The organism is Mycobacterium sp. 1482292.6 (assembly GCF_001672995.1).
Lineage (GTDB): Bacteria > Actinomycetota > Actinomycetes > Mycobacteriales > Mycobacteriaceae > Mycobacterium > Mycobacterium europaeum_A.
Window position 1 is genome coordinate 1 of record NZ_LZKV01000157.1, and the last position, 57671, is coordinate 57671.

Annotated in this window: 42 protein-coding genes (1 of these 42 running past the window's edge); 18 read left to right on the forward strand and 24 right to left on the reverse strand. The window is 67.7% G+C overall.

The features are described 5' to 3' along the window. Both dnaJ and hrcA read right to left on the reverse strand, forming a co-directional pair. Positions 1 to 942, reverse strand: a 942-nt coding sequence (gene dnaJ / locus A5624_RS15555; protein ID WP_066867764.1) for a molecular chaperone DnaJ, incomplete at its 3' end; no start/stop codon positions are given. A 57-nt stretch (positions 943 to 999) separates the two neighbouring features. After that, complete coding sequence (hrcA, locus tag A5624_RS15560) at positions 1000 to 2031, reverse strand: heat-inducible transcriptional repressor HrcA (protein ID WP_066867767.1); 1032 nt, start codon at positions 2029 to 2031, stop codon at positions 1000 to 1002. A 214-nt stretch (positions 2032 to 2245) separates the two neighbouring features. Between hrcA and A5624_RS15565 the strand changes: the two genes are divergently transcribed. The 3 genes from A5624_RS15565 to A5624_RS15575 all read left to right on the forward strand — a co-directional run bounded on the left by A5624_RS15565 (position 2246) and on the right by A5624_RS15575 (position 4124). Then, on the forward strand, positions 2246 to 2560 hold the full coding sequence (locus tag A5624_RS15565; protein ID WP_066867769.1) for a type II toxin-antitoxin system VapB family antitoxin: 315 nt from the start codon (positions 2246 to 2248) through the stop codon (positions 2558 to 2560). Positions 2561 to 2643: 83 nt separating this feature from the next. Continuing rightward, complete coding sequence (locus A5624_RS15570; protein WP_066867772.1) at positions 2644 to 3240, forward strand: carboxymuconolactone decarboxylase family protein; 597 nt, start codon at positions 2644 to 2646, stop codon at positions 3238 to 3240. Further along, entirely contained in the window at positions 3237 to 4124 is an 888-nt protein-coding gene (locus A5624_RS15575; protein WP_066867774.1) for a sigma-70 family RNA polymerase sigma factor, read from the forward strand. The genes A5624_RS15570 and A5624_RS15575 overlap by 4 nt, the downstream gene beginning before the upstream one ends. On the opposite strand, the gene A5624_RS15580 is transcribed toward A5624_RS15575, so the two are convergent. From A5624_RS15580 to A5624_RS15625, 10 genes are all read right to left on the reverse strand, one after another. Further along, complete coding sequence (locus tag A5624_RS15580) at positions 4118 to 4639, reverse strand: hypothetical protein (protein ID WP_066867777.1); 522 nt, start codon at positions 4637 to 4639, stop codon at positions 4118 to 4120. The two genes, A5624_RS15575 and A5624_RS15580, sit on opposite strands and share 7 nt — an antisense overlap. 261 nt (positions 4640 to 4900) lie before the next feature. Beyond that, positions 4901 to 5437, reverse strand: coding sequence for a hypothetical protein (locus tag A5624_RS15585; protein ID WP_066867780.1), 537 nt, complete (start codon positions 5435 to 5437; stop codon positions 4901 to 4903). Between the two features lie 219 nt (positions 5438 to 5656). Continuing rightward, on the reverse strand, positions 5657 to 5872 hold the full coding sequence (locus A5624_RS15590) for an MbtH family protein (RefSeq protein ID WP_066867782.1): 216 nt from the start codon (positions 5870 to 5872) through the stop codon (positions 5657 to 5659). Next, positions 5853 to 7139: an NADPH-dependent L-lysine N(6)-monooxygenase MbtG gene (gene mbtG, locus A5624_RS15595; RefSeq protein ID WP_066867785.1), complete on the reverse strand. Its 1287-nt coding sequence runs from the start codon at positions 7137 to 7139 to the stop codon at positions 5853 to 5855. The genes A5624_RS15590 and mbtG overlap by 20 nt, the downstream gene beginning before the upstream one ends. Continuing rightward, positions 7136 to 11575 (reverse strand): non-ribosomal peptide synthetase, encoded by a 4440-nt coding sequence (locus tag A5624_RS15600; protein WP_082990581.1) that lies wholly within the window; start codon positions 11573 to 11575, stop codon positions 7136 to 7138. Before A5624_RS15600 ends, mbtG begins: the two co-directional genes overlap by 4 nt. Then, positions 11572 to 18153, reverse strand: a complete 6582-nt coding sequence (locus A5624_RS15605; protein WP_066867788.1) for a non-ribosomal peptide synthetase — start codon at positions 18151 to 18153, stop codon at positions 11572 to 11574. The genes A5624_RS15600 and A5624_RS15605 overlap by 4 nt, the downstream gene beginning before the upstream one ends. Before the next feature lies 1 nt (position 18154). Further along, the gene (gene mbtD / locus A5624_RS15610; RefSeq protein WP_066867876.1) at positions 18155 to 21202 is read right to left on the reverse strand and encodes a mycobactin polyketide synthase MbtD; all 3048 of its coding nucleotides are present in this window, start codon (positions 21200 to 21202) and stop codon (positions 18155 to 18157) included. Continuing rightward, positions 21202 to 22533 (reverse strand): polyketide synthase, encoded by a 1332-nt coding sequence (locus tag A5624_RS15615; RefSeq protein ID WP_066867873.1) that lies wholly within the window; start codon positions 22531 to 22533, stop codon positions 21202 to 21204. Before A5624_RS15615 ends, mbtD begins: the two co-directional genes overlap by 1 nt. Before the next feature lie 5 nt (positions 22534 to 22538). Beyond that, a complete protein-coding gene (locus tag A5624_RS15620; protein WP_066867791.1) occupies positions 22539 to 23300 on the reverse strand; it encodes a thioesterase II family protein in 762 nt (253 codons plus the stop codon). Positions 23301 to 23308: 8 nt separating this feature from the next. Continuing rightward, positions 23309 to 26812: a non-ribosomal peptide synthetase gene (locus A5624_RS15625; protein WP_066867794.1), complete on the reverse strand. Its 3504-nt coding sequence runs from the start codon at positions 26810 to 26812 to the stop codon at positions 23309 to 23311. 106 nt (positions 26813 to 26918) lie between these two features. Here A5624_RS15625 and A5624_RS15630 point away from each other — a divergent pair, with 106 nt between their 5' ends. Beyond that, positions 26919 to 28583 carry a (2,3-dihydroxybenzoyl)adenylate synthase gene (locus A5624_RS15630; protein WP_066867797.1) on the forward strand — a complete coding sequence of 555 codons (1665 nt, stop codon included), beginning with the start codon at positions 26919 to 26921 and terminating at the stop codon, positions 28581 to 28583. A 27-nt stretch (positions 28584 to 28610) separates the two neighbouring features. Here the strand turns inward: A5624_RS15630 and A5624_RS15635 are convergent, their stop codons facing one another. Then, positions 28611 to 29672: a 3-deoxy-7-phosphoheptulonate synthase gene (locus A5624_RS15635; RefSeq protein ID WP_066867800.1), complete on the reverse strand. Its 1062-nt coding sequence runs from the start codon at positions 29670 to 29672 to the stop codon at positions 28611 to 28613. Between the two features lie 313 nt (positions 29673 to 29985). Then, complete coding sequence (locus A5624_RS15640) at positions 29986 to 30846, reverse strand: LysR family transcriptional regulator (RefSeq protein ID WP_066867803.1); 861 nt, start codon at positions 30844 to 30846, stop codon at positions 29986 to 29988. Between the two features lie 104 nt (positions 30847 to 30950). On the opposite strand from A5624_RS15640, the gene A5624_RS15645 reads away from it, so the two are divergent. Further along, the gene (locus tag A5624_RS15645; protein WP_066867879.1) at positions 30951 to 31661 is read left to right on the forward strand and encodes an SDR family oxidoreductase; all 711 of its coding nucleotides are present in this window, start codon (positions 30951 to 30953) and stop codon (positions 31659 to 31661) included. 29 nt (positions 31662 to 31690) lie between these two features. Here the strand turns inward: A5624_RS15645 and A5624_RS15650 are convergent, their stop codons facing one another. The 3 genes from A5624_RS15650 to A5624_RS15660 form a co-directional block, all read right to left on the reverse strand. Next, positions 31691 to 32308 carry a TetR/AcrR family transcriptional regulator gene (locus A5624_RS15650; protein WP_066867806.1) on the reverse strand — a complete coding sequence of 206 codons (618 nt, stop codon included), beginning with the start codon at positions 32306 to 32308 and terminating at the stop codon, positions 31691 to 31693. A gap of 100 nt (positions 32309 to 32408) precedes the next feature. Then, entirely contained in the window at positions 32409 to 33155 is a 747-nt protein-coding gene (locus tag A5624_RS15655) for a maleylpyruvate isomerase family mycothiol-dependent enzyme (RefSeq protein ID WP_082990582.1), read from the reverse strand. Between the two features lie 211 nt (positions 33156 to 33366). Beyond that, the gene (locus tag A5624_RS15660; RefSeq protein WP_066867812.1) at positions 33367 to 35025 is read right to left on the reverse strand and encodes an NAD-dependent malic enzyme; all 1659 of its coding nucleotides are present in this window, start codon (positions 35023 to 35025) and stop codon (positions 33367 to 33369) included. Positions 35026 to 35846: 821 nt separating this feature from the next. On the opposite strand from A5624_RS15660, the gene A5624_RS15665 reads away from it, so the two are divergent. The 6 genes from A5624_RS15665 (at position 35847) to A5624_RS15690 (ending at position 44060) form a co-directional block, all read left to right on the forward strand. Continuing rightward, positions 35847 to 37238 carry a condensation domain-containing protein gene (locus A5624_RS15665; protein ID WP_066867816.1) on the forward strand — a complete coding sequence of 464 codons (1392 nt, stop codon included), beginning with the start codon at positions 35847 to 35849 and terminating at the stop codon, positions 37236 to 37238. A 36-nt stretch (positions 37239 to 37274) separates the two neighbouring features. Beyond that, the gene (locus tag A5624_RS15670) at positions 37275 to 38921 is read left to right on the forward strand and encodes an ABC transporter permease (protein WP_066867819.1); all 1647 of its coding nucleotides are present in this window, start codon (positions 37275 to 37277) and stop codon (positions 38919 to 38921) included. After that, a complete protein-coding gene (locus A5624_RS15675) occupies positions 38921 to 40261 on the forward strand; it encodes a hypothetical protein (protein WP_066867821.1) in 1341 nt (446 codons plus the stop codon). The genes A5624_RS15670 and A5624_RS15675 overlap by 1 nt, the downstream gene beginning before the upstream one ends. Next, on the forward strand, positions 40261 to 41508 hold the full coding sequence (locus A5624_RS15680; RefSeq protein ID WP_066867823.1) for a hypothetical protein: 1248 nt from the start codon (positions 40261 to 40263) through the stop codon (positions 41506 to 41508). The genes A5624_RS15675 and A5624_RS15680 overlap by 1 nt, the downstream gene beginning before the upstream one ends. Positions 41509 to 42345: 837 nt before the next feature. Then, the gene (locus A5624_RS15685; protein ID WP_066867827.1) at positions 42346 to 43719 is read left to right on the forward strand and encodes a PPE family protein; all 1374 of its coding nucleotides are present in this window, start codon (positions 42346 to 42348) and stop codon (positions 43717 to 43719) included. 65 nt (positions 43720 to 43784) lie between these two features. Beyond that, positions 43785 to 44060 carry a hypothetical protein gene (locus A5624_RS15690; RefSeq protein ID WP_232002265.1) on the forward strand — a complete coding sequence of 92 codons (276 nt, stop codon included), beginning with the start codon at positions 43785 to 43787 and terminating at the stop codon, positions 44058 to 44060. Here the strand turns inward: A5624_RS15690 and A5624_RS15695 are convergent. The 3 genes from A5624_RS15695 to A5624_RS15705 form a co-directional block, all read right to left on the reverse strand. After that, positions 44057 to 44554 carry a MarR family winged helix-turn-helix transcriptional regulator gene (locus A5624_RS15695; protein WP_066867830.1) on the reverse strand — a complete coding sequence of 166 codons (498 nt, stop codon included), beginning with the start codon at positions 44552 to 44554 and terminating at the stop codon, positions 44057 to 44059. The genes A5624_RS15690 and A5624_RS15695 overlap by 4 nt on opposite strands. Positions 44555 to 44767: 213 nt before the next feature. Beyond that, positions 44768 to 45712 carry an NADP-dependent oxidoreductase gene (locus A5624_RS15700; RefSeq protein WP_066867884.1) on the reverse strand — a complete coding sequence of 315 codons (945 nt, stop codon included), beginning with the start codon at positions 45710 to 45712 and terminating at the stop codon, positions 44768 to 44770. A 188-nt stretch (positions 45713 to 45900) separates the two neighbouring features. Next, positions 45901 to 46734: a helix-turn-helix transcriptional regulator gene (locus A5624_RS15705; RefSeq protein ID WP_066867833.1), complete on the reverse strand. Its 834-nt coding sequence runs from the start codon at positions 46732 to 46734 to the stop codon at positions 45901 to 45903. Positions 46735 to 46835: 101 nt separating this feature from the next. Between A5624_RS15705 and A5624_RS15710 the strand changes: the two genes are divergently transcribed. Continuing rightward, the gene (locus tag A5624_RS15710) at positions 46836 to 47537 is read left to right on the forward strand and encodes an SDR family NAD(P)-dependent oxidoreductase (protein ID WP_066867836.1); all 702 of its coding nucleotides are present in this window, start codon (positions 46836 to 46838) and stop codon (positions 47535 to 47537) included. Positions 47538 to 47585: 48 nt separating this feature from the next. On the opposite strand, the gene A5624_RS15715 is transcribed toward A5624_RS15710, so the two are convergent. Further along, on the reverse strand, positions 47586 to 48176 hold the full coding sequence (locus A5624_RS15715) for a TetR/AcrR family transcriptional regulator (protein ID WP_066867840.1): 591 nt from the start codon (positions 48174 to 48176) through the stop codon (positions 47586 to 47588). A 101-nt stretch (positions 48177 to 48277) separates the two neighbouring features. Here A5624_RS15715 and A5624_RS15720 point away from each other — a divergent pair, with 101 nt between their 5' ends. From A5624_RS15720 to A5624_RS15745, 6 genes are all read left to right on the forward strand, one after another. Further along, positions 48278 to 48748 carry a DUF1772 domain-containing protein gene (locus A5624_RS15720; protein WP_066867842.1) on the forward strand — a complete coding sequence of 157 codons (471 nt, stop codon included), beginning with the start codon at positions 48278 to 48280 and terminating at the stop codon, positions 48746 to 48748. Between the two features lie 54 nt (positions 48749 to 48802). Further along, complete coding sequence (locus tag A5624_RS15725) at positions 48803 to 49117, forward strand: NIPSNAP family protein (RefSeq protein WP_066867845.1); 315 nt, start codon at positions 48803 to 48805, stop codon at positions 49115 to 49117. Between the two features lie 22 nt (positions 49118 to 49139). Then, positions 49140 to 49523: a DUF4267 domain-containing protein gene (locus A5624_RS15730; protein ID WP_066867848.1), complete on the forward strand. Its 384-nt coding sequence runs from the start codon at positions 49140 to 49142 to the stop codon at positions 49521 to 49523. 72 nt (positions 49524 to 49595) lie between these two features. Continuing rightward, a complete protein-coding gene (locus A5624_RS15735) occupies positions 49596 to 50261 on the forward strand; it encodes a TetR/AcrR family transcriptional regulator (RefSeq protein WP_231997999.1) in 666 nt (221 codons plus the stop codon). A gap of 410 nt (positions 50262 to 50671) precedes the next feature. Next, positions 50672 to 51142, forward strand: a complete 471-nt coding sequence (locus tag A5624_RS15740) for an MmpS family transport accessory protein (protein ID WP_304441480.1) — start codon at positions 50672 to 50674, stop codon at positions 51140 to 51142. 8 nt (positions 51143 to 51150) lie between these two features. Continuing rightward, the gene (locus tag A5624_RS15745; RefSeq protein ID WP_156749041.1) at positions 51151 to 54039 is read left to right on the forward strand and encodes an RND family transporter; all 2889 of its coding nucleotides are present in this window, start codon (positions 51151 to 51153) and stop codon (positions 54037 to 54039) included. 334 nt (positions 54040 to 54373) lie between these two features. Here the strand turns inward: A5624_RS15745 and A5624_RS15750 are convergent, their stop codons facing one another. From A5624_RS15750 to A5624_RS15760, 3 genes are all read right to left on the reverse strand, one after another. Next, positions 54374 to 55576 carry a cytochrome P450 gene (locus A5624_RS15750; protein ID WP_066867861.1) on the reverse strand — a complete coding sequence of 401 codons (1203 nt, stop codon included), beginning with the start codon at positions 55574 to 55576 and terminating at the stop codon, positions 54374 to 54376. A 17-nt stretch (positions 55577 to 55593) separates the two neighbouring features. Continuing rightward, positions 55594 to 57171: a bifunctional 3-(3-hydroxy-phenyl)propionate/3-hydroxycinnamic acid hydroxylase gene (locus A5624_RS15755; protein WP_066867864.1), complete on the reverse strand. Its 1578-nt coding sequence runs from the start codon at positions 57169 to 57171 to the stop codon at positions 55594 to 55596. Next, positions 57168 to 57671, reverse strand: part of the annotated coding region (locus A5624_RS15760; protein ID WP_066867867.1) for a fumarylacetoacetate hydrolase family protein (this coding region is incomplete at its 5' end). 384 nt of the annotated region lie beyond the right edge of the window; 504 of its 888 annotated nt are in view. The genes A5624_RS15755 and A5624_RS15760, both read right to left, overlap by 4 nt.

Below are 57671 nucleotides of genomic sequence, written 5' to 3' on the forward strand. Positions count from 1 at the left end.
GCCGCGCAGGGTGATGACCGACGCCGGTTGGGTGCCGGGCGGGATGGTGATTTCGCTGACGCCGTCCAAGATGGCGTCGACGGTGACGGTGGCGCCCAGCGCCGCGTCGACCATCGGCACCGAAACCGTGCAGTGCAGATCGTCGCCTTCGCGGACGAAGACGTCGTGGGGCTGTTCGTGGACCTCGACGTAGAGGTCGCCGGCCGGGCCGCCGCCGGGCCCGACCTCACCCTGCGCGGCGAGCCGCACGCGCATGCCGTCGCCGACACCCGCGGGGATCTTGACGCTGATCTCGCGGCGGGCCCGCACCCGGCCGTCGCCCATGCATTGATGGCACGGGTCGGGGATGACGACGCCGACGCCCCGGCAGGTCGGGCAGGGCCGGGACGTCATCACCTGGCCCAGCAGCGAGCGCTGCACGGTCTGCACCTCACCGCGACCGCCGCAGGTGTCGCACGGGACCGGCGCGGAGTCGCCGTTGGTGCCCTTGCCTTGGCATCGATCGCAGAGCACCGCGGTGTCGACGGTGACCTGCTTGGTCACGCCGGTCGCGCACTCTTCGAGGTCGAGGCGCATGCGCAGCAGCGAGTCCGAGCCCGGCCGTACCCGCCCGATCGGGCCGCGGGAGGTCGCGCCGCCGCTGAAGCCGCCACCGAAGAAGGCCTCGAACACGTCGCCCAGGCCACCGAATCCGGCGCCGAAACCACCGCCCGCCGCGGCCGCGTTCTCCATCGGATCGCCGCCGAGGTCGACGATCCGCCGCTTCTCGGGGTCGCTCAGCACCTCGTAGGCGACGCTGATCTCCTTGAATTTCGCCTGCGCGGCCTCATCGGGGTTGACGTCCGGATGCAGTTCGCGCGCCAGCTTGCGGTACGCGCGCTTGATCTCCGCGTCGCTGGCGTTTCTGCTCACGCCGAGCAGCCCGTAGTAATCGCGTGCCACGCTTGACTCTCCTATACCTGGTCTTTCCCCGCGCCTACCCACCCTGCGGGTGCGCGTTCATCGAGCACCCAGGACTTCGCCGATATACATGGCAACCGCAGCAACGCTGGCGATAGTTCCCGGATAGTCCATCCGGGTGGGCCCCAGCACACCCATTCCCCCGTAAACGGTGTCGGAAGTGCCGTAGGCGGTGGTCACCACGGAGGTGCCCAATATCTGCTCGGCGGCCGTCTCGTGGCCGATGCGCACCGTCACCTTACCGGCTTCCTGCTGGGCGGCCAGCAACCGCAACACCACCACCTGCTCCTCCAGCGCCTCCAGGATGGAGCGCAACGAGCCGCCGAAATCGGCCGCGTTACGGGTCAGGTTGGCGGTACCGCCCAACAACAGGCGCTCTTCGGTGTGTTCGACGAGGGATTCCAGCAACACCGTCGCCGACCGGCCGACGGCGTCACCCAGGCCGTCCGGGCTGCGCAGCTGTCCGGCGAGGTCGGCCACCGCGACCGAGGCGGCCGACAGCTTCTTTCCCACCAGCGCCTGGCCAAGCATCTCGCGCAGCTGGGCCAGTTCGTGCTCGTCGATGACGTCACCGAGTTCGACGACCCGCTGGTCGACCCGGCCGGAGTCGGTGATGACAACCATCAGGAGCCGGGCCGGGGTCAGGGCGATCACCTCGAGGTGGCGCACCGTGGACGACGACGCCGTGGGGTACTGCACGACGGCGACCTGCCGGGTCAGTTGCGCCAGCAGCCGCACCGCCCGGCGCAGGACGTCATCGAGGTCGACCCCGGACTCGAGGAAGCTCTGGATCGCGCGCCGTTCGGCCGACGACAGGGGCTTGACGTCGTCGAGCCGGTCGACGAATTCGCGGTAGCCCTTCTCGGTGGGCACCCGTCCGGAACTGGTGTGCGGCTGGGTGATGTAGCCCTCGGCCTCCAGCACCGCCATGTCGTTGCGGACGGTGGCGGACGAGACGCCGAGGTTATGTCGCTCCACCAACGCCTTGGAACCGATCGGTTCTTTGGTCGCGACGAAGTCGGCCACGATGGCGCGCAGCACCTCGAACCGACGGTCATCGGCACTTCCCACCGGCCGCCACCTCCTTCGATACCGCCTTGACCGGATTCATTTTACGGGCCCGGGCGGCGTCGACCTCACCGGTGAAGCGCGAGCAGACGCAAAAGCACGCTGCCCGTCCGCGTTCGGGTGCTTTTGTGTCTGCTCGCCGGAACAACCGGCGTCCCGCTAGCCTTTCCAGAATGAACCGGTCGGGCCAGAGCAACGATTCGGGAAGGGTCGGCCGATGATCTTCAAGGGCGTGCGCGACGGCAAGCCGTATCCCGAGCACAACCTCTCGTATCGGGATTGGTCGCAGATTCCGCCGCAGCAGATCCGGCTCGACGAATTGGTCACCACCACAACGGTGCTCGCCCTGGACCGCCTGCTCTCCGAGGACTCCACCTTCTACGGCGATCTCTTCCCGCACGCGGTGCGGTGGAAGGGCATCACCTATCTCGAGGACGGCCTGCATCGCGCGGTGCGCGCCGCGCTGCGGAACCGCACCGTGCTGCACGCGCGGGTATACGACATGGATATGTCGCTGCACCCACCGAGGTGATTCGAGTGGTCACGTTCGGGCCTCACCGCGTGTCGACCTGGTAAGGACGTTGGTTTCCGCCACAACTTGCCAGGAGGACCGCCATGGCACGGCTGCAAGGAGTCTCCGACCGCGACGCCGGACTCGGCGCCAAGATCGCCTTCTTTTTCACGAGGCGCAAGCTCGCACGGATGACCGGGCTGGAAACCGCGGGGATGCTGGAACCGCTGCGGATGTACGCGCACATCCCGCGACTGCTCAACGCCTACGGCAGGTTGGAGCAGGCCGAGTCGAAACTCGACGTCCTCACCCCGCGCCAGCGGGCGCTGGCCGAGTTGAAAGCGGCGACGACGGTGCGCTGCGAGTACTGCATCGACCTCGGCTCCCAGATCGCCCGGCGCTGGGGCATCACCGACGAGGAGCTGCTGGCCCTGGCCAACTACCAGAGTGCGCCGTGCTTCTCCGACGTCGACAAGCTGATCGTGCAGTACGCCACCGCGATCAGCCGTACCCCCGTCGAGGTGACCGACGAGCTCTTCGATGCGCTGCGCGCGCACTTCGATACCGCCCAGCTGGTCGGCTTGACCCACGTCATCACGCTGGGCAACCTGCGCGCCCGCTTCAACATCGCGCTCGACATCGGGTCGTCGGGCTTCTCCGGTGACCGGGTGTGCGCCCTGCCCGAGACCGACCGCCGATGACGGCGGATGCGTCCCTGGCGGCACGCTTCGAGGCGGCCCGGCCCCAGCTGGGCGCCGTCGCTTACCGCATGCTGGGCTCGATCGACGACGCCCAGGACGCGGTGCAGGAGGCCTGGTTGCGCCTGAGCCGCACCGCCGGCGTGGACGGCGTCGTCAATCTCGACGCCTGGCTGACCACGGTGGTGGCGCGCATCTGCCTGAACATGTTGCGCGACCGCCGAACCCGGGGCCGCGACGAACATCTCGGCCGCCTGCCCGATCCGATCGTGGAGGCGGACGGCGAATCCGACCCCGAGCACCGCGCGATGCTGGCCGACGCGGTGGGGCTGGCGCTGTTCGTGGTGCTGGATACGTTGCCGCCGGCCGAGCGGCTGGCGTTCGTGCTGCACGACGTCTTCAGGGTGCCGTTCGAGCAGATCGCGGCCATCGTCGAGCGGACGCCGGAGGCAGCCCGCAAGCTGGCCAGCCGGGCGCGGCGCCGGATCGAGCAGGCCGATCCGTCGCCCGAGGGCACGGTGGCCGCGCAACGCGAGGTGGTCGACGCGTTCTTCGCGGCGGGGCGCAGCGGCGACTTCGACCGCCTGGTTTCGGTGCTCGATCCCGACGTGGTGTTGCGTGGTGACTTCGGTGCCCGCACCGCCGTCTTCCGCGCCGAGGGCGCGCAGCAGGTGGCCGGGCTGGCCCGCGGTTACGCCGGGCCGGAGCGCGAGGTCCGTTCGGCGACCGTGAACGGCGCCGCGGGCGCGGTGATCTTCGTCGCCGGCCGCGCGGCGTCCGTCATGGCCTTCGTGGTGCGCGGCGGCCGGATCCGCGCGATCGACGTGCTCGCGGATCCGGCCCGCATCGCCAGGTTGGACCTGAGCGCATTACGCGCGGGTCACTGACCGGCGGCCTGCAACAACTCCATCGCCGACGACCGCGACAGCACCCAGCCGCCCTGGTTGACGAACGTGACGTTCTGCGTGACCGGCGACGTCAGCTTCGGGCCGGAGACCGCAACGTCGGCCGTGGCCGAACCGGCCGCGGCCGGCTGGATGTTCGTGACGTCGAACGACAGCGGCAGGTCGCCGTTCTTCGCCGCCTTCTGCAGCTTCTTGTCGGCGACGTGCGCTTCGATCCCGCTGATGCCGCCCTGCACCAGATTGCTCTTGTTGGCGAACGGGACACTCGGGTCGGCGAGGCTGGTGAGCACGCCGGTCAGCTGATCGGGAGTCGGCAGGTTGGCGCCCGCGACGGGCTGCGCCGGTGGCGGGTCCTGCGGAAGCGGCGCGCCGACAGTGGCGAGCCGCACCCCGGCGGCCAGCGCACTCGGGGTTGCGGTGGAGGCGACGCCGGCGGCAACGCCCCCGACGATGGCCAGGGCTGCCACCCCGGTGGCGATGGTTTTGACGATCTTCATGGTTCCCCCTTCGGTGGGCACGAATGTCGACGCAGGGTTGGCGATCCGCAACGCCGGTTCGTGGCGGTGTGGACGGTGTCAGCGTGCCCGTTGCGTTTGTTATTTCGTGTCTCGGCACCGATACGTTACGGCCATCCGATGTGCGGGCAACAGGAGAAGACTGTGCGCCGGCTGTGCGGGGGCGTCCGCCGTGGGCCCGATATGCCAAACCCCATGCGCCTGCGTTGCGGGGCGCATGGGGTTCGGCGATGTCGTCGGATCTTAGTTCGTCGCGGTCGCCGCCTGGATCAGCGCGATCGCCGCGTCGTGCTGCAAGACCCAGTTGCCGCCCTGGTTGACGAACACCAGGTGCTTGTTGACCGGCCCGGCGAACTTCGGGCCGGTGATGCCGACGTCGGCCTGGGCCAGGTTCGGCCCCGCCGGCGCGATGTTCGTCACGTTGAACTGCTCGGGGAAGTTCCCGTTGCGGTAGGCCTTCCGCAGGTCGTGGTCGGCCACCATGCCCTCGTTTTGAGGGATGCCGTTTTCGACGAGGTTGTTCTTGTCCCGGTAGTTGACGCCGGGGTCGGTTACTTGGGTGCACAGGTTGGCCAGCTGGTCAGCCGTCGGCAGCTGCCCCGGCGCGCCCGGCGGCGGGGGCGGAGGCGGCGGCGGATCCTGCGGCAGTGGCGCGCCGACGGCCGCCAACTGCACATGATCCAGACCCATCGGTGCTGCAATGGAAGCCACGCCGGCGGCGGCGCCGCCAATGGCGGTCAGGGCCGCCACGCCCGTGGCAATGGACTTCACGGATTTCACAGGTCCCCCTTCGATGCACATGGACCGTGGCGGAATCCTGCGGATGGCCGCACACGGTCACACGTCTCCATGGTTGAAGATGGTGTAAGTGTGCCCTGTGACTTGGGAATTTGTGTCTCGGGTCGGTCACGTTACGACGACGCTACGGTCGCGACGTGTGAAAACACGCTAAATGGCCTGTGCCGCAAGTGGGTTTTGGCGCTGCAGGCACGCGGCCAATTACTCCGCGGCGAGCGCCTCGATCAAGCTCTTGGGCCGGATGTCCGACCAGTTCTGTTCGACGTACTGCAGGCAATCCGCGCGGCTTGCTGCCCCGAACGCCACCCGCCAGCCGGCCGGTGTGTCGGCGAAGGTCGGCCACAGGCTGTGCTGGTCCTCGTCGTTGACCAGAACCACGAATGTCGCGTTCTCGTCATCAAAGGGGTTGGCGCTCATCGTGTCTCCTTCTCACGGGATACTTGGACGGGCTGACGGTGGATCCCAACACCCGATCGGACAGCAGGCCAAGGCAGCTCAGGTTGGGAAACCCGGGCCCCTGGGTGAGCCCGGACAGGTTCGGCAGGAACAACTTGGGTGTCACGTCGGTGACGGCCAGGTCATAACCTATCGCCTCCTGCAGTCGCTCCGAGGTCAGGGGCCCACCAAGGCCGAGTTCCAGCAGATCAAGCGCGTCCTGGCTGAATAACGGTGCGAACCAAAGCGAGTCGGCGCCGGAGCCGTCGATGACGAGATCGAACCCGTGTACCGTTTCGAAGTTCTCACTGCCGCGGTTGGTGGACAGCGTCAACCGGATCTGCCCCTCCTTGCCGACCGCGTGGGCGACGCGGCCACGCAGGTGGTGGATGCGATCGTCGGCCAGCAACGCCTCCTGCACGTTGGACGAGAACACCCCACGGTCGGTGCGGGCCAACGCGTCGCGGCGTTCGGCCAGGGTCAGGGCCGGCCAGTTGGTGGGATCGGAGAACAGCGAGTTCTCGAAGAATCCCTCGCCGCGGGTGAACAACGTGGCCTGCGGGGAGATCACGGTGATGCTCGAAACCCGGTGGCGGAACAACTCATAAAGCATCGCCGCGGCCGTCTCGCCACCGCCGATCACCGCCACCCGCTCCGCATTGATCCGGTCGTGATTGGCGGCGCGGTCCCAGAACTGGGCAATCGACAGCATGCGCGGATTGCCGGGCAGCAAGGACTTTTCGGCCTGGCCGGGGCCGGTGATCATCAGGGCATCGGCGTGCACAGTGGTTTCGTGCGTGTGCAGCGCCCAGCGGTCGCCGGTGATCGCCAGTCGTTCGACGTCACCGTGCACCACATTCATGCCCACGTGGTCGGCGACCCAACTCAGGTACTGACTCCACCGGCGATGCGTCGGTGCCGGCCTGCCACGATCGATCCACTCGGCGAACGATGCCGTGGCGATCAGATAGGACTGCCAGCTGTAGCGGGTCATCCGCTCGTCGAGTTCGGCGTTGCGGCGCGGCACCAGCGCCGAGCGGTAGGGAAACCCGACGTCCTTTTCCGGGCTGGTACCGAGCCGGTGCGCGCCGTCGGTCCATCCGCCGCTGGCCTGCCAGTTCGCCGCGACACCGATCCGCTCCACGGCCACCACGTCGGGAACCTCGACGCCCATCTCGCGCAACGCGAAGGCCTTGGCCGCGACGGCCACCGCCTTGGCGCCGGCCCCCACGATCGCCAGTGTGCTCATTTCACCATCTCCCGCAGTGATTCGATCCAAAGCTCTTGCAGCGCAGCAATATCGGAGCCATCGAGAATGTCGGGCAGCGCGCGCCACTGCGCGGCCAGCACCCGCTCCCCGTCAAAGGTCAGCACCATCGCCGCGATGGTGAGCTCATGACGCACGGCCAGCTCCGGCTCCGGCACCGGCGACGCGCCGGCGAGCAGCTCGCGTTCGAGCCGCAGCCCCGTGCCGCCGTCGGCGTGGGCGGCGCCGAGGTAATTCAGCAGCAGTTGCGGGGGCCGGAAGCCGGCGAGCCGCTCGGCGGTGTCGGCCCGCAGGTAGCGCAGCAACCCGTAGTCGAGTCCGTCGCCGGGGATGGAAGCCAGCTGCTCCCCCACCCTGCGCGGGTCGGTCGAGTCCAGCCGCACCGGGTAGATGGAGCTGAGCAGCCCGACGGTGTCGCTGGTGTCGATGGTGTGTGCGCCCGGGCCGTCAACCAAACCGTCTGCGCGGCCGTGTGTTTCGAGCGCCAGCAGCGGTGGCGGGGTGGGCTGGCCGCGCAGCTCGCGCCAGCGGGTCACCGTCGCCGCGGTGGCGGTGACCAGCAGCGTGGGCAACGGCAGACCCGAATCCAGCAGCCGGCGGGTGACGTCGGCGTCGGTGACGGCGTTGCGGACGATCAGATCGCGGGCCCGATCGCTGCTCGGATCCAGCCGCCGGGCACCGAGGTCGGGATCGTCGCCGTCGAGCTGGGACGCCCAGAATTGCGCCGTGTCCAGCCGCCGCGCCCGCGCGGTGAGCGCGTCGGCCCAGCGGCGATAGCTGGTGTGTTCGCGAACGGGCGCCGGCGAGTGACCGGTGGCCGCGGCCGCCAGCGCGGCGCCGAGTTCACCGAGGATCACTCGCCACGACGCGGGGTCCAGCGCGACGACGTGCGCGGCCAGCAGCAGAACGCTTTCCCCGGCGGGCGGTCGAAGCCACACCGCGGACAGCAGCGTTCCGCGTTCGGGGTCCAGGCGCTCGACGGCCTCGGCGACGTAGGCCGGTACCGCCGCGGCCAGATCGCCGACCACCTCAACCTCGTTGAGTGCGTTGCGAATATCGGCGTCGGGGTTGGGTACCAGGGTCATGGTGGGGCGGTCCACCCGGGTGCGCAGCACCTCGTGGCCCTCGATGATGCCGGCCAGGGCCGCTTCCAGCTGTTCGCGGCGCAGCGTCTCGGGCAACCGGATGGCTTCGGTCTGGGCGAGCCTGCGCGGGTCGCCGTGTTCGTAGAGCCATCGGCCGTTGGGCAGCAACGGCATCGGTCCGGTACGGGTGTCCGCTTGCTGGGTGGCGGCCGTGGTCTCCGAGTCGATCGCTTCGGCCAGTTCGCGGACGTTGCCGCACTCGAGGATGAGCCTGGCGCGCAACGCAATTCCGCGGGCCCGGGCCGCTTGCACCACCGACAACGCCATGATGCTGTCCAGGCCAAGCTGCAAAAAGTCGGCGGTGACGTCGATGCGCGATTGGCCGAGCAGCTCGGCGAGCAGCTCGGCCAGCGCGGATTCCGTGGGCGTCTCGGGCGACGCCGCGCCGGCTTCGGATTCGTCGGCGTCGAATGCGGCCAATGCCGTTTCGTCGAGTTTTCCGTTGGGGGTCAACGGAATCTCGTCGACCACGATGATGCGCTGTGGAACCATGTAGCGCGGCAGCCGGTTGCTGAGCATGCTCCGCAACTCGGCGGCCGTGAACCCTTCGGTGGCCGGGTCGATCGCGACGTATGCGGTGAGCCGCGCAACGCCTCGGCGTTGCCGTACCAGCACCCCGGCGTGCCGCACGGCCGGATGTGATTCGAGGGCGGCCGCGATCTCGCCGGGTTCGACGCGGTGGCCGCGAATCTTCACCTGGGCGTCGGCTCGTCCCACGTATTGCAGTGAGCCGTCGGGCAATCGGCGCACCAAATCGCCGGTGCGATACATCCGTTCTGCCGCCGCGAACGGGTCGGCGACAAAGCGTGCCGCGGTCTCCGGGGCGCGGCCCAGATAGCCGCGGGCCAGCTGGGCACCGCCCAGATACAGTTCGCCCGTCGCCCCGCAGGGCACCGGGCGCAACGCGGAATCCAGTACGTAGCCGCGGGTGTGCCGGGTCGGGCGTCCGATCGAGGGCTCGTCGTACTCGGCGATGGTGGCGACCACCGCCTCGACCGTGGTTTCGGTGGGCCCGTAGCAGTTGTGCGCCATCATCGAGGTGGTGTCGCAGGTGTTGCGGATCCGCGCCCAGGCCGCGCTGCCCACCGCCTCGCCGCCCAGCGCCAGCACGGTCAGCGGCGCCTCGGTGAGCAAACCGAACGCCTGCAGCTGGGCAAACATCGACGGGGTGGTGTCGATCATGTCGATGCCCTGCGCGGCGATCAGCGCGACCAGCGCCTCGGCATCGGTCTGGGTCTGCTCGTCGACGACATGCACGCCGTGCCCGTCGAGCAGACCGACCAGCGGCTGCCAGGCGGCGTCGAAGGCGAACGACCATGCGTGGGCGATGCGCAGGGGCCGGCCCAGTGTGGCTGCCGCGGGCCGCAATACGCGGTCCAGATGATCGTCGGCGTAGGCGCCCACCGCGCCGTGAGTTCCGATGACGCCCTTGGGTTCTCCCGTCGTGCCGGAGGTGAACACGACGTAGGCGGCCTGCGCGGGTGGAACGTCGACGGCGTCGAAGTCATCGTCGTGCGGTTCGCCGGCCTCGAGCAGCTTTTCGGTCAGCTCGTCGTCCAAGACGATCGACGCGCCCGATTGGCGCAGGATCGAGTCGATCCGTTCGGGGGGCATGCCGGGCTCCGTCGGCACGCACATGCCTCCGGCTTTGAGCACGGCCAATAGCGCGATGATGTAGTGCGGCCCTCGCGAAAGTTTGAGAGCCACGGGTGTTTCGGACTTGACGCCCTGTCGGGCGAGTCGCGCCGCAAGCCGGGTGGCGTGCCGGTTCAGCTCGCGGTAGCTCAGCGTCCCGCCCGCCCAGCTGATAGCCGGGTTGTCCGGCGTCCTGGCCACGACGTCGGCGAAGCGGGCGTGGATGCTCAACGGCGCCACCGGTTTCGGCGTTGCGGTCGCGCCCAGCGGGCCGTCCTCATCGTCGAGCAGGACGCTGACCTCGCGCAGGGCACGCTCCCAGCCCTGCAGCAGTCGCTCGGCGGTGGTCAGCACGCGGCGCCCGAAGGTGGCGGCGGGAACCGCCCCCAGCGCTCCGTCGATCGCTTCGATCAGCACCACCAGCTCGCCGCCTTCCATGTGGGCGGCGATGGCGATCGGGAAATGCGACAGGGTCTGCAGGGCGGACGGCCGGAATGTCGCTCCGCCGGCGGTCAATTCGCCGCCGGCGGTCAGGCCGTCCATCGGAAAGTTCTCGTAGACCAGCAGGGTGTCGAACATCTCCCCGACGCCGCCGAGGGCGCGAAGTTGGGCATGCCCGAGATAGCTGTGTTCGCGTAGCAGCGCGGCGGTGCGCTGCACGGCGCGGCACTGGTCGCCGGCGGAGGCGGACGGGTCGAGCCGGACCCGCAGCGGCACGGTATTGATGAACAAGCCGACCATGGTCTCGACGCCGGTCAGTTCGGGGGGACGGCCGGACACCGTGACCCCGAACACCACGTCGTGCGTATCGGTCAGCCGCGACAACACCAGCGCCCATGCCATTTGCATCAGGGTGTTGACGGTGACGCCCCGGGAGCGGGTGCCGTCGACCAGCCGCGCGGTGGTTTCGGCCGGCAGTCGCAGTCGGGTGGTGCGCGGCAGCCCCGGTTGCTGGCCCTCGCTCGTGTCCATGGATCCCAGGGCGGCGGCGAGCAGGGTGGGGCCCGGCAGGCCCGCCAGGTGTTCGCGCCAGACCCGTTGGCTGGCTTCCGGATCGCGGCTCGCCAGCCAGCCGATGTAGTCGCGGTAGGGCCGCGGGGCGGCGGGCAGCGCCGCCGGATCGCCGCCGGCCTGGTACAGCATCATCAACTCGTTGACGAACACCGGCAGCGACCAACCGTCGATCACGATGTGATGGGCGGTGAGTACCAAACGCCATTGCTCGCCGGGCAATTCGATCAGCAGGAAGCGGATGGCCGGCCCGTGCTCAAGATCGAACGGTCGCCGCCGCTCGCCGGTTTCCAGCGCCGCTACGTCCCCCGGCGCGGCGGCGACGAGCCGCCAGGGCAGCTCGACGCGGGACGGCACGATCTGCACCGGTCGCGGGATCCCCCGGCTGAAGAAGCTGGCCCGCAGATTCGGGTGGCGCACCAACATCTGCTCCGCGCAGTCGCGCAGCAGTGCGACGTCGAGTGCGCCGGAGATGTCCGCGGCGATCCCGATCACGTACGGGTCGTCCGCCTCTTCGCCGTCGGCGAATTCGGCGAGCGTGGTCAGCGAATACAAGCCCTCTTGCAGCGGGCTCAGCGCCATGACGTCCTCGATGTCGGGCGCGACATCGGTTTTGGCGGCCGTCACGTCGTGCCTTGGCGTGACGACGACCAAAGCTGCGTCACCGCGGCCAGGTCCGAGGACGACAGCCCGGAGGTGCTCATCGGCTCGAAACGGGTATCGGCCGCCGGCTCTTGCTGCTCGATGCCGGATTCCGCGTCGCCCAGGGCATCCAGCGCGGCCGCCAGCTGCTGCACCGTCGGATTCTCGAAGATCATCCGCGGGCTCACGGCCAGGCCGGCGGCCCGCGCCCGCGAGGCGAGCTGCACGGACAGGATGCTGTCACCGCCGAGGGCGAAGAAGTCGTCGAAGCGCCCGACCTCGGGGGTGGACAGCAGTTCGGCGAAAACCTTGGCCAGCGCCCGTTCGGTGTCGGTGCGGGCGGGTTCGGTCTGACCGCCGGTGCTGACCGCCGGCCGCGGCAACCCGGGCCGGTTCAGCTTGCCCGATTCGGTTTTGGGCAGGGCGTCGAGCACGGTCAGCGACGACGGCAGCATGTACCCCGGCAGCGTCATGGCGATCGCGGCGCGCACCTCCCCCGCGAAAGCCGCCTTCTCGGCGTCATCCGAGATCGGCCGTTGCGGCACAACATATCCGGCCAGCGACGTGCCGCCGTGCACCTCCCAGGTGCGAGCCGCCGCGGCGGCGACACCATCGACGGCCGCCAGGGCCGACTCAACCTCGGCCAGCTCGACGCGGAAACCACGCACCTGCACCTGGTGGTCGGAACGCCCGACGAACTCCAGCTGCCCGTCCTCGGTCCACCGGGCCAGGTCGCCGCTGCGGTACAACCGCGAACCCGGCTCGACTCCATAGGGATTGGCGACAAAACGGGTGGCGGTCAGGCCGGGGCGTTTCCAATATCCCCGAGCCAGCTGGTCACCGGAGTAGTACAGCTCGCCCACCACGCCGACGGGCACGGGACGCAGCCCCTCGTCGAGCAGATAGGCCTGCGCACCCGGGACGGGCCTTCCGACAAGCGGATTCGGTGGGGCCAACGGCCCGCGGGACACCGCACCGGACGTCTCGGTGGACCCGATGTTGTTCAACAGCTGGGTGCCGCCGTCACACTCGTCGGCGCACACCGACACCAGCCGCGCCAGCAGCGACGCGCTCACCGGTTCGCCGCCGCAGACCAGCCGAGACAGCGAGCGCACGGCGTCGGGCCGGCTGTCCACCAGGGCCGAGACCAGGCTGGGCACCGCGGTGACCTGAGCGACCGAGTACCGGTTCATCAGGTCCCCGAGGGCCTCCGGGTCGCGGTGTTCGGCGTCGTCGGCCAGGATCATGGTGGCGCCGGCCGCCAGGCCGGCCAGCATCTCCATGCCGCCTTCGAGGAAGGTGAGCGAGGCCTGCGCCAGGCGCACGTCGTCGGTGCGCGGCTTGTAATGCCGCAGCTGCCAGTCGAGCCGGGCGGCCATCGAACGATGCGTTCCCACCGCCCCTTTCGGCTTGCCGGTGGACCCGGAAGTGAACACCAGGTACATCGGGTCATCGGGGTGCGGCGGCCGCGCATTCCTCGCCTGCGGATCGACGTCGTCGCTGTTGACCAGGGTGCGCACCTGGGGATCGTCCAGCGAGATCAGCTCGACACCGGGCACCTGCGGCATGGTGTCCGTCGCTTCGACCGTCGCGACCACGACCGGCGGCGCGACGTCGTCGAGCATGAATTGCTTTCGCGCCAGCGGATAACCGGGATCGATGGGGAAGTACCCGGCGCCGGCCTTCATGATGGCCACCAGCGCCACCACCAGCTCGATGCTCCGCCGGGTCGACAATCCAACCAGCGTGCCCGGGCCCACGCCGCTTCTGATGAGCAGGGCGGCCAGATTGTCCGAACTACGGTGCAGCGCAGGGTAATCGATGCTGTCGCCGCCGCAGCGCACCGCGATCCGATCGGTTCCCCAGGCGCGGCTGGGTTCGAGCAATTCCGGGATGGTGCGCGGCCGGTCGTGCGGCGGTTGCTCGCCGCGGCTCCAGTCGCGCAGGATGCGGTCCTGCTCGCCGGCGCCGATCAGCTGGACGTCTCGCAAAGTCTGATCGAGGTCGTCGGCAAACTCGGTGAGCGCCCGGGTCAGCCATCCGGCCAACCGCTCGATGGTGGTCCTGGCGTAGAGCTCGGTGCGGTAGATGAGATTGCAGTTGTATCCGATGTCGCCGGAGCCGTCGGTGCCGAAGAAGTTGACGCTCAGATCCGCATGCGCCATGTCGAAGATGGGGTCGAGCGAGGTGCACACGGTGTCCTGCTCGCCGCTGCCGGCCGCCGCGGTCTCGATGACCCGGGTAGCGGACAGGTGATCCCGCACGTGCACCACCACCTGGAACAGCGGGTTGCGGGACAACGAGCGCACCGGGCTGACGCTGTCGACGACGCGGTCGAACGGCAGGTCCTGGTGGGCGTAGGCGGCCAGGGCGGTCTCCCGGGCCCGCTTGAGCAGTTCGCGCAACGTCGGGTTGCCGTCCATGTCGTTGCGCAGCACCAGGATGTTGACGAAGAATCCGATCAGCTGGTCCAACTCGGCTTCGGTACGACCCGCGACCGGGGTGCCCAACGGAATGTCGGTTCCGCCACCGGCTTTGTGTAACACCACGGCGACGGCCGTTTGCAGCAACATGAATTCGGTGATGCCCAGCTCGCGGCACAGCTCGCCGAGCTTGGCCCGCGTCGCCGCGTCGATGTGGAAGTCGACGGACTCGCCCGCACCGCTGGGCACGGGCTGGCGGGGGAAGTCCGGACGCAGCCCGGTGTCCTCCGGCAGACCGGCCAGTTGCCGGGTCCAGTACTCCCGCTGGTCGGCGGAGATCGCGGATTCCTGCCCGCCGGCGTCGCCCAGGAACGTGCGCTGCCACGCCGCGTAGTCGGCGTACTGCACCCGAAGCGGGGCCCAGGATGGCGCTTCTCCCCCGCGCCGGGCCCGGTAGGCCGTCATCACGTCGGAGAACAGCACGCCTGCCGACCAATGGTCGGACGCGATGTGGTGCACGACCAGCGACAGCACGTGTTCCGCGGTGTTCTCGGTGCGCAGCACCGCGACCCGGATCGGCAGTTCGGCGTCCAGCTCGAAGCAATGGCACCGTTCGATGTCGAGCTGCTGCTGCAGCCAGGCGTCGTCGGGCCCCTCCTCGCGGCGCACCGGGATTTCGACATTGGCCGGACCCACCACCTGGTAGGGCACACCGTCCAACTCGACGTAGCTGGTGCGCAGGATCTCGTGCCGGGCAACGACATCGCCGACGGCGGCGATCAGCGCATCGATGTCCCACGGCCCGGTCAGTTTCGCCGCGAAGGGAATGTTGTTGACCCGACTGGGCCCGTCCACGCGGTAGGCGAACCAGCTGCGCAGCTGGGACGCCGACAGCGGCATGGGCTCGTCGTGTGCGGTGGTGATCAGCCTGGGCCGCGACGGCGTCAGCTCGCCGGCACTCAGCTGGTCGATCCGCTCGGCCAACGCCCCGACCGTGGCGAGTTCGAAGACGTCGCGGATGCCGATCTCCACACCACACTCGGCGCGGATCGCGGTCACCAGTTTGGTGGCGACCAGCGAGTGGCCGCCCAGATCGAAGAACGAGTCGTCGACGCCCACCCGGTCGTGACCGAGCAGTCCCGAAAACAGTTGCGCGACGCGCTGTTCGGTGGGAGTCGTCGGGTCGCGGTATTCGGTGGCGGCCGCGATTTGCGGTTGCGGCAGCGCGGCGCGGTCGATCTTCTGATGCGCGGTGATCGGAATCTGGTCGAGCACCACATAGGCGGCCGGGGTCATGTAGTCCGGCAGCGCGGCGGCCACCCGGGCGCGGATGCGCTCGACGTCAACCGATTCCGTGCCGGCGCCCTGGGCCGGCGTCACGTATCCCACCAGGCTCTTGCCCAGCTGGGGCAGGTCCATGGCCAACACGACCGCCTGTCCGACGCTGGGGTCCACCGAGATCGCGGCCGCGATTTCGCCCAACTCGATGCGGAAGCCGCGGATCTTCACCTGCTCGTCGGCGCGGCCGACGAACTCGATGTCACCGTGGGCGTTGCGGCGGGCCAGGTCTCCGGAGCGGTACATCCGCCCGCCCGGCGTGAACGGGTCGGCGACGAAGCGCTCGGCCGTCAACTGGGGCCTGCGATGGTATCCGTGCGCGACATGCGTTCCGGCGATGTAGATCTCACCGATCACGCCGACGGGAACTGGCTGCAGGGCATTGTCGAGCAGATATACCTGAGTGTTGATCTTGGGTCGGCCGATCGGCACCACCCGGGTGCCCTGGGTGCCTTCCACCGGGTAGCTGGTGCAGTTCACCACGGTCTCGGTCGGCCCGTAGAAGTTGTACAGCGACGCGTCGAAGGTGGCGTGGAACTTGTCGGCGATCTCACCGGGCAGGGCCTCGCCGCCGATCGGCACGCGCCGCAGCGTCCGCCACTGGCTGACGCCTGGCAGGGACAGGAAGAGCCCCAGCAACGACGGCACGAAGTGCATGGAGGTGATGCCTTCGCGGGCCAAAAGATCGGTGAGATAGCCGATGTCGCGCAGCCCGTCAGGCCGCGGAATCACCAAGCGGGCCCCCATGATCAACGTGCCGAAGATCTCGCCCATCGACACGTCGAAGCTGGGCGAGGCGACCTGCAGCAGCCGGTCGGTGTCGTCGATGCGGTATTCGTCGCCGAACCAGACGAAGTACTCGGCGATGGGCGCGTGCGGCACCGGCACACCCTTGGGCAGCCCAGTGGAGCCCGAGGTGTAGATCAGGTAGGCGGTGTTTTGCGGGCTCAGCGGCCGGATCAACTTCGCCGGCGCGGTGCCCGGATAGCGCGCGGCGTCGGAAACCGGCTCGCGCAGCACCAGTTTGGCGTCCGCGTCGTCGAGAATGAAGCTCAGCCGGTCCTCCGGATAGGTGGGATCCACCGGCAGATAAACCCCGCCCGCCTTGAGCACCCCGAGCGCGGTGATGACCAATTCGGGCGACTTGTCCAGCAGCACCGCGACGCGGTCTTCGGTGCCGATCCCCTGCTCGATCAGCCAGTGCGCCAACCGGTTCGACTCTTCGTCGATCTCCCGGTAGGAGTAAGCACGCCCCTCGTAGACGACCGCAACGGCATCCGGCGTCAGACCCGCCCGGCGGCTGACCAGCTCGGGCAACGTGCTGGCCGGTGTGACGAACTCCTCGCCGGTCGACACCGCGCGCAGCCACTCGGCGTCTTCTGCGCCCATCAGCGCGCACGCCGACAGCTTCACGTCGGGGTCGGACAGCACGCCATCCAGCAGGGCGGCGTAGTGGCGCAGCAATTGCTCGACCAACTGCTGGTCCATCACCTCGACGAGGTATTCCGCCTCGATCACGCCACCGCCGGCGCCGTCGGGTGTCCGGTCCAGCTCGACCATCAGGCTCAACGGCAATTGGTTGAAATGGCCGCGCAATTCACCGCGTTCGCAACGCACGCCCGGCGGGCAGAAGCCGGCGCCATCGGGCTCCCGCTGCCCGAAGCTCACCCGGGTCATCCGGTCGGCGCCATGCCGGCGATCGGGATTCGACTCGCGGACCAGCCAATCCAGGTCGGCGCGCGAATGAGCGAAGGCGCCCACCGCGCCGTCACGGGTTTGGCTCAGCAGCTCACGGAACGTCTGGTGCGGCTGCGGGCGCAGCCGGATCACCACCGTGTTGCCGTGGTAGCCGATGACATCCTCGGTGCCCACGCCGCGGTTGAGCACCGGGGCGGCCACCAGGAAGTCGGTCGACTGGGTATAGCGGTGCACCAGGGCGGCGAAGGCCGCCATCAACACCATGTACGGGGTGGCACCCGTGTCGCGGGCCAACGCGGCGGCCCGGTCGACGGTGTCGGGCGACAATTGCGCGACCGCGCGCTGCGCGCGCCAGGTCGTGGGCACGACCGAACCGTTGGGCCCGGGAAGCTCGAGTGGCTCCGGCAGGTCGGCCATCAGCGGGCGCCAGTAGTCCAGATCCGCCTGACGAACGGCGGCCGCATCCCCCGAGATGCCTGGGCGGACCTGCGCATCGCCGAAGGCGTCGGGGTCGGTGTAGGCGCGAGTCAGATCCGCGAAGAACGGTGCCCACGAGCCGTCGTCCCAGGCGATGTGATGCGCGGTGATCAGCAGCATCAGCTCGTCGTCGGCCAGCCGCGCCACCGTGACCCGCAGCGGCGAATCCTTGCTCAGGTCGAATGGGCGGCGAAAGTCGCGCTGCGCCAACACGTCCAGCCGCAGCCGGCGCGCCTGGTCGGTCAACCCGGCCAGGTCGTGTTCGGCCCACTCGGGCCGCAGGTCCTCGCGAATCACCGGATGCGGATCGCCCTCGGCGTCGCTGGCATACGTCGTGTGCAGCACCGGGTGTCGCGCGGCGACGGCGTCGACCGCACGATGCAGCTGTGCGATGTCGACGGTGCCGGACAGGCGGTAGGAGACGCAGATGTTAAGCAGCGCGCTGTCAGGATCGACTGACTGCACGAACCACATCCGGTGCTGGCCGACCGACATGCGTGGCCCGTCGTCGGCCGACGCGGGCGCCGCGCCCGCCGTCCTGGCCAGGCCGCGTTCGGTCAGCTTGCGGCGCAGCAGTTCCAGGCGTTCGTCGTCGAGCCGGGTGCTGACGCCGGTGGTGTTAGTCACGCTAGGAGTCCAACCTTTCTAGCATCGCGAGCGTTGAGTGGTGCGCACCGTTGGCGGCGCCGGCGCGCTCGAATGACGGCTTCGCCGCGGGCGCGCCGGTCGGGTCGGCACGCAGCGCGTCGATCAGCTCGGTCACCGTGATGCCGCCGAGCATGCGGGACACCGGAACCGAGTTCCCCACCGTCCGGCGCAGCCGTTTGCGTAAATCGAGTGCGAGCAAGGAGTCCACACCCAGGTCGATCAGCGAGGCGCCCGGGTCGATCGACAACGAATCACCCAGGTGCAGCGTCGCCGCCAGTTCGGCCCGCACGATGTCGGCGAGCGGCTTCTCAGTCGAGGTGTCGGTTTCCTCGCCCTCGCCGGTGCGTGCATCGCTGAACGGCATTGGCATGCCCTGGCTTTCGAAGAAAACCTGAAGCCGCTCGAAGTCGGCGTCGAAGATCAGCGGATCGCCGTCGTAGCCGTACAGGCTGGCCTCGATCGCCCGCTGCGGGTCCATCGCCACCAGACCGGAACGCTCGGTGCGCGTGATCTCGGTGCCCACCACGACCCCGGCGCCCTGCCACAGGCCCCAGCGGATCGCCGTGCAGTCGCGGCCGGCGGCGCGCAACTGGGCGGCCAACACGTCGAGCATCCGGTTGGATGCCGCGTAGGCCGCGTGGTGGTGCCCGCCCCAGACCCCGAATACCGACGAGCAGGCCAGGATCCGGCAGTCCGGGCGCAGCGGCCACACGTCGGCCAGCAAGGCCAGTCCGCGGACTTTGGCCGCGCACACCGCCGCAACGTCAGCGCCGCTGAGATCCGATCGTGAAAGGGCCCGCGCGATGCCCGCGGTGTGGATCAGCAGTGACGCGCCCGAACCCGCATATTCGGCGGCGACGGCGGCCAGGGCGTCCCTATCGGTGATATCGCATTGGGGGGCGTGGACTTTGGCGTCATACTGGCCGACGAGCTCGCGCAGCACCGTCGGATCAACACCGTGGCGGCTCAGCAGGGTGACGGTCCGGGCGCCGCGTTCCAGGCAATACCGCGCGTACTGCAGGCCGATCGCTCCGCTGCCACCGGTGATCACCACGTCGTCCAAGGCGGCGGTATCGAGCGGGCGCGGGGTTGCCGATTGGCGGCACGCACGGAACGTGCGGACGTGGCGTCGCGGCGATCCGGCGCCGCGCACGGCGACCTCGGCCACCTCATCCAGCAGCACGTCGATGGCGAGCCGTGCCGTTGCGGGGTCGGGATCGCGGTGTTCGAGGTCCAGGTGCCCGAATGCCTGGTCCGGGAATTCGAAGCCGATGCTGCGATGCATCGCCGCCAGCGCCGCCTGTGCGGGAGACACATTGGCGTCACCGCGGTCGACGTGTTCGGCACCGGCGGTGAGCAACCAGACGGTCCGGCACCGGGGGCCGATGAGTGCGGGGTAGTCCGGTAGGCCCGCGTCGGGGCGGCCTGCGATCCGCTCGATTGCGGAGGCGGGGTCGAGCGGGTCGAGTCCCGGGGCGGCGATCACAAGAATTTCCGCCTCGTCCGGTGGCACCGCTCGGCAAGCACCATGCGCGGCAACGGTTTCGAGCAGCCGCTGCGTCAGGGTGCCCGCACCGACGAAGGCGATGTCGAGGCGGCTTGCGCCGGGTGTGACGGGCGCCGTGACCGGCTGCCAGTCCTCGACGGCCACGGTGAGCGCCGGCGCCGGCGCCGCTTCGGTCACCCGTTGCGGCGCCGCCCACAGGTGCACCGCACGCATCGGCGCGTTGGGGAAGCCGCGCAGCGCGGGCAGGTCGGCCGTCGGGATCGCGTCGGCCCACCGGCAGCCGGGGTCGGCGGCCGCGAGTGCGGTGATGCTCGCCGACAGCGAATCGGTGATGGACCGGTCGCGATGACCCGAGCCGACGATGACTGCGGACTCGTCGTCGACGATGTCGCCCAGCGGGTACAGCAAGGAGGGGTGCGCCGAGAGCTCAACGAACGCGTCGGCCCCACAACCGCGGGCATATTGCACGGCGAGGTCGAATCGTACGGTGCTGCAAAGGTTTTCATACCAATAGCCGGAGAAGTCGGTCGCCTCCCCCAGCTCGGTCCCCAGCGTGGATCCGATGAACCGCACCGGGGCATCCCGGAAGGTCGACTTCGGTGTCAGCTCGGCCAGGCTCGAACGCAACGGTCGGAGCGCACTGGTGTGTCCGGGATAGTCGACGGACAGTTGCTGGCTGAAGATGCCGCGCCGTTGGGCCAGTGCGACCGCGGCGGCCACCGCGTCATGATCACCGGCGACCACGGTCGACGACGGGCCGTTGACCGCCGAAACTTCCAACCAGCCCGGCGTTTCCGCGAGCAACGACTCCGCGACGTCCAGCCCGGTGCCCAGCACCGCCATTGCGTAGTGGCCGGTGAGCTGGTCGACCACGGTCGCGCGAGCAACCACCAAAGCGACCGCGTCGGGCAGCCCTATCGCCTCCGCCACATAGGCCGCCGCCACCTCACCGAGGCTGTGACCGATGGTGATGTCGGGCAGGACCCCGCGGGACCGCCATGCCTCGGCCAGGCTCACCGCGTGGGTGAACTGCGCGCCCTGGATCTCGGGGCGCGACCAGTTGCGCGGTTCGTCGCCCACCAGATATGGCAGCGGAGAAGCGAATCCGGCGGAAGCGAATGCTTGCGCGCATCGGTCGGCGGCCTCGCGGTAGGCCGGTAACCGTTGGTAGGCGCCGGCTCCCATCGCCTGCCATTGATTGCCCTGGCCGGGAAACACGAACGCGACCCGCGGCGGTGTCGTCCTCGCGGAGTACGAGACCAGCTCGTGCTCCTCGCCGTTGGCGATCGCGGACAGACCCGCGACGAGCTCGGTGCTGTCTGCCGCGCGCACCACCGCGCGGTGCCGTCGCAACCTCCGCAACCTCAGCAGGGTGGAAGCGACCGCGGCGGTCAGATCCGCCGAGTCCGGGACGCGGCCAAGGTAATCGGCGATCGCGGCGGCGTCGCGGCGGATCAGCTCTGGATCATGGGCGCTCAGCAGCACCGGGATACGCCCGTCCGGCAGGCCATGGGTGAGCATCATGCGACCTCGGGGACGGAGACGATCAGGTGCGCGTTGGTGCCGGCGATGCCGAACGCGGACGCCGCGGCGGTGCGCTGCCCGTCAACGGCCGGCCACGGTGTCAAGGTCTGGGCCAACCGGAGTCCTTGCTTGTCCCATTCGATTTCGGGACTGGCGTCGCCGGCGTGCAGGGTGGGTGGGACGGCGCCGTGCTCGGCGGAGACCAGCACCTTGGCCAGACCCAGCGCGCCGGCGGCGGCCAACGAGTGACCGACGTTGGATTTGACCGAACCCAGCAATGCTCCGGCGCCGGGCTCGGTGTCGCCGTAGGTCTGGGCCAGCGAGCGCAGCTCGGTTCGGTCGCCCAGGCGGGTCCCCGTGCCGTGCCCCTCGATCATCCCCACCTCGGCGGGCTTGATCCCGGCCTGGCTGATGGCCCGCTGGAACAGCCGGACCTGGGCCTCGCCGCTGGGCGCGCTCAGACCGGCGCTGCGCCCGTCCTGATTCATGGCGGTGGCCCGCACCTCGGCGACGATCCGCCGGCCGGCACGCAGGGCGGCCGATTTGCGTTGCAGCACAAACATCGCCGCGCCCTCGGCCCACACGGTCCCGCTGGCCTGCGCGCTGTAGGGGCGGCAGTATCCGTCGTCGGAGAGCGCGTGTTGCTTGGAGAACTCGACGAAAAAGCCCGGTGAGCCCAGCACGTTGACCCCGCCCGCGAGGGCCAGATCGCAGTCGTCGTTCTGTAGTGAACGCACCGCGACGTGGAAGGCCACCAGCGCCGACGCGCACGAGGAATCCAAGGTCAGCGCCGGCCCGGCCAATCCCAGCGTGTAGGCGATGCGACCCGAGATCACGCTGAGCGCGGTCCCGGCGAGCAGATGACCGCTGTGTTCGGAGAATTGGGCCATGTCGGGTCCGTACCCGGTGGCCGAGGCGCCGACGAAGCAGCCCACATCGTGACCGGCCAGCTCGTCGGGATTGATGCCGCTGTTCTCGCACGCCCGCCAGGCCACCCGAAGCGCCACCCGTTGCTGCGGATCCATCACGACGGCCTCGCGGGGCGAGATCCCGAAGAATTCCGGATCGAATGTGGTTGCCCCGGTGAGGAATCCGCCGCGGTCATGAATCTCTTTGAAGCCGCTGCGGCGCGAGCCGGCGAGCAGTTCTGGCACCGCCCAACCGCGGTCGGTGGGAAACGGGCCCAGCGCCTCACGGCCGTGGGCCAGCAGATCCCAGTAGGCCTCGGCGGTTTCGATGCCCCCGGGTGCCTCCACACCCATTCCCACGATCACGACCGGGTCGGCATACTCGGCGCCGCGGCCCGAGCCGAACCCCTCGTCAGACATTGACATCACCCGGCATTCACCTGCGCAGCGATCGCTTCGACGTGGTCGTAGACGTAGAAGTGCCCGCCGTCGTACAACGACAGGGCGAAGGATCCGGCGGTGTGCCTTTCCCACTGCCGCAGCACGCCGGTGGCGATGCGGTGGTCGTCATGGCCGCCCAGCACGTGAATGTCGGCGCCGATGCGGACGTCGGGGCTGGGGTCATAACCGTTGAAGGCCTGATAGTCGGCGCGCACCGCGGTGGTCAGCAGTTCGGAGAACTCTTCGTCGGCAAGCAGTTCGGGGTCGGTACCGCCCAGATCGGCGATATCGGCCAGCAGCCCGTCATCACTGGTCGGCAGTTCGGGCATGTCGGCGACGACGCACGGTGGCGGGCCGGCCGACACCCACAGCTTTTGCACGGCCGTGCCGTGCGTCTCGGCGACCCGGGCGAACTCGAAGGCGACGACGGCACCCATGCTGTGCCCGAACAACTTCAGCGGCGCGACGCTGGACCACGGTGCCGCTTGGAAGAGGCTGGCGGCCAGGTCGTGCACGCTGTCGTGGCCGGGCTCGCTGAGGCGGTCGGCGCGTTGCGGGTACTGCACGATGTAGGTGTCGCCGCCGGCGGCCAGCGCCGCCGCCAGCACCCGATAGCTTGCGGCGGCCGCGCCGGCGTGCGGAAACACCACGGTGGCTCCGGTGGACGACCCGTTGTTGCGGCCCGGGGTCAGTTTGATCCAGGACGGGAACGTGGCAGACACGGTGATCAGATTATTCAATGTCATTGCGCAATCTACGATTTCGCGGGTTGCTGAGAGGCCGCCAGAACCGATTCGGCGTCCATGCCGATAACCTCCAGATAGAGCTCGGCGACCTGGTCGAGCCGGCCGGGGTCGTCCTCGCCGGCACTGAGCACCGCGGCCAGCGTCGACACGGTTCGATTGGCGAAGAGGTCGGCGACCATGATGTCCGGCGCATCCAGCCAGGCCCGAATTCTCGCCACCGCCTGAGTGGCGAGCACCGAATCGCCGCCGAGGGCGAAGAAGTCGTCGTCGACCCCGATGTGTTCCCGGCCGAGCAGCTCGCCGACGATCAGTGCCAGCGCGGTTTCCAATGGCGTCGACGGCGCCCGGTGGCCCGGCCGCTGCGATTGCGCCACAGCGGCTTCCAACTCGCGTGCCACGGCCCGGCGGTCGAGCTTTCCGGCGTCGGTGAACCCGATCCGCTCCACCACCGCGATGTGGCGCGGAACCATGTGTGCGGGCACGAGGTCAGCGAGACGCTGCCGGATTCGCTCGGCGGTCAGGGCGGCGTCGTCGGTGCACACTTGGGCGGCCAGCACGTCGGATTCGCCGGACACCGCGATCAGGGCGGCCACCGCCGTGCGCACCCCGGGCACGCGCCGCAGCGCGGTCTCGACCTCGCCCAACTCGACGCGATAGCCGCTGATCTTGACCCGGTGGTCGGCGCGGCCCACGAATTCGAGGGTGCCGTCCGGCCAGTACCGCACCAAATCGCCGGTGCGGTACCAGATTCGGCCGTCGTGCTCGACGAAGCGTTCGGCGGTGAGATCGGGACGGCCGCGGTAGCCGCGCGCGATGCCGCGTCCGGACACCCAGTATTCGCCGGGCACCCAGTCCGGGCAGTCGGCCCCGGTGTCATCGACGACACGGCAGGCGTTGTTGGGAAGCGGGACGCCGAACGGCAAGGCCGTCCAATCCTCCGGAATCGCTTCGGTCACCTCGAAAATGCTGTTGTGCACCGGGGTTTCGGTCGCACCGCCGAGGCCGGCGAAGCGCAGGTCGGGCGCTTCGGCCTGGAGGCGGCGCACCACCTCGGGCCGCACCCAGTCGCCGCCGGTCGGGATCACCCGCACCGAGGACAGCCGCCCGCGGCCGACTTCGACGAGCATCTCCAGCCAGCCGGGCATGAAGTGCAGCACGGTGATCTGGTGAGTCTCGATGAGCCGGACCCAGGCGTCGGGATCGCGTCGCTGCGCTTCGTCGACCACCACGAGGGAACCGCCCGTGCGCAGGGTGACGAAGACGTCCATCACCGAGATGTCGCCCTCCAGGGTCGACAGCGCCAGGCATCGATCCGCGGGGCCGATCTCGAAGTGGCGGGCGATGAATTCCACGGTGTTCATCGCCGCGTCGTGGGTGACCTCGACGCCCTTGGGCTCGCCGGTGGAGCCCGACGTGAACAACACGTAGGCGAGCGCGGCGGGATCGATTCTCGCTGAAGTAATCTCGGCGCTCGCAGGGGCGTCGCGAAGGATATCGGCCAGCACCAGTTCTGGCACCGGCACGGACAGCGGTCGTCCGCCGCAGACGAGGGCCAGCCTCACCGCACCGGTTTCGAGGATGCGCTCGGCGCGATCGCGCGGCTGGTCGGCGCCGATCGGCAGGTAGACGGCACCGACGGACAGGATGCCCAGCAAGGCCGGAATCTGCTCGGCGGTTTTGGGCCCCATGATCGCGATGGTCTCGCCGGTGGCCACCCCGGCGGCGCGCAGCGCCGCGGCCACCGCCAGCGCCTGGTCGCGCAGTTGTGCATAGCTGAGGTCACCGGTGCTGGCGAACACCGCCGGGGCGTCGGGCTGCCGCTCGGCCTGCCGGAAGAACCCGTCGTGCAAGGCTTCTCCGCTGGGTTTCGCGGTGCGGGCGTTGGCCGCCTCGCGCACCGCGCGCTGCGCCTGGGGCAGTGCCGGCGGGCCCGGCGCCTCCCACGCGTCGTCGGCGCAGGCCAGCCGCAGCAGCTCGTCGATGTGGTAGGCGAACATGGCGTCGATGACGCCCGGGGGGAACATGCCTTCGCGCACATCCCAATTCACCAGGACGCCGCCGTCGAATTCGGTGACCTGCGCGTCCAGCAGCACCTGCGGCCCCTGGGAGATGATCCATCCCGGTGTGCCGAATCGGTCCGTCACCTCGCGGCTGAACAGTTCGCCGAGTCCCAGCGCGCTGGTGAATACCACCGGGGCGAGCACCTGAGTGCCGCGATGACGGCTGAGGTCGCGCAGCACCGACAGTCCCGGATAGGCGGAATGGGCGGCGGCCGTGCGCATCGCGCCCTGCACGGCCTGGGCCCGCGCCGCCGCGGTGTGGGCGCCGGCGAGATCGACATCGAGCAGCAGCGAGGAGGTGAAGTCACCGACCAACGAGTCGACGTCGGGGTGCAGGGGCTGCCGCCCGAACAGTGGGACGTTCAGCAAAAAGCGCGACGTGGTCGACCAGCGCGCCAGGGTATTGGCGAATCCCGCGGCCAGGGCCATGGCCGGAGTGATGCCGCGCGCCTGGGCGCGGGCGAACAGCGCATCGCGGGTTTGCGGGTCCAGCCAGTACCAACGGCGCGTGCTCTGCTTGGAGCCGCGGCCACCGATGGACGGCAACGCCGGCGGGTCGGGCAGCTCCGGCAGACGCTGCGCCCACCAGTCCCGGTCGGCGTCGCGGGCCGGTTGCGGCTGGGCCTCTTCGGCCTCGATGGCTTGGCGGTACTGCCGATAGGTGTAGCTCAGCTCGGGGAGGTCGCGGCCGCCGTAGAGGGCCGCCAGGTCGCCCATCAGGGTCCGATAGCTCATCGCGTCGGCGGCCTGCATGTCCAAATCGACATGCAGCCGGGACCGCCCGCACGGCAACAGCGTCACCGCCAGTTCGAACACCGCGCCGTCGAGCTGCTGGTGTGATTTCGCGTCGCGGATGTCGGCGAGCCGCCGCTCGACCTCGTCGGTGCTCAGCTGGCGCAGGTCCTCGACCTCGACCGGGAAGGCGCCGCTCTGGTCGGCCGGGGGGATGTGTTGCGTGCCGTCGGGCAGGAACCGCACCCGCAGCATCGGATGGCGACGTGCCAGCGCGGTGGCCGCCGCGCGCAGCCGCTCCGGATCGATCGGGCCACCGTCGAATTCGACGTAGAGGTGCCCGGCGACGCCACCGAGCTGCTGGTGGTCCTGGCGGCCCACCCACATCGCGTGCTGCATCGGGGCCAGGGCAAACGGCTCGTCCTCGGCCGACGGCTCAGCGCTCCGGGCCGCCTCGGCGGGAACGGTCTGCTGGTCGGCGCCGTGCCCGTCGGCGGCGACCAGCCGGGCCCAGGCGTCGATCGTCGGCTGCTCGGCCAGGGTGGCGAAGTCGATGGCGACGCCCCGGCGGCGCCACCGGCCGGCCAACGTCATGATCCGGATCGAGTCCAGGCCCTGGCTGATGAGGTTGTCACCCGGCTGAACTGCATCGACGTTGACGCCGAGCAGTTCGGCCACCTCCGCCCGGATGTCCTCCGAGCGTGCCGAGGCGTGCACCACAGACCCTCCCTGAATTAGCACAGGCTGCCCTAATTTTTTGGTTACCCTATCCTTACTCCCTGCGTCCCCGCTACTAGCCCCGTTCGAAGCCCCCGCTGAAGGAGCCATGAGCCCGAACACACCGCAGCCGCCGGCCGGAGTCCTCGACGGGTTCGTGCCCTTCCCCGCCGATCGGAGCGCCGCCTATCGGGCGGCCGGCTACTGGGCGGGGCGGCCCCTGGACACGATCCTGACCGACGCGGCCCAGCAATGGCCCGACCGAGTCGCCGTCATCGACGCCATGAGCGACACCGGCCTCAGTTATGCGGACCTGGACGACCAGGCTAACCGCGCGGCCGATGGACTGTGCGGCGCGGGTATCGCGCCGGGCGATCGGGTGTTGCTGCAATTGCCGAACGGCTGTCAGTTCGCGGTGGCGCTGTTCGGGCTGCTGCGGGCCGGGGCGATACCGGTGATGTGCCTGCCCGGTCACCGGGCCACCGAACTGGGACATTTTGCCGCGGTCAGCGAGGCCACCGGGTTGCTGATCGCCGACACCGCAGGCGGATTTGACTACCGGACCATGGCGCAGGGCCTCGTCGAGCGGCACGGCGCGCTCAGGCACGTCATCGTCGACGGCGACCCGGGACCGTTCACCTCGTGGGCGCAACTGCGCGATGGGACGACCACCGGCGCGCGGCCATCGGCACCCGATCCGGGATCGCCTGCGCTGCTGTTGGTTTCGGGCGGCACCACCGGCACGCCCAAGCTCATCCCCCGCACCCATGACGACTATGTCTTCAACGCGAAGGCCAGCGCCGAACTCTGCGGGCTCACCCGCGACGACGTGTATTTGGCGGTGCTGTCCGCCGGGCACAACTTCCCGCTTGCCTGTCCGGGTCTGCTCGGTGCGATGACGGTCGGCGCCACCACCGTTTTCGGCACCGACCCCAGCCCGGAGGCGGCCTTTGCCGCCATCGAACGCCACCGTGTCACGGTGACCGCCCTGGTGCCGGCGTTGGCCAAGTTGTGGGCGCAAGCTTGCGACTGGGAACCAGTGACACCAAAGACGCTGCGGCTCTTACAGGTTGGCGGCGCCAAGCTGGAAGCCGAGGATGCCCGCTTGGTGCGCAGCGCATTGACCCCGGCCCTGCAGCAGGTGTTCGGGATGGCCGAGGGGCTGCTGAACTACACCCGGCTCGACGATCCCCCGGAACTCACCGAACACACCCAGGGCCGGCCATTGTGTCCGGCCGACGAACTGCGCGTCGTCGATGCGGAGGGCAACCCGGTGCCGCCGGGCGAGGAGGGCGAACTACTGGTCCGCGGACCGTACACGTTCAACGGCTACTTTCGGGCCGAGCGCGACAACGAACGCAGCTTCGACGCGCAAGGGTTCTTCCGCAGCGGTGACGTGGTGCGGCTGCGCAACGACGGCTATCTGGTGGTGACCGGTCGGGTCAAGGACGTGATTTGCCGTGGCGGAGAGACCATTTCGGCGGCGGACCTGGAGGAGCAGCTGCACAGCCATCCGACGATCTTCTCGGCCGCCGCCGTCGCGCTGCCCGACCCTTACCTGGGCGAGAAGATCTGTGCGGCCGTGGTTTTCGACGGCCCTGAACTGTCGCTGGCGGAATTGAACGGCTACCTCGACGAGCGCGGTGTGGCCGCGCACGCCCGCCCCGACGTCTTGGTGGCGATGACGTCCCTGCCCACCACTCCGATCGGCAAGATCGACAAGAAGGCGATCGCCGGCCAGGTTTCGTCGCGACAGGCGCCCGCCCCTCGGTGACGCGGGCCCAGCCCCCGTGGCCCGCGGTCAGCCCATCGCCGCGTAGAGGTCAGCCAACAGCCCCGCGGTCGTGGTGAAGTCCATGCACCGATCGGTCACGGACTGGCCGTAGACCAGCTCCCCGCCGAGCGATTGGGCGCCGGCGACCAGGAAGCTTTCCAGCATCAGTCCGGCGATACCGCGCTCGCCCCCGGCGATGCGTGCGGTCACCTCGGCGGTGACCTCGGCTTGGCGCACATGGTCTTTGGCCGAGTTGGCGTGTGAGCAGTCGATCATGACCTGCCCGGAAAGCCCGGCCTTGCCAAGCCGTTCGATGGCGCTGGCCACCGCGGCGGCGTCGTAGTTTGGTCCGGTGGTGCCACCCCGAAGGATGACGTGGCAGTCGGGATTGCCCATGGTCTCGACGACGGCCGCACGACCGAAGTCGTCGGTACCGAAGAAATTGTGCTGCGCCGCAGCGGCTTTGACCCCGTCGATGGCGACCTGAACGTTGCCATCGGTGCCGTTCTTGAACCCGACGGGCATCGACAGGCCCGACGCCAACTGGCGGTGCACCTGCGACTCGGTGGTGCGGGCGCCGATCGCGCCCCACGCGACGGCGTCGGCGATGTACTGAGGACTGGTGGGCTCTAAAAATTCGCACCCCACCGGCAGGCCGACGTCGATGATGTCGAGTAACAACCCGCGCGCGACGCGGATGCCCCGCTCGACGTCGAAGCTGCCATCCATGTTGGGGTCGTTGATCAGTCCCTTCCACCCGACGGTGGTCCGCGGCTTTTCGAAGTAGACGCGCATCACGATCTTCAGCCGATCCGCGTAGTCGGCGGCCATCGGCGCGAGCCGGCGTGCGTAATCGAGCGCGGCGACGGGGTCGTGCACCGAGCACGGGCCGACCACCAGCAACAGCCGATCGTCACCACCGGCCAGGATCGCCGAGATCTCGTCACGATCGCGCTGGACGGCCTGGGCGCGCCGGGCGGTCAACGGCAGTTCGGTGCGAATCACCGCCGGTGCCGACAGTTCCCGGAACGAGACGATCCGGTGGTCGGACGTGTCGATGGTCGCCGTCTCGTAATTGATGATGGACATGGAGGGTGTGTGCCTTTCTGTGCTGGCTCCCAGGGCACGCCCGCTGGTTCCCGATGCCCTGAAAAACGAAAAGCAGCGACCGTGTGGTCACTGCTGGGCTCCGGGTATCAGTCGTGCGCGTGCGTCAATCGGCCGCCGCATCGCCGGCTCCACCCGGAGCCACGATAAAGCGCCAATACGCGCGCACGCCGATAGTCACGTCGGCGAAGATACCACGTCGGGTCGGTGCGGCTGAAAACGCGTCGCGCCGCGCACGTGGTCACCGACAGCCACGAGTCCCGTCGGGGATCAAAACCGCGCTGGCCCAATCGAATCAGCGCAGATTCAGCGCGGCGATCTGGTCGAGGAATGCGCGCGCGGGGGCGGACGCACTCGCGGAGACCGCGACGCCGAGGCGCCGCACGGTCTGGGGCAGCAGCGGACGCACCGCGACGCCGGGCAGTTCTGGCAGGCCGGCGCTGGGCAGGATGCTCACTCCCAGGCCGGCGCGCACGATCTCGAGCGTCGCCGCGATCTCGCGTGCTTCGAAGGCCAGGTCGAATTCGACCCCGGCGCGGCGCGCGATCGGCATGAACACATCCGCACATCCGCCCGTACCACGAACGAAGGGTTCCTTGGCCAAGTCGGCGTAGGTGACGACGTCCTTGGCTGCCAGCCGGTGCTCGGCCGGCACCACCGCAACCATGTCCTGTTCGCCGAGGACGGCGACGTCAAGGCCCTTGCTGGGCAGGCTGAGCACACCGGCTTCGGCGGCCCCCTGGTCGAGCCAATCCCGAATCTCTTGCTCACTACCCTCGAGCAGCCGGATGGTGACGGCCGGATGCCGCTGGGCGAACGCCCGGAGTTGGGGCGCGACCAGCGTTGCGGTGGCCGACGGCAGGCTCGCGAGGCTCAGCGTCCCGGTGATGTCGCCCGCCAGGCCGGCGACCTCGGTGCGCATCAACGTGAGGTGGCGCACCGCCTCTCGCGCGTGCGTCAGCGCGATGGCACCCGCTTCGGTCAGGGACAGCCCGTCTCGGCGGCGAACGAACAGCGGCAGGCCCAGCTCTTTTTCCAGCGTGGCGACGGTGCGGCTGACGGCCGGCTGGGATAACCCCAGCCGGCGGCTGGCCGCCGTGAAACCGCCCTGATCGACCACCGCAATGAACGTTCTGAGCTGCGCCAACGTCGTCATCGATCCTCCATAAGGCAACGTCATCGCCCATAACAACAACGTTATGCAACATTTGCGTTCCAGAACGTTTCAGTAATCATACGAAGCCGTTGAAGGAGGACACCATGACCGCAAGGCGCGTACTGATCACCGGGGCATCGAAGGGGATCGGCCGGGCAGTCGCCGACCGGGTGAAGAGGTCCGGCGACATACCCGTCGGCCTGGCTCGCACCGCGCCCGACGACTTCCCGGGCGAGTTCTACGAGGCGGACCTCACCGATCGGGTCGAGACCGACGCCGCGCTCGGGCGCGTGCTGGCGAACGGGCGCATCGACGCGGTGGTCAACAACGTGGCCGTCGCCCGGTTCGGCCGCATCGGTTCGATCAATCTGGACGATCTGGCCGTCACGTACGACCTGAACGTGCGCGCCGCCGTGCAGGTGGTCCAGGCGGTGCTGCCCGGCATGCTGGTCAACGAGTGGGGGCGCATCGTCAACGTCACCAGCTTGACCACACTGGGCACCTCGGAGCGCACGCCCTACGCGGCGACGAAGGCGGCACTGGAAGCGTGCACCCGGATCTGGGCCGGCGAGCTCGCGCAGTCCGGCATCACGGTCAACGCCGTGGCGCCCGGGCCCATCGAAACCGAGATGTACCGCGCGCTCAGCCCGGCCAGCTCCGAGCGCGAAGCGCGTATGCTGCAGACGATTCCGCTGCGCCGCCTCGGGACACCCCGCGAGATCGCCCATGCGATCTGCGCACTGTTGGACGACGACGCCGGCTACATCACCGGTCAGATCATCCGAGCCGACGGGGGCGGCAGCATCGCGGCGTAACGACACCTATCGGCGAGCGGTGCGGCGGACTAGCCAGAACCGTTGGCGCGCAACGCGTCGATGAGTCGGTCCATCACCGCGCCGGCTTCCGCGCGGGCCCGACGATGATCGTCGGCGCGGGCGATGTAGAGCGTCGCCTCGCGCAGTGCTCCCATGATCGTCAGGGCGGTCACCTCGACGGGCTGGCGGGGAATACTGCCGGATTCGATGGCGTCGGTGAGCAGTCCAGTCACGAACCCGATGTTGTAGCGATGGCCGATGTCGCTCCAGCGTTCCCATCCCAACACCGCCAGCGCCTCGAGCAGGACGATGCGCTGGATCTCGGGTTCGGCGCACGCATCCAACCAAAGTCCCGAACAGAGTCGCATGATCTCGACGGGATCGGAGTGTCCGGCGGCGGCGACCGCGTCGACCATCCGGGCGGCCATCTCCCCCTCGACGCGCTCGAACACCGCCGCGAATAACTCTGTCTTGTCGGCGAAATGGTGATAGAGGGCGCCGCGTGTCACCCCAGCGTTGCGGACGATCGTTTCCAGGGACGCGTCGGCGAATCCCACTGACGCAAACAACGGCCGGGCGGCACCGATCAACGCATCGCGTGTCTCAGCCGCGCGTTCGGCCTGCGTGCGGCGACCGCCCTGCGCCATCGACCCTTACCTTTCACGCCTCCGTAGGCATTCTCATACATACCGTATGAAGGTCCGGGATCGCGCGACCGACCGGTGTGGCGTCGTGTTCGGACCCGGCTCAGAACACCCTGAGCCGGCGAACGACATCAAGCGACGACGGGTCACCCTCCGCCTGCACACCCAACTCCCCCCAGGTGCCGCGCTGGGTCACCCAGCGCACGAAGGCCTGCGAGTCGGACGTGACACGCGCCCCGACCTCGGCGCGCGGGCCGATGTGCAGGGTGCGGGCGCACAGCCCGTCGAGGCGAACCTCCACGCCGGTGTGTAAGTCGTTGAGCAGCGGCACATTCTGCTGCGGCAGTGCCGCTTCGATCCAATCGAGGGTGGGGGCAAGCCGCAGCTCGTCGACGGGCGGCGGGTCCCCCGGCAGCGGCCCGTCGGGGGCAAAGAGGTCGCAGCGAGTGTGGATGAGTGATTCGAAGACGAAGGTTGTCGGCACCACCGAGGCCGGGTAGGTTCCGACGTCGCCGATGGGGATGTCGATGTCCTGACCCTCTATCGCAGCGAGCACCTCGAGCCCTCGGCCGCTGACCGATTCATAGTCGGCCACCACCTGTTCGGGGGTCATAGAGCGTCGCGATTCCACATAGAGGTCGGCCGCGCGTTCGGCCGGCAAATCGCCGGGACTGGGCAGCCTCGACGGATCGACAGCCAGCCAGAAGCTGCACGCCATGTGCGACACGAGGTCTTGCACCGACCAGCCCGAGCAACCACTGTCCTTCGCCCACAACGGATCCGGCATTTGCGAGCAGAGCTCCAGAATAATTCTGCGGTCTTCCGCTATGGCGTCGAGCGTGGCGCTCATGAGACCCACCTTTCAGATACATACTGTATGTATTAACATACACACTGCATGTATGAAGTCAAGGCGATGTCGATATTGAGGCCGTACCGGGTCAGCCGGTGCCGAGGAGGCGTTGCTTCTGCGTCGAAAGTCATTGCGCTTGGCCAAGACCGGTGCAGGTAGGGGCAGTGAAATACTCACACCGCCATCCGGTGCCCATGACCACCACCCGTCACGGGTCGACTGTCGCGGGGTACTCGGGTTGCCAACGCACCTGCGCGATGCGTTCGGCGAGCTCTGCGTCGCTGCGCGTCGGGGCGACACCGTCCGCGACCGCCTGCACGGCGACGGCGTGCGCGATGCGCACGGCGACATCCGGCACGTCCGACCACGCCGGTAGCAGCGGCTGGTCGGGGTCGGCGAGGGCGGGCGAGGCCTCGCCCAAGGTCTGCGCCGCGACGCGCATCATCTCGTCGGTGACCCGGGTCGCCTGAGCCGCCGTCACCCCGAGCCCCATCGCGGGAAAGATGTAGACGTTATTACACTGCGCGACACCATGTTCCACGCCGTTGCGGTGTAGCGGCGCGAACGGCGAGCCGGTGGCGATCAGCGCCCGCCCGTCGGTCCACTGATCCAGCTCGGCGGGGCGCGCCTCGGCGCGGCTGGTGGGATTGGAAAGCGGGAAGATGATCGGCCGGTCGGTCTTACCGGCGAGCTCACGCACGATGCTCTCGGTGAAGGCACCCGCGGCGGTCGACAGGCCGAGCAGCACGCCCACCTCGACGTGGTGGACGACGTCGGCCAGCTGAGCGGGACTTGACAGACCCCATTGCGCGACGCGGGCGGCAGGCTGGGCGAATCCGCGCTGTGCATCGGACAGGTCGGTGCGGTCATCGGTGAGCAGGCCGACGACGTCGACGACCCAGATACGCTGCGAGGCAGCCTGTTCGGACAGCCCTTCGTTCGTCATCTGCCGTCGAATCATGTCGAGCACTCCGATACCGGCCGAGCCGGCGCCGAGCATCACGATCTGTTGCTGCGAGAGCGGGCGGCCGGCGACCTTGGCGGCGCCGTGCAGCGCTCCGAGCGTGACGGCGGCCGTTCCCTGGATGTCGTCGTTGAAGGTGAGCAGCTTGTCGCGATAACGGGCCAGGATCGGCAGCGCATGCGTGGTGGCGAAGTCCTCCCACTGCAGCAACACATTCGGCAACTGCTTGCGCACCGCGGCGACGAACTTGTCGATGAACGCGTAGTAATCCTCGTCGTCGATGCGCCGGTGCCGCCAGCCCAGATATTGGGGATCGTCGAGGAGCTCGCTGTTGTCGGTACCCACGTCGAGCACGATCGGAAGCGTGCGCGCGGGATCGATGCCACCGATCAGGGTGTAGAGGGACAGTTTCCCGATCGGGATCCCCATGCCCCCGATCCCCTGATCGCCCAGACCGAGGATGCGCTGCCCGTCGGTCACCACGATCACATCGACCTCACGTTGCGGCCGGTTGTTCAGTACCTCGTCCAGGCAATCACCCTCGGTGTAGGACACGAACAATCCCCGAGGCCGCCGGTAGATCTCACTGAAACGCTGGCAGGCCTCACCCACGGTGGGTGTATAGACGACGGGCAGCGCCTCGGGAATGTGGTCGCGCAATACGCGGTAGAACAACGTCTCGTTGCGGTCCTGCAATGCCCGCAGATAAATGTGTTTGTCGAGATCGTCGCGCCGAGTGGAGAATTCGTGCCAACAATGCGCGGCTTGCTGCTCCAGCGTCTTCACCGTCGTCGGCAACAGACCCAAGAGACCCAGCCGCCGGCGCTCGGCTTCGGTGAAGGCGGTGCCCTTGGTGGTCAGCGCATCGAACAGTCTGGCCGGACCGCGGAGCTCATCGGGCATCGTCTAGGTCCCTTCTTTGCGACTCTCGCGAAACGGGAAACGGCGGTGTCCAGATCATCATCGATCATCGAGGGCGCTTTGTCTGCTGAGCCCTCGCGGCTTCGGCCCCGCGTGGCTCGCCTTTCGATGGGTGCTCAAGGATTGAACCCGCGCGTCACGCAGTTTGCTGCGGGCGCCACGGTTCTCACGATTTTTGATCCCCGAGTTGTCGTCGGCAGCGACGTAGGGCTCAGTGCCGCCGCACTTTTGGTGGATCGCTTGATTGTTTGCCCGCATCAGCGGCGCAAGAAATCTTTCACTGACAGTATTCCAATACGGCCGTGCATCACGATATGGTAACCCAGGCGCCGTTTCGGCAGGTCCGCAAGCATCACGTGGGGCCTAGTCAAGATTGCGCCGGCTCTGTGGGTGGGAATCGACAGGTTGGGTCATCACGTCGAGATAAATGCTTGTTCGAGTCGTAGTTCCGTGTTAACGACGCACGAATTAAATGACCCCGCGTGTCGACTACCTCACACGAGCACACGACCGGTTGGCAGAACTTCCTGTGCGATTGCGGGCCCGAGAGGGGAACTTTATGATTGCGCCGCGGAAGGGTCGGCGAGTCATTTGTCTGCGCCGCTTGACGATATGCGCATCACCGGCTGACAACACCCTGGTCCGCACCGAACGTGCGCATTGTTCGACGCAGCGTGGCGCGAGGCACTTGCTGGGCCCGCGGAACCGGACCGCTTCGGCAACCGACTTACTCAGCAAATCACCTGCGTTGCCGCTAAGGTCATCCGGACCGGCGTCGCCAGCTGACGGACGAAAGGTAGCGCATGTTCTTGGGCACAGTTGAGGACTGGACAGCCGAGGGCACCGTCGTCTCCTGGTACCCCACTGCGGCTACCCATCGGCGCGCGGCCGAAGCCCAATACCATCCCGCCCCGGTGAGTTATCAGCAGGCGCAGCATCTTCGCTATTACCGCCGGCAGGTCAGTCGCGGCCGCGACATCCCGCGGTTGTGCATCGGGGCCTGGGAAATCAGCGGCACCTGCGACATCGATGCGATGACCCAAGCCGTGAATAGTCACCTCCGGCGACACGACACCTACCACGATCGGTTTGACTTCGGCGACGACGATGAGATTCTTCGCTATGTCATTCCCGACCCGGAGCTCATCACCTTGGCTCCAACGGATCTCGGGAAGATGGCGCCGAACCAGATCCGCAAACTGCTTCTCGATACGCCCGATCCGCTGCAATGGGACTGCTTTACCTTCGGCATCATTCAGGCCCAAGACCGGTTCACCATCTATATCGCCGTCGACCACCTGCGCGCCGACGGCATGTCGGCGGGGGTGATCTTCCTCGACATCCAGACCATGTACTACGCCGCGTTGCAGAGGGCGGAAAACCCGCTGCCGCCGGCCCCGAGCCATCGCGAATACAGCGCGAACCAGCACGCGTACACCCGGGGCCTGAACGAGGAGTCGCCCGAGATCCAGTCGTGGCGGGCGTTTCTCGCGGCGAACAATGGGGCGCTCCCGAAATTCCCGCTGGAACTGGGTGAGTCGAATGCGGACACACCGGGGGCCATCGACGTATTCGACCTGATCGATGACGACCAGGGCCGCCGGTTCGAAGCGGTGTGCCGCGCGGCGGGCGCGCGTTTCAGCGGTGGCGTGTTCGCCTGCGCCGCGCTGACCGAACACCGGATAACCGGCGCCGCAACGTATTTCGGACTCACTCCATTCGACAACAGGCGGGAGCCCGCGTACGCCACCGCGGTCGGTTGGCTGGCCAGTTTCGTCCCGTTGGCGATTCCGACCGCCGGTGCGTCGTTCGCTGAGGTGGTCAGCGCCGCCCAGGCGTCTTTCGACGGCAACACGGCCCTGGGCGCGGTGCCGTACTACCACTTGCTCGAGTCGACGGACCCGTCGTCGAACCCCATCGAGGTTCCCGACCGCCCGGTCCCGATGCTGTCCTACATCGACATCCGCAAGTTGCCGTTCGGCGGCTACTTCGACGGCCTGCGCGCCGGCGTGTGGGGCGACAACCGGCTGTCGGAGACGGTGTGCATGTGGGTCAATCGCATGCACGACAAAACGCAGCTGGTGGTCGCCTACCCGGGCACCGACGTCGCCCGGAAATCCGTCCTGCGCTACGTCGAGACGATGCGCGCCGAGTTCACCCGGGTGTGCGAGGCCGGACCGCATATCGATGCGTGATGCCCGTCCCGTCCTGTCGCCGCGGGAGGTCTCGGTATGAGTGCCCTCGTGGCACTCACTTTGCGCACGATGTCGGGATCGCGCCGCGATGCCGACCTACTCTTCGCGGCGCTGGCTCCGGTGGGCTGCTTCTTGGGGTTCACCCTCGTGCTGGGCGGCATCATCCGCACCGGCCCGATGACCTATCCGCAATACGTGCTTCCGGTGGTCATCGTGCAGGCGATGCTGTTCGGGGCGATGACCACAGCCGACCGCGCCGCGCGAGACCGGTTGTCCGGCTTCGGGTCCCGGCTTCGCACCCTGCCGGTCCCAGCGGCGGTGCCGCTGAGCGCACGGATGCTGTATTGCTTGATACGCGCGATCATCGCGTTGGTCGCTTCCGTTGCGGTCGGGTGGTCGTTCGGTTTCCGGATGCAGGGCGGCCCGGGCGTCGCGGTTCTGTTCGTGGTCATCGTCGTGGCGTTCGCGATGGCGGTGTCTCTCGGCGCTGACGCTTTGGGCTCGCGCGTCGGCTCCGTCGAGTCGTCGAGCCAATTACTGCTGCTCCCCCAACTCGTCCTGGTGTTGTTGTCCACCGGCATCGCTCCGGCGGAATCGTTTCCGGCCTGGCTCGGACCATTCATTCGCTACCAACCGGTGTCGCAGGTCACCGAGACGCTGCGCGCTCTGTCCGCCGGTCACGTTCCGGGCCGGGAGCTCGCGGTGACGCTGGCGTGGTGCCTCGGATTGCTGGCGCTGTTCGGTGGACTCGCGGTGCGCATGCAGGGACGCGTCGGCGCGGGGAGTTCGGGTGCCGGCCGGCTCGTGCGCAAGCCCCGCCCGAACGCCTTACCGACGGGCGATGCGTGCGCCGAACAGGCCGCGATTGCCGTCAATACCGCTGCAGGGCAGAGGATTTCACGCCTGACACCGCTGACGGCCTTCGTCAGCCAAAGCGCGTCGGAGGCGGGACGGCTACTGCGCCGCTGGCGGCGCGATCCGATCGTCGCGGTGCAGGCGCTGTTGTTTCCGACCTTTCTGCTCATCATCTACAAGCTGCTGGTCGGCAAATCCGTCCTGGCCATCACCGGACACGACAGCCTGTACGGGCTGGTACCCATGTGCGCGGTGGTCGGCGCCGTGTTCGGCACCCTCGGCGCCGGTTTGGCTCTGCCGTCGGAGCGGGAGTCCGGTGTGCTGACCAGGCTGTGGGTGCAACCGGTGCATCGAGCCAGCACCGTGGCGGGGCGACTGGTCGCCGAGGCCGCCCGAACCACCACGTCCGCGGTCGTGCTCACCGTCTTCGGGATCGCTTTGGGTCTGCGATTCAGCTATGGCTGGATGGCGATGCTGGCCTTCGTGCTGGTGCCCGTGGTGATTTCGGCGGGCATGGCGACGTTGGTCATCGCGATCGCGGCGCGCGCGGACGGCAAGGCGATGGTGACGTGGCTGGGTGCGGGGTGCGTCGTGCTGTTGTTCCTCAATACCGGTGTAGCGCCGGCCGAGGTGTTTCCGGGCTGGCTGCAACCGGTGGTGCGTTTTTCGCCGATATCGCCGACGATCGAGGCGATGCGCGCGCTCGCGGAGGGCGGACCGGTGTTGTCGCCGCTGTGGCGGGCGGCCCTGTGGGGCGGCGTCCTGGTCGCCGTGTTCGCACCGGCGGCGGTGCGCGGGTATCGCGCCGCGGCCGAGGCGGGGTGCTAGTGACCAGGCTGGCGCTGTTGGACCAGGCCGCTTTCCTTCGGCTGCGCGCCACCGGTCAAGGCAGCACGGTGCAATGCACGTGGGTCTACGACCGTGACGTGAACATCGATGAATTGCGGGCCTTCAAGGACAATCTGGGTGCCGGCCTGCTCGGCCGGCGCATCGAGCGCTCGCCGTTGCCCTTCGGGCGTCATCGCTGGGTGGTCGACTGCCGCTCGCCCGACATCGCGTGGGAGCCGCGGCAACCGCGGCACGAGATCGGCGCGTGGCTCGAACGGCGCGCCCACGTGCGGGTGGACCCCGAACATGGCCCGACGTTTCACCTCGGCGTGCTGCCGCTGGTCGACGGTGGCGCAGCGGTCACCCTGGTGGCCTCGCACTGCGTTGTCGACGGGCTCGGCATGGTTACGGCCGTTGCCGAAGCGGTCAAGGGAGAACAACGCAATCTCGGTTACGCTCGGCCGAATTCACGCGCGCGGTGGCGCGCCGTGGGCGAGGATCTTGTCGATGCCGTCATCGCGCTGCCGGCGGCGATCCGGGCGCTGATCGCGACGCTGCTGATATTGCTCAGGGTGTCGTCCAACCAGCAGCCCTCGCCGCGCACGCGGAACCCGGAGGCGCTCACGCCGACCGACGACCCGAACGCGGCGCCGTCGGTGACAATCCAAACCGACGCTGCGGCTTGGGAAGCGCGGGCGCGCAGCCTCAATGGAAGCAGCAACGCGCTCTTCGTTGCGTTCGTCGCTCGGCTGGCGCACCGGATGGGCAGAGTGCTGCCCGACGGGAACTCGGTGACGGTGGTGCTTCCGGTCAGCGACCGGACCGCCGACGACGACCGGGCCAACGCGCTGACCTCCATCACGGTGACGGTCGACGGCACGGCGGTGGCCGGCGACCTGACCGCGGTGCGCACCGACGTCAAGACAGCGCTGACGTCCTTGGAAGAACAGCCCAACGAAATGCTCGCCGGGTTGCCGCTCATCCCGTTCACGCCGCACTGGCTGGTCCGGCGCGCCGAAGGCATCGCGATGTCGTCTGGTCAGTTGCCGGTGGGATGTTCCAATCTGGGCGCCCTCGACGCCGCCGTCAGCCGCATCGACGGCGGGGACGCGTCCGAGCTTTCCATGCGGCTCGCCGAGCAGGGCATCACCCGGGCGCGTATCGAACAGGCACACGGCCAATTGTTCTGCGGCACAGGGACGGTCAACGGCAGCCGGTTTCTCACCGTCGTCGCCTATCAGAGCGGTTCCGGCGACACCTGCGCCGCCCGCGAGCTCGCGTGTGGTGCGCTGGCGGATCTACAGTTGTCCGCCACCACCGTGTACGAGGGCCGCAGCTGATGGTGGCCGTGGAAGTTGAGGCGAATCCGCTTACGCGAAACCACATCCTGTATGTGGGCGCCGCGATCGCGGCATGGTCGGCGGTCGTGTTGTGGTTCGCGATCAAGGTCGTTCCGCTCGACGTGTACTGGATGTCCTATTACGCCGCCGATTACCGGCACGGCTTCGTCCGTCGTGGCCTCGCCGGCGAATTGGTTCGCTCGGTCCCCGGACATTATTTCGCGGCCTCCCTCGGCCTGCGGTGGCTGTCCACGGGGATCTATCTGTGCGGACTGGCGGCGGTCGCGGGCGTGGTGGCGTTCAGTCGCCATCGCTCGCAGCGCCGGCTCCTGCTGGCGATGGCGATTCCGTTGCTGCCCTTCGGTGTACCGTTCGCGGCGTTTTCGGCCCGGCCGGACTTGTTCGGTGGGGCGGCCCTGGCGCTGTTCAGCTCGGCCTTGGCCATCACGCGTACCAGGGCCATCGCGATGGGCTGCTGCGCGACCTACGGCGCCGCGATCGCGGTGCTGACCCTGGTGCACGAGGCGAATGGGCTGCAGTACGCGTTGGGAGCCGTGCTGGCGATCATCGTTCTCGGCGGCGCGCTGGAAACCACCCAGCGTCGGGGCGTGCTCATGGCCGTGACACCGGGAGTGATCGCCGCGGCCGTCGTGGCGGGATTCGGCCGTCACGACATCGCCTCGCAACTGTGTGCGTCCGTACCGCATCGCGTGATGCCCAACCCCTTCGCCACGGTCACGTCGCCGCACACGCTGATGCGCTTCGTCATCGACGGCCAGAGTCCCAGGACCGATTATCACGACTGGGTGTGCCGCAACGTGTTGCCGAACTACGACCACGGGATCGGGGACGCCGTCCGCGCCGTCGGTCACATCGGAATACTGGGCCTGACAATCTCTTTGCTATTCGGCGCCGCCGCGCTGGCGGTGACGCTGTGGGGAGTCAGCGGTGTTTCGGGCGTACCGCTGCGCGCGTTCGTCGCTGCCCTGCAAGGGCGAATGAACTGGGTGATCGCGGGCCTGGTGCCGGTCATCCCGGTATTCCTCACCGGTTACGACTGGACTCGCTGGCTGACGATCGTAGGGTTCGATGTCGCGATCGTGTTCGTTCTCTTCGCGGCCCGCCGACCGGAAATCGAGCAGGCGATGACCCCGAGAACGTTGCGACTGTTCATTCTGCTCTCGATCGCGTTCGCGTTGATCCCGGTGGGCACCGTCCCGGGTTTCGGCGGGCCCCGGATGATGTGACGCCACCGACGGCGTGGCTCGGTGGCAGCCGCCGCGTCGCGGCTGGTAACGTAAGTGGCACTGTGAGTTTCGGAGTTACAAAGCCGTCACGCTGGTCACGACGACAAGCTGCGTCCGCCATCGTTGCTGCGCTGGCCCTTCTCGCAGTTGTGCTCGGTTGCGGGGCTTTGCGCACCGAGAAGACAATCGACGCGGCAGCGGCGCCACCGGCGGTGGCGGCAGCGGCCAGCCCGGTTTCCGGCCCCACACAGCTGAGTAACGACTCGATACCGGTCCGTCGCGTTGGCGTGTGGTCCACCGTGAACGACGACAAGGCGTTCAAAGGCGGCGGGCTAAAGCGCTATCGGCCAACCACTTTGGCGTTTTCCACGCCCCGCTCCCCCGGATCCGCGACGCCCCCGATGGTCACGATTGTCCGCTCCGAGCAGCGGCTCGACCCGCCCGCTCGTGCGCCGGCGCCCAGCTCAGTTGACCAGAATTTACTGATTCGATTCTGCGTCGCCCGCTGCTGATCATGCATGGCGGACTCTCGCGGGCAACGCCGTCGCGGCAGGTCCGGCGTTAGCCGTCAACAGGTTTCGCGTGCCTGACGTCGGCTGATCCGCAGTCGCGGCAGTTGCATCGATGCGATCTTCGCGGTCGAAGCCAATCTGCCTCAATCGCCGCGATCCTCGGGCGTCGTCGTCAACCATGGCGCCTCTGCGCGTCGGCTTCGGCGATTTTCAATCAGCTACTTCATCTGCTGACCCGACGTGGGGCGCGACGCCACCAACGTCCAGCGACGCGATGGCCTCGGCACGGTCAGCCAACACAGGCACCAAGAAGTTAGGGAAAGACATGGATTTTGGCGCATTGCCACCAGAGATCAACTCCGGTCGGATGTACCTCGGTCCCGGGCCCGCCACCTTGCTGGCCGCCGCCGCGGGATGGGAGTCGCTGGCCGCCGAGCTGGCGGACGGCGCCGGAAGCTACCACGCCGTGATCGCGGGCCTCACCGGCGAGTCCTGGTCGGGGCCCGCGTCGATGTCGATGGCGGGCGCCGTGCTGCCCTACATGGCGTGGATGGCCGCCACCGCCGAACAATGTGGGCAAACGGCGACGCAGGCCACGGCCGCCGCGGTGGCGTTCGAAACCGCTTACGCGATGACAGTGCGACCTCCGCTGATCGCAGCCAACCGCGCCCGGCTATTGGCATTAATCCAGACCAACATCTTCGGCCAGAACACGCCGGTCATCATGGCGACCGAGGCCGAGTACAGCGAGATGTGGGCGCAGGACGCCGCCGCGATGTACACCTACGCCGCCAATTCGGCTGCCGCGTCGAGGCTTTCGCCGATTGCGACGCCGCCGCAGACGACGAATCCGGGCGGCCTCGCCGGCCACATCGGCACCGTCACGCGCGCGACGGCCCAATTCGGTAGCAGCGCACACACATCGGCGACGCAGTGGGCCTCTTCGGTGCCCCAGACTCTGCAGGGCCTCTCGACCCCCGGGTCATCCTCGAGCACCGGTCTGTCGCAGGCGGCAATGGGCACGGGCGCGTCGCTCGGGTCGTCGGGAGCCTCCGCACCGCTCAGTTCCCTGTCGGGTTTGACCGGCGCCTCGGGCAAGGGTGCGACCAAGAGCGCGAGCACCGGTGCCGGCGCGGCCTCGGGCCTGGCCTCGGCGCTCGCCGCCGCACCCGCGGCGGACGGGGCCACTGCGGGCCTGGCCTCCGAGGCGGCAGGATACGGCGCCGACGGCGCCGGTCTGATCGCCGACGGCGGTGGAATCGGCATCGACCTCTACGGCCTCGATTTGGATTATCAGGGCTTGGCACTGGACGAAGCGGGCGCCGGTTCCATCCTGGGGGCCGAGGGCGCCCAGGGCATAGCCGGCATGGGAGGGGCCAGCGCCGCGGCCGGCGTGGGAGGCCTCGAGCCGCTGGCGGGACTGGGCCAGGGCGCCGCGGCGAGCGTGGGCCAAGCCAGCGCGCTGAGCACCTTGTCCGTACCCCCGAGTTGGGCGACGACGGTTTCGTCCGTGGCCCCGCTGCCGGCGCTGGGCGGCGGTGCCGCGCCGGGCGGTTGGGCCGTCGCACCCGCGGCATCACCCGGCACCGCGGTGTCCAAGCTGCCATTGGGCGGCATGGTCGGACGCGAATCGGAGGGCGCCGTTCAACGCATCGGCATGCGCGTCTCGCTGATTCCGCATTCGCCGGTGGCCGGCTAGGGCACCGAATCGGTTATCACATCGTCAAAGGGTGGATAAGCTCTTCGACCGCAAAGGAAATCGCCATGAACGTGCCCAAAGCACACCAGACCGCGCGGCGCTCCACGCCGAACCGAAAATCGCTGTCTTTCAGCATGAAAGCGGTGATGTGCACCGCCCTGATCGTGGTGTTCGGCGCTTCGGTGGCGACGACGGCGGGCGCCGATCCGGGCGTTGGCGGTGAGCCCGATCCGTTCGGTGGCCTCAGTTGTAGCTGCGACCAGAGCGTTTCGACCGATGGTCCGGTCGCGAGGCAACAGGTCCGTCGGGGGATGCGGGAGGCAATTGCCAACGCGCACTAGCTGTGTCCCCTTGCGACCCGATTGCGTGGGGCGGCCGAGCGGGGCGGCCGAGCACGCATATGGTCGCGGGCACTGCTCATCATGTCGCCGAGGATTCGCACCTCGCGGGCGGACAGCGAGCCGAACAGCAGGTCTCGCACCACCTGGATGTGACCGGGCAGGACCTTGGCAACACGGGCCCGGCCCTTCTTGGTGATGTCCACGACCGTGGCGCGCTGGTCGTCAGGGGAAACCGCGCGAGTGATGAGCCCCTGCTTTTCCAATAGCCCTGCCTGATGGGTCAGGCCGGAACGGCTGTACACCACGCCGTCCGCCAACTCGGTCATGGTGAGCTTCCGTTGGGCGTCAGCGAGCTTGGCCAAAATCTCGAACTGCACGTAGCTCAGTCCTCCTTCGGCCTGCAACTGTTCGCGCACCGCATATTGCAGCAGGCTCACCGCCTCCATCAGGGCGAAGTAGGCCCGCAGTTGATTGGGGTTGAGGGCTTCGGCCATGCTTGGATTCTAATGTTTCGACATCGAAGTGGCTGGGTTTCGCTACGCGCTGGTAGCCTCCGCCCGGCGGCGACCATCGAGCGAGTGTGAAAGACACGGCGGCACAACTTTTCTCACCAGACATCTGTCGGGAGCGGCAGCGACCCCGCGCGCATGCGGGTAGACCGGAACCATAGCCCCGGTCTACCCGCGCTGAATGGTTGGGCCAGCGGTCTACTGCTCGGCGGGCAGGAGGATGGTCTTGCCGCGCAGCCGGCCGGCGTCGGATTCGGCGTGCACGGCCGCGGCCTGATCCAGGCCGCGGCGGTCGGCGACCTCGATGTGCAGTTGCCCGGCGTCGACGCGGCCGACCAGGTGTGCGAGCTGCTCAGCGTCGCTGCGGACGAAGACCCGCTGCGTGCGGACGCCGCGGCCGGGGTCTTCCGGCCCCGAAACCATGGTGCCGACGTGGAAACCGCCGTCGGCGACGACGTGGATGAGGGCTTCGGTCTGCTCTGGGGTGGTGGAGACCAGATTGAGTACCACGTCGAATGGCGCTCCGTCGACGGTGATCGGCGCGTGCGTGTAGTCGATGTAGTCGACGATCCGGTCGGCGCCATAGCCGCGCAGACGGTCGGCGTCGTGCGGCTTAGCGGTCGCGGTGACGACGGCCCCGGCCTGCTTGGCCAGCTGAACTGCATAGCCGCCGACCGCACCGGACGCACCGTTGATCAGGACCGTCTGCCCCACGGTCAGCCCGGCGATCTCGAACAGCGCCTGCCACGCGGTCAATCCGGCCTCCGGTAGCGCGGCCGCGTCGGCGAGAGCCACCGTTCGCGGCGCGGCGGCCACGGACTCGACCGGCGCGAGCGCGTAATCGGCCGCAGCGCCATCGGCATCCAACGGCAGAAAGGCCACGACCGCATCGCCGATTCTCCACCCCTGCACTTGCGCACCGATTTCGACGATCGTCCCGGCCACATCGACGCCGGGGACGTGCGGGAAGCTGATTTTGTACACCTCAGACAGATATCCCCCGCGGATGCCAGCATCGACCGGGTTGAACGAGGTGGCGGCCACCTTCACCAGCACCTGCTGTGGTCCTGGCACCGGTCGCGGGGCCTCCTCGTACTGCAGAACGTCGCTACTGCCATAACGGTGGTATCGCACGGCTTTCATGATCTTCTCCTTTGTCATTTGCTTCGAATTCGAAGCAGCTACGTGAGTAGCAACCGCTTCGACATCGAAGCGATTTCCGCGACGCCTGTGATCGTCGTCACGATGCTTCGAGATTGAAGCATCGGCGATGGCACCCGTTGGGTAGATGGGCTCGATCGCGTCCAGGTGGCGCCTTAGGCGCCGACGAGCTAGCCGACGAGCGATTGAGCGCCGATGACCGCCAGCAGCGCCAGCCGCTCGGCGTCCTCCGTGCCGGGTTCGGCGGTGTAGAGCATGATCGTCAGGTCGGCGCCGGGAACAGTCAGCATGTCGCAATCCAGGGTGATCGCGCCGACCTGCGGGTGGACGATGGTCTTACGCGACGCCAGCTGATAGTTGACCACGGCGGACGAATCCCACAGCTCGGCGAAAAGGCCACTCTCAGCCTTTAGTTCGTCGATCAACCGTCGCACGGCCTGGTCGGCGGGATAGCGTTGCGCCGTTGCCCGCAACGCCGCGACTTGGGCGGTTTGCAAGTCAAGCAGCGACTCCGGCGTGTGTCGTATCCGGCCGCGGGCACCGAGAAAGTTGCGCCACAGCGCGTTTCGCTCCTTGCCGACATGCTCGCCCATGAGCGCGACGTAGAGCGGGCTGGCCATCAGCTGCGTCAGCGCCGCGTCGAACACGGCCACCGGCGTCTCCCGTAGCCGGTCGAGCATCCGTTGCACGCCCGGCGGAATATAGGCCGGTACCGTGCCCTGCCCCGGCGGCACCCGGCCGGCCAAGTTGAACAGGCGGATGCGATCCGCGCTGGACAGCCTCAACGCCCGGGCCAGAGCCTCGATGACCTGTTCCGACGGATTGACCGCACGCCCCTGCTCCAAGCGGGTTATGTAGTCGACCGAGATTCCGGCCAGCTGCGCGAGTTCTTCACGACGCAAGCCGGCGGCACGCCGATGACTCCCTCCGGAGAGTCCGGCGGCTTCCGGAGCCACTTTGTCCCGCCAGGCGCGCAGCGCCAGCCCGAATTCCGTCGTCGCCATGCGTCCACTTTGCCCTTATTCGATTGAGCCGTCCTGGTATCGGCGGTCCTAGGAAAATCGGACTCCTGGCTCAGGGGGTGGCCGCATCGCATCGTGGGGTCATGACGACGACACTCATCACAGGAGCAAACAAAGGTATCGGCTTGGAAACCGCTCGCCACCTGGTGGGGCTGGGACAGACCGTGTACCTGGGTAGCCGCGACGCGGAACGGGGTCGCCTGGCCGCTGGCGCCGTGGGCGCGCGCGCTATCCAGCTTGACATCACCGACGACGAGTCGGTGCAGGCCGCGGTTCGGACCATCGAGTCCGCCGGCGGGCTCGACGTTTTGGTCAACAACGCCGGGATCGAGGAACGCGCCGACGGCAACGCGGTGATCGGTCCCGCGGACGTGACCGCCGACGTGATGCGAAAGACGTTCGAGACAAATGTCTTTGGAACGGTCCGGGTGTTGCACGCGTTTTTACCGCTGCTGCAGAGGTCTGCCGCGCCAGTGGTGGTCAACGTCGGCAGCGGCCTGGGGTCGCTGACCCTGCTCTCGTCCGCCCCTGCGGACTTCTATCCCGGCGTGGCCTACCCGGCGTCGAAGGCGGCGCTGAACATGGTCACCGTGCAGTACGCCAAGGCGTTCCCGCACATCCGGATCAACGCCGTCGATCCCGGGTTCACGAAGACGGACCTCAACGGCAACACCGGTACGCAGACGGTGGCCGAGGGCGCCGAGGCGATCGTTCACATGGCACAGATTGGCGCAGACGGTCCGACCGGCACGTTCGTCAACCGCGACGGTGCGCTGCCATGGTGATGATTGCTTGAAGAGCGTCGGCCGAGGCGCACGGCGCGGACGCGTTGCTTAGTCGAGCGTTTCGTGTCTGCCGGCGAACTCCTTGACCAGCAGTTGGAGACGCTCCGCGTCGTGGTCTGGGCGCAACCGACCCGTGCGACTGAGTATCACCAGGCCGTGTAGCGCGGCCCAGAACACTTCGGTGAGGGTATCCGCGTCATGCTCATCAGCCACGAGTCGAACCGCTTGGCGCAGCTCATCGAACGCCGTCGCCAACTGCGGCGGTGTGTCCGGCGCGGCGAAGCGCAGGGTGGTCGCGCGCGTGAACATCGCGTCGTACACCGCCGGGTTGGCGCGGGCAAAGCCGAGGTAGGCGTGCGCGATTCGGCCCAGAGCTTCGGCGTCCGAGCCGCCGTCGGAGCGAGCGGCTCGAATGACGTCGGCGAGTTCGCCGAAGCCGTCCATGGCGACGGCCTCAGCGATTTGCTCCATGCCGGTGAAGTGCTTGTACAACACCGGTTGGCTGTACTCGATCTCGGTGGACAGCCGACGGGTCGTGACGGCATCCCAGCCGTCGGCCTCGGCCAGCTTGCGCGCCGTCGTGACAATCAGCCGCCGGCGCGCGGCACGCTCCCGCTCCCGGCGGTCCTCAATGCCCATGCAGAACGATAGCACGGCTAGAACTACTAGCGCTGCTATTGACACGGCTGGAGCCCAAGGGTTAGCGTTGCTAACACCTACCTACGGAGCGGAGTTTTGACATGACCTTGGATTTGATCGCCCGCGCCGCCGCCCTGGCCGCACTGCTCGGCACCGCGGTGGTTTACGGCACCGATGTGTTCTGCGCGATGGTGCTGCGACCGGCCCTGGCCGCGGTCGACGATCGTGCCCTGGTTGCGGTCACAGGAAGCGTGCATCGATACGGAGACCGGCGAATGCCGGGGGTGCTCGGCGTTCTGGCCACCGCGGCGACCGCGGCGCTCGCAGCGGTGGCCGCGCACTGGCCACAGGCGATCGCCGCGGCCGCCGCCCTGATCGCGCTGTTGATCTGGATCGTCCTCTACACGCGGGTGAGCGCTCCCATCAATCGACAATTGACCGCGGCCGCCGATACCGGCCAGGACCTGCCGAACGGGCGTGCGCTGCAAGCCAAGTGGGACAGCATCATCGGCCCCCGCGCCGTGCTACAGGGTCTGGCGGTGAGCGCCCTGTGCGTGGCGCTGATGTTCTAAAGCACCCGCATAGCCGCGGCAAAGGCGAAATAGATTGAAGGAGCGCTGAATTCGATGTTTCAGCTCAGGATCTACACCCTGCGATCACCCGAGGCTCTCGCCCAATACGCAACGGTTCACTGGGCCCGCCACTTGAGGACATTCGCGTCGTTCGGTGTCACTACCCATGGCGTGTGGACCGAGCGCAGCGGCGCATCTCGCCTCATCACACTTATCGGCTACCCAGCGGGGGCCGACCCTGAACAACTCACGCGGCAGATCATGACCAGTTCCGAATTCGCTGCCGACATGGCCGGCTTCGACGTCGGCGACATCGTCGGTGTCCAGACGATACTGCTTGACCCGACGTCGTTTTCACCAATCCACTGACGCAAACCCGGGAGTCCGTTACATGTCCATCACCACCACCATCGGCTACGTCCTGGCCGGACTGCTAGCCGCGGGCATCGTCTTCATCGGCGCGCGATTCCTGGTCTCGCCCCGTGTGGCCGCCGCCGGCTACGGTGTGCTGCCAGATCTGGACCAGCCGTTCGCTGGCGCCTACTTGAGCGTCAAGGGCATACGTGACATCGCCACCGGATTGTTCGTCATCATCCTGTTGGCCGCGGGCGCAACCCACCTGGTGGGCTGGGTGATGCTGGCCGCCACCATCATTCCGCTGGCTGACGCGTCGATCGTGCTGCGCAACGGCGGCTCGAGGTCGGTCGCGTGGGGAGTCCACGGCGTCACCGCCGCCGTCATGGTCATCACTTCTGCGCTCTTGATCATTGCGTAGGCAGGAGCGCCCCCCGGAGCGGATATTTCACATCCGTTTCGCTGGAGTATGCCGACGATTACACTGAGCGACGTGCCGTCGGGGTGCGGGCCGTGCCGCCCGCTGCGGAAGGACGCTGAGCGCAATCGCCAGCGGGTGGTTGAGGCTGCCCGAGACCTCTTCGCGTCGAGAGGGCTCGAGGCGACCCTCAATGACGTCGCGCACCACGCCGGTGTCGGAGTGGGCACCGTTTATCGGCGATTTGCCACCAAAGACGAGCTGGTCGAGGCGATCTTTGAAGATGGCATCGATCAGATCACGGCGCTCGCCGAGTCCGCGCTGCAAGAAAAGAACTCGTGGCGAGGGTTTGTGTGGTTCGTGCAGCAGTTATGCGAGCTCACCGCAACCGACCGGGGGTTGCGGGAAGCCGTATTCAGCAAGGCTTACGGGGGTGACCGCGTCGAGGCTTCGCGGCTGCGGCTAACCCCTACGGTGACGAAACTCGTTGAGCGGGCCAAGGACGACGGCTATTTGCGCCCGGACATCTCACCTAACGACATGCCGTTCTTGGGCCTGATCGCGGGTACGGTCAGCGAGTACGCCGGCCATATCGAGCCGGAACTGTGGCGGCGATATGTGGCGATCCTCCTCGACGGTCTCCGCCACCGCAGGGGACAGAAACCGTTGACCGTCGAAGCGCTCGACGACGAACAGCTCGACGCCGCGATGCGCACCTGGTATCCCGCAGCGTCTAGCTGACCAGGCACCCGACCGATCGTCTCCGAGCGCGCATGACGGGCGAGCCATAGTCATCCACGGCACATGAGCCTTACCTCCGTTGCCGGCAGCATCGCACCCATGAGCGCCAACGGATCCCGAGAACGCCGACTCAACCGTGCAGATTGGAACCCGGTGCCGAAGCGCACGCCGGTCGAGGTGTCGACCCCGCGAGCCGATGTGACCACCGTCCCACAGAAGCGGATTGACTTCATCCACTTAGGCGGTTAGGTTACCTCTTACTCCCCCACGTCGTCGTCGGTCATCCACTTCGCGCTGGCCGCATTTTCGCCGAAAGGCCCGCAGTTGATTGCCTTTTCCGATGCGACTCGCGTTCACACCATCCCGTCGGGCCCGAGCGTGACCCCGCCCGAACACCGCGGTGCGAGGCGATGGGCGCACGGCGAATCACGCGCCGGGTGCCGGCGATGAATGCGACGGTCGGACTCGTGCGGCGGGTGTGGCTGCCGCTGCTCATCGTGGTGGCAGTCGCGGTCGGTGGCGTCGCGGTGACGAAGTTGCGTGCGGTCTTTGGCTCCAACCCCATCCTGGTGGCGCCCAACAGTTCTGACAGCGCAGCGGACTTCAACCCCAAGGTCGTCACCTACGAGGTGTTCGGCTCTGCGGCCAGGGCGGTCATCAATTACCTCGACCTCGAGGGGAAGCCGCAGCGCGCCCCGGACGTGGTGTTGCCGTGGTCGTTGACGCTGCAGACCACCGCACCGGCGGCAACGCCCAATCTGCTTGCCCAGGGCGACGGTAGCTCCATTGCTTGTCGGATCACCGTTGATCGCGCGGTCAGGGACGAACGATCGGTGGCCGGGGTGAATGCCATGACCTTCTGCTTGGTGAAGTCGGCGTGAGCGCCCTGATGGACCAAACCCAGACCGAGCCCATCCCGGCCGCCCGCCACGCGTCGCGCCCTGGGATACCGCGCACGATTCGGGTGCTGGCGGTGCCGATCATCCTTGCCTGGGTCGCCGTGGTCGTGGTTCTCAATACCGTTGTGCCGCAACTGGAGGTTGTCGGAAAGACCCGCGCGGTGTCGATGAGTCCCAATGATGCGCCGTCGATGATCGCCACCAAACGGGTGGGCAAGGTGTTTCACGAGTACGACACGAGCAGCTCGGTGATGATCGTGCTCGAAGGCGACAAACCGCTGGGTGCCGACGCCCACCAGTTCTATGACCGCGTGGTGCGCGAGCTGCGAGCTGACCCGAAGCATATCCAGCACGTGCAGGATTTCTGGGGTGATTCGTTCACCGCCGCTGCGGCACAAAGCGTCGACGGCAAGGCCGCCTACGTGCAGGTCTACATCGCCGGAGATCAGGGAGAAGCACTGGCCAACGAGTCGGTGGAGGCGGTGCGTCATGTCATCGCCAGCGTGCCCGCACCGGCGGGCGTCAAGGCCTATGTGACCGGTCCTGCGGCAATGAGCGCCGATCAAAACGAGACCGGCGACAAGAGCATGCAGGTGATCACGCTGCTCACCTTCGCCGTAATCATCACGATGCTGTTGCTCGTCTACCGATCGGTGGTCACGGTGGGCATCGTGTTGGTGATGGTGCTGCTGGAATTGGCCGGTGCTCGGGGATTGGTGGCCTTCCTCGGTTATTTCAAGGTTTTCGGCCTGACGACGTTTGCGACTAATTTGGTAGTGACGCTGGCGATCGCCGCGGCCACGGACTACGCCATCTTCCTGATCGGCCGCTACCAAGAAGCGCGTCGGCTGGGCGAGGACCGAGAAGCCGCTTATTACAGCATGTTTCACGGCACGGCCCACGTCGTGCTGGCTTCGGGAATGACTATTGCCGGGGCGGCCTTCTGCTTGCGCTTCACCCGTCTGCCGTACTTCCAGACCATGGGAATACCATTGGCGATCGGCATGACGATCGTGGTCGCTGCGGCGTTGACACTCGGGCCGGCGCTGATCGCGGTGGCCAGTCGCTTTGGCCGGGTTCTCGATCCCAAACACATGACCCAGCCACGGGGATGGCGGCGTATCGGTGCGGCGACGGTGCGCTGGCCCGGCGCCATCCTGATCTGGGCGATCCTGATCGCGCTGGTCGGCTTGCTGACGCTGCCCGGCTACCACACCACCTACAACGACCGCATCTATTTACCCGCTAGTGTCCCGGCGAACGTCGGCTATGCGGCCGCGGATCGGCACTTCTCCCAAGCGAAGATGAATCCCGATCTGTTGATGGTCGAAGCCGATCACGATTTGCGTAACCCTGCCAGTTTCCTGGTGATCGACAAGATCGCCAAAGCCCTTGTGCGGGTGCACGGTATCGCCCAGGTGCAAACCATTACGCGGCCCGAGGGACGGCCGATCCAACACACCTCGATCCCCTACAACATCAGCATGAACAGCACCGGCCAGGTGATGAATAACGACTACCAACAGACCGTCCTGCAAAACACCCTCAAACAGGCTGACGACATGCAGGTCAGCATCGACTCGATGGAGAAAATGCAGGCCATCACCCAGCAATTGGCCGGCGTCACCCACAACATGGCCACCAAGATGAAGAAGACCAGCGGGGACGTACAGGACTTACGCGATCACATGGCCGATTTCGAAGATGTCTGGCGCCCGATCCGCAGCTACTTCTACTGGGAAAGGCATTGCTTCGATATCCCGGTCTGCTGGTCGCTGCGGTCGGTGTTCGACGCCCTGGACGGCATCAGCACCATGTCCGACGACCTCTCCGATCTGGTTCCCGACCTTGACCGCATGGACGCGTTGATGCCGCAGATGGTGGCCCTGATGCCGCCCATGATCGCGTCGATGAAAAATCAGAAACAGATGATGCTCAACCAGTATCAGGCCCAGAAAGCCCAGCAAGACCAAACCATGGCCTTGCAGGACAACGCCACAGCCATGGGCCAGGCGTTCGACGAGGCCAAAAACGACGACTCCTTCTACCTGCCGCCCGAAGCATTCGACAACGCCGACTTCAAACGCGGCGTGAAGCTGTTCTTGTCCCCGGACGGTCATGCCGTGCGGTTCACCATCATTCACCAAGGCGACCCGTTGACAGAGGAAGGCACGTCGCGCACGGCGCCGCTCAAAATCGCGGCAGCAGACGCTATCAAAGGGACACCGTTGGAGGGATCAAGGATCTACCTCGGTGGAAGCGCAGCCATGTACACCGACATGCAGAAGGGCGCCAACTACGACCTGCTCATCGTCGCGGTCGCCGCACTGATCTTGATCTTCATCATCATGGTGATCTTGACCCGGGCCGTGGCTGCCGCGGCGGTCATCGTGGGAACCGTGGTGTTGAGCCTGTCCGCGTCGTTTGGGCTCTCAGTACTGCTGTGGGAACACATCATTGGCATTCCCCTGCACTGGATGGTGCTGCCGATGACGGTCATCATCCTGTTGGCCGTGGGATCCGACTACAACTTGCTACTGGTCTCGCGGATGAAGGAGGAGATCCACGCTGGGCTCAACACCGGCATCATCCGCGCCATGGTCGGCACCGGTTCCGTGGTCACCTCCGCCGGCCTGGTGTTCGCCTTCACGATGATGTCCATGGCCATAAGCAGACTCATCGTGATCGGACAAGTCGGCACCACCATCGGTCTCGGCCTGCTCTTCGACACTCTGATTGTCCGCTCGCTGATGACGCCCTCCCTGGCAGCCTTGCTGGGCAGGTGGTTCTGGTGGCCACGCCGCGTGCGGCCCCGCCCCCTTCCCCAACCATGGCCGCAACCGCTGCGTCACGGGTCCAAGGAGATGCAAAAAGTATGAGCAGCCCCGCATCAGGCAGGTGACCCCTGGGCTGACTGAGAAGCGGGTCATTTCGGGACCACCCACTGGGTAGATGAAGAAGCTTTGGTGGACGCTGATTTAGCATGCACCACACCGAAAATTCACCGCACTGAATCCAGTGGTACCGGTGGGCTTCCCCAGACCCTCGACTTCCCGGCCACCATCTCGGGTGCGCCTTAAAGTCCTCAGGAGTAAACACTTTCGGCAGCCGGGCGACCTCGACGCGGTGTACCGGTACCACGGCATCGACGCAGACAGCATCGTGCGTGCCGCGCTCGATGTCACGACGTGAATCAGTGGGAAGTCTGAGGCGTCACCGCCGGGTTGAGGTCGCAATCAGCCGCACCGGCAGGTGGTCGTGACGATGGATGATGTTGTTGATCGCCCAGGTTGGCTCCGCGACTATCTCGATGCGCTCGACGCTCTCGGTGAGGGCTTTGAGCATTGCGGTGGTCTCGAGCCGCGCGAGGGCTTGGCCGGCGCAGGCGTGCGCGCCGTTGCCGAACCCGACGTGGCGTCCGGCGTCATTGCGGATGTCGAAAACGTCGGGAGCATCCCACTCGCGCTCATCACGGTTGGCTGAGGCGTAGATGAGCAGCAGCCGGGCGCCAGCAGCGATGGGCACACCCTCGATCTCCGTGCTGTGCACGGCCTTTCGAGTGAACGCGCGAAGCGGGGACTCGTAGCGCACGACTTCGTTGACGGCGTTGGGGATCAAAGAGCGATCGCTTTTGAGCAGTTCCCACTGGTCGGGATGCCGGGCGAACAGGTAGATGGCATTCGAGATAGCGCTGATGGTGGTGTCCAGCGACGGGGCGATGTAATCGATCATCAGCGGCGGCACTTCGTCGACGGCGAGATTGCCCTCGTCGACAGCGGTCAGGAGTTCATGGGCCATGCTGCCGGGTAACACGTTGCGGTCGCGTACGACGCGGCGCGCGAAGCACAGCATCTGCAGGCTGCGCGGTACGGCTTTGAGCGCCTGCAGGTTCGCCGGTCCCAGGATGTCGAATGTAGCTGCGCCCCAATCGAGTAAGCGGGCTCGTTGATCGCGCGGCCACCCCACCAGATCGGGCACGACGGCCAGCGGTAGGGCCGTGGCGAGATCGGCGACCGCGTCCACCTGTTCCCGGCGCAGGGCGTCCTCGACGATGGAGCGGGCCTGGGCGTCGACGTCGTCGCCGAGCGCGCGCAGGGCGCGAGGCATCATGCGGTGCGCGAGGAGTTTTCGGCGCCGGTCATGGTCGGCGCCGTCGCTGTTGAGGGTGGTGCCGCGCGAGAGGCGGTTGGCCAGCGAGTTGGCTGCGACCCCGTGTCCGGACAGGAACTGGCCGTCGTCGCGCAGGGTGGCCTTGCATGCGGCGTAGCGCGGCAGCGCGTAGAGGCGGTGACGGGCCAGCCACACGACGGGCCCAAGTTCACGCAAGGCACGGTAGTGCGGGTGGGGGTCGAGAATCGCTGCGCGGGTGTAGATGTCGGGCCGGTACACCGGTACGGCAGAGGGGCGACGAAACACGGGGACGATTCCTATTCCTAGTGGGCCGGGCCGATACGTTGCGAGATGTCCGACGCTCGGTCGACCAGGAACAGCGGGACAGCGCGGCACAGGGTGGTGAGGTTGCGGCCGGCGATCATGACGGTGCGATCGGGTCGGATCACCGCGGCCGTCACGTGGTGGCGGTTCAGCCAGTGCGCCAACTCCGACCCTGCGGCGGCGTGGACCGCGGGGGCACCGCGTGATGCCACGATGTCCCGCTGCGACGGGGTCAGCTCGACGGTGGTGATCACGCCGAAGCCTGTTCCCAATGCGTCGTCGAGCCGACAACCGTTGCCCAGAAACGGGTTTGGGCAGAGCCGCCCCGTGATACCGCGGGTCGCCAGGGTGCGCCGAACCAGCGTCGAGGACCGCAGCGGCGGGGTCTGCGAATCGGTGACCTTCGCCCGCAGCCCGGGCACCAGGTGCACGCGGGGCAGCACGACGGCGCGGGCGGCCGCGCCGAGCCGGCCGCCAAACGTCATGGCGCGTCCGACGTTGAGCGCCAAGGCGATCATGGCGCGGGCATGCGGCCGTCGCTCGGCCTCGTAGCTGTCGAGCACACTGGGCGCGAGACCTCCGCGCTGGACGGCGGCGATCTTCCATGCCAAGTTCATCGCGTCGCGCAGTCCGGCACCCATGCCCTGACCGATGAACGGCGGGGTGAGATGGGCCGCGTCGCCGAGCAGAAAGATGTTCCCACGCCGCCAGCGGTCGGCGATCTGAGCGCGGAAGGTGTACTCGGCGGCCCGCATCACGCGCAGGTCCGCGTCATCAACGTGTCGCGTCCACGGGGCGATCAGCGGCCGCAGGGCGGCCAGGGTGGCGTAGTCGTCGACCGATTCGTGATCGAGCAGCGCGAACTCCCAGCGGTACCTCGTGGGTCCGATACGCATGTAGGTCCCGGCCCGCTGCCCGTCGCAGACCTGATGCACGCCGTCCCACTGCTGCAGGTCGGCGGTGGTGGTGATGTCGACGACCAGCCAGCGCTGGTCGAACTTCAGGTTGCGCATCGACGCGCCTATGGCGCCGCGCACTGTGCTGTTGGCACCGTCGCAGCCCAGCACGTAGTCGGCGCTGAGTGTCGACTCGAGGTTGGTCATGCGGTCGCGGATCCGCAGGTGCAGTGGACCTGCCGCATCGTTTGCGGTCACCCCGAGAACCTCGACGTCACCTCGGAATCGGGCGTGCGGAAAACGGGCGAGGTTGCGGCGGAGCAACTCCTCGAGTTCGGGTTGGTCGAACATGCTTGCCGCTGGAAAGCCGTTCTGCGTCACCGGTGTATCGCGCCGGAATTCTGCCAGTACCTTCAGATTCCGGTCCACCAAGCGCAGACCGCGGGCCGGACGGGAGATCGCGGCGAAGTCGTCGGCGATGCCGAGCCGGGCCAGGATGCGGTAGACCTCATCATCGAGGTGCACGGCGCGCGGCTGCGGATAGACCTGCGGCCACCGGTCCAGCACCAGGGTGTCCACCCCGTACTGCGCGAGCAAGGTCGCCGCGGTGATGCCGGTGGGACCGCCGCCCACGATGGCCACCGAGACATGCTCGGCGGGCGCGCCACTGGGGGCGCTCATGCGTGGCGCACCGCCAACCGTTGGGCGCCGAGATCGATGGCGCCGTCGTCGGTGGCAATGGAGGCCTCGACGACGTCGCCGTGCTGCATATACTTCGGGTTCTTCGCCTGTCGGGAGAAGAAGGCTTTCCACTTGACGGCCGGTGGTAGCAGGTTGCCGATGATCTCGATTGGCTTGGGCGGGGCGGTCAGCGCGGTGCCGGCCGGGGTGCCGGTGAGGATCAGGTCGCCGGCCGCGAGGTCTTGGAATCGTGTCAGCGATTGCAGTGCTTGTAGCGGTCGGTAGAGCATGTCGCCGTCGACGACCGAATTCTGGCGTTCCTCGCCGTTGACGCTCAGGCGCAGCCGCAGGTCGCCGAATCGGGTCAGCTCGGTAGGGTCGACGAGCACCAGCGCCGGCCCTACCGGGGTGAAGGTCGGGTACGACTTCGCCTCGTAGAACTGCGTTTGCGGCAATTGGATGTCGCGGGCGGACACGTCGTTGGTGATGGTCAGACCGGC

Excerpts from the sequence above, each read along its gene's own strand:
- A5624_RS15755 (WP_066867864.1), bottom strand. The coding sequence starts at position 57,171 with ATGAGCGCCCCCAGTGGCGCGCCCGCCGAGCATGTCTCGGTGGCCATC.
- A5624_RS15580 (WP_066867777.1), bottom strand. The coding sequence starts at position 4,639 with ATGAAGATCGTCAAAACCATCGCCACCGGGGTGGCAGCCCTGGCCATC.
- A5624_RS15665 (WP_066867816.1), top strand. The coding sequence starts at position 35,847 with ATGTTCTTGGGCACAGTTGAGGACTGGACAGCCGAGGGCACCGTCGTC.
- A5624_RS15695 (WP_066867830.1), bottom strand. The coding sequence starts at position 44,554 with ATGGCCGAAGCCCTCAACCCCAATCAACTGCGGGCCTACTTCGCCCTG.
- A5624_RS15655 (WP_082990582.1), bottom strand. The coding sequence starts at position 33,155 with ATGAGCGCCACGCTCGACGCCATAGCGGAAGACCGCAGAATTATTCTG.
- A5624_RS15575 (WP_066867774.1), top strand. The coding sequence starts at position 3,237 with ATGACGGCGGATGCGTCCCTGGCGGCACGCTTCGAGGCGGCCCGGCCC.
- A5624_RS15630 (WP_066867797.1), top strand. The coding sequence starts at position 26,919 with ATGAGCCCGAACACACCGCAGCCGCCGGCCGGAGTCCTCGACGGGTTC.
- A5624_RS15720 (WP_066867842.1), top strand. The coding sequence starts at position 48,278 with ATGACCTTGGATTTGATCGCCCGCGCCGCCGCCCTGGCCGCACTGCTC.
- A5624_RS15700 (WP_066867884.1), bottom strand. The coding sequence starts at position 45,712 with ATGAAAGCCGTGCGATACCACCGTTATGGCAGTAGCGACGTTCTGCAG.
- A5624_RS15660 (WP_066867812.1), bottom strand. The coding sequence starts at position 35,025 with ATGCCCGATGAGCTCCGCGGTCCGGCCAGACTGTTCGATGCGCTGACC.
- A5624_RS15635 (WP_066867800.1), bottom strand. The coding sequence starts at position 29,672 with ATGTCCATCATCAATTACGAGACGGCGACCATCGACACGTCCGACCAC.
- A5624_RS15730 (WP_066867848.1), top strand. The coding sequence starts at position 49,140 with ATGTCCATCACCACCACCATCGGCTACGTCCTGGCCGGACTGCTAGCC.
- mbtD (WP_066867876.1), bottom strand. The coding sequence starts at position 21,202 with ATGCTCACCCATGGCCTGCCGGACGGGCGTATCCCGGTGCTGCTGAGC.
- A5624_RS15705 (WP_066867833.1), bottom strand. The coding sequence starts at position 46,734 with ATGGCGACGACGGAATTCGGGCTGGCGCTGCGCGCCTGGCGGGACAAA.
- mbtG (WP_066867785.1), bottom strand. The coding sequence starts at position 7,139 with ATGAGCACACTGGCGATCGTGGGGGCCGGCGCCAAGGCGGTGGCCGTC.
- A5624_RS15565 (WP_066867769.1), top strand. The coding sequence starts at position 2,246 with ATGATCTTCAAGGGCGTGCGCGACGGCAAGCCGTATCCCGAGCACAAC.
- A5624_RS15615 (WP_066867873.1), bottom strand. The coding sequence starts at position 22,533 with ATGTCTGACGAGGGGTTCGGCTCGGGCCGCGGCGCCGAGTATGCCGAC.
- A5624_RS15620 (WP_066867791.1), bottom strand. The coding sequence starts at position 23,300 with ATGACATTGAATAATCTGATCACCGTGTCTGCCACGTTCCCGTCCTGG.
- A5624_RS15715 (WP_066867840.1), bottom strand. The coding sequence starts at position 48,176 with ATGGGCATTGAGGACCGCCGGGAGCGGGAGCGTGCCGCGCGCCGGCGG.
- A5624_RS15680 (WP_066867823.1), top strand. The coding sequence starts at position 40,261 with ATGGTGGCCGTGGAAGTTGAGGCGAATCCGCTTACGCGAAACCACATC.
- A5624_RS15685 (WP_066867827.1), top strand. The coding sequence starts at position 42,346 with ATGGATTTTGGCGCATTGCCACCAGAGATCAACTCCGGTCGGATGTAC.
- A5624_RS15645 (WP_066867879.1), top strand. The coding sequence starts at position 30,951 with ATGACCGCAAGGCGCGTACTGATCACCGGGGCATCGAAGGGGATCGGC.
- A5624_RS15670 (WP_066867819.1), top strand. The coding sequence starts at position 37,275 with ATGAGTGCCCTCGTGGCACTCACTTTGCGCACGATGTCGGGATCGCGC.
- A5624_RS15725 (WP_066867845.1), top strand. The coding sequence starts at position 48,803 with ATGTTTCAGCTCAGGATCTACACCCTGCGATCACCCGAGGCTCTCGCC.
- A5624_RS15570 (WP_066867772.1), top strand. The coding sequence starts at position 2,644 with ATGGCACGGCTGCAAGGAGTCTCCGACCGCGACGCCGGACTCGGCGCC.
- A5624_RS15740 (WP_304441480.1), top strand. The coding sequence starts at position 50,672 with ATGGGCGCACGGCGAATCACGCGCCGGGTGCCGGCGATGAATGCGACG.
- A5624_RS15590 (WP_066867782.1), bottom strand. The coding sequence starts at position 5,872 with ATGAGCGCCAACCCCTTTGATGACGAGAACGCGACATTCGTGGTTCTG.
- A5624_RS15640 (WP_066867803.1), bottom strand. The coding sequence starts at position 30,846 with ATGACGACGTTGGCGCAGCTCAGAACGTTCATTGCGGTGGTCGATCAG.
- A5624_RS15690 (WP_232002265.1), top strand. The coding sequence starts at position 43,785 with ATGAACGTGCCCAAAGCACACCAGACCGCGCGGCGCTCCACGCCGAAC.
- A5624_RS15650 (WP_066867806.1), bottom strand. The coding sequence starts at position 32,308 with ATGGCGCAGGGCGGTCGCCGCACGCAGGCCGAACGCGCGGCTGAGACA.
- A5624_RS15710 (WP_066867836.1), top strand. The coding sequence starts at position 46,836 with ATGACGACGACACTCATCACAGGAGCAAACAAAGGTATCGGCTTGGAA.
- A5624_RS15745 (WP_156749041.1), top strand. The coding sequence starts at position 51,151 with ATGGACCAAACCCAGACCGAGCCCATCCCGGCCGCCCGCCACGCGTCG.